Here is a 57,671-nt window from a genome sequence, read left to right as displayed (position 1 = left end):
CCACCAGGCCTGCACGTCAGGATCGAGCGGATCAGCGGTTTTGAGTCCGCCAATTTCGATTGGGGCGCTGAAGCGAGCGGTTAGGTACACCCGAATGCCATAGGGGCGAAAAACCTGGGCCAGTGCCGCTACTTTTTGCAGAAATTCTGGCAATAGCACCCGAGCGTCGGCATTGACGTTGGTTAGCACGGTGCCATTGATGCCCAGCGAGGCGTTGGCCCGGGCATAGTCCCGATAGCGGGGGTCAGCGTAATCCGGCAGTTTAAACCAGTCCCAGAGTGAGAAGCCAGCGTATCCACGCTCGACCGTTCGATCCAGGTTGTCCCAGTGATTCAGCACGCGCAGGCGAAGCCGAGGTGCTTCCTGCACTTCCAGGGCCTCAATGGGTCGATGCGTTTGCAGCAGGCGCAATAGGTGAAACGTACCGTAAAGCACGCCAATATCCGTCTGAGCTGCAATCACGGTAGCTGGACGGCCTTCGAGCTTGAGGGTTCGAATCAGAAAGCCTTCGGGGCCTAAGGAAGTAAGCTCACGTTCCAGTCCTAGTGCTGCAATGGTTGGGCAAGAGGCAGGCGTTCCCACAAGGAGCAGGCCTGTAAGGTCGGTGCGCGTTGTCCATGTCACCGCTTCGCCGAGAAGGCCTTCCAGGCCGCGCTTGAGCTCGTCCCGTACGATCTCTAGCGTTGGGGAAGTGGCCTCTAGATGTACCGCGCGAAGCTGGTTGCGGTAGGCCTGGCGCAACGGTTCGTCGGCAATGCGCACGTAGCGCAGCCAAAGTTCGTAGCCGTCTTCTGCCTGCGTCGGTTTTCCTGTGCCTAGCAAGCAAAGCGCCAACAACAGCAACGACCGATATCGCATTTTAGCAAGCCGTAGAAGGTTAGATCTTGCCTATGCCGCTTCTAAGAACAAGGAACGGAGTGCCGCAGGGTTTAGGTGCGCGGCACTCCGCCCCTTGCCGTCCAGCGGGGTTAATTTTAGTGATAGCCGGTATTTTGTGGGAAGCCTGTCAGGTCCACAAATTCCTGTGGAATAGGCATGTTCACGTGGTAATCCTGGATGTTGGGTGCAGCCTGCGGGTTATAGAGGCGCACGTGCTGCACCAGACGCCCCATGCGCTTTAGCGTAAACCAGCGGTCACCCTCGAAGGCCAGCTCACGGGCATGCTCTTCCAGCAGAAGGTCTTCATTGAGCTGGGTGAGGTCTGCTACGCCTGCACGCTGGCGTAAGGCATTAATATACTGTAGCGCCTTGGTTTGATTGCCCTGGCGCATGAAAGCTTCGGCCGCGATCAAGTAGGTTTCTGCTAGCCGATAGCGGATAATGCCCTTCCAGGAATCAGCTGCGTTGATGTTTCGCGTAGAGCCATACTCCCAATACTTCTTGCAGGCAGGGTGCAGCCAAAGCAGCGAGTCAATGGGAGGGTTAAAGTCTTTTGCCCGTACCGTATCGCCCACCTGTCGGCCTGGGGGTAGTCCTTCTTCGGGTGCATCATAGACCCAGTGCGTCTTGTACCAGGCTTTGAGCCGTTTGTCATTCTTGTCAAAAAGGCTAAGCAGGTAGGCGCTAGGATACATGCGGGCCCAGGGCCGTCCGCCTTGTTCAAACGAGCGCCGCACGCCTTGGATGCGGTCGTATAGCGGGGTAAACATTGGGGCTAGGAAATGCCCACCGCCCGTGCGGGGGTCGAATTTAATGGTCCAGATGGCTTCGGCGTTGTCTTCATTGCCATCGGCAAAGATGGCGGCTGGATCACTTAAGAGGCGGTAAGGCCCTTGTTGAATGAGTGTTTCGGCAAGCTGTCCGGCCTGCTGCCAGTTTTGCAGTACCAGGTACACCTTAGCCAGCAAGTGCATGGCTGCCCCCTTGGTAATCCGCCCCGGCTGATTATAAGTCCAATCCAGGTTATTGATTGCAAACTGCAAGTCCTCGACAATCACGTGATAGATTTCCTCAGCTGGTGCAGGTTGTTCTTTTTCCCGGATGGTTTCCGAGGGCTCTGTCACCAAGGGGATATTGCCGTAGCGTTGGTGGAGGTAAAACAAGATATAGGCTCGGAAGAAGCGTGCTTCGGCCAGGACGCGGTTGCGACGCGCTTCGTTGCCTTTGAAGTCTACTTTGGGGGCGTTGGCAATGATGGCATTGGCGCGGTAGAGCGCCTGAAACGACTGGTTCCAGTACTCTCGGGAGGCTGGGTGCTGCGGGTTCAGGTCGCTGTTGTAGAGCGCTGTACCCAGATCTTCGTGCAGTGGGCCTACACGCACCTCGTCGGTTCCAGAGATAAACCAGTAGCTATAGCGTGGGCTCTGGTAGAGCAAGCGAGGGAAAGCATAGAGCGCTACAATAGCGCCTTCCAGTCCTTCTGGAGAGCTCAGTACGGCGTTGGTACTGATGAACGTTTTAGGCTCCTCCTCAAGGAAACTTTCGCCGCAGCCGCTGAGGCTGCCCATAAGTAGCAGCCCGCTTAGGAGCCACGCCGTGGTTCGGGTTAAACGCTTCATGGCAAATTCGGCAAGATGGTGAGTGCTCGTAGGGTCAGAACGACATCGAAAGTCCCAGGGTCAGGGTCCGTGCCACCGGATAGCCTTCGACATCCCCTTGCTCGGGGTTGTAAGAGTCGAAGTTGGTCCAGTAGTACAGGTTATTGCCGGCCGCATATAGGCGCAGGCGCTCTACGCCCAGTCGGGTTGCAAAACGCTGCGGCAGCGTATAGCCCAGCGTGATGTTCCGGAGCTGGACGTAGGAGGCATCCCAAACGGCCCGTGCTGAGAGGTAACGGGGCATTTCCCGCTGGCGGTGTGGCCGAGGAAAGTCGGCGTCTGGATCTTCGGGGGTCCAGTAGTCGACTTTTAGGCCATTGCTACGCCCTTGGAGAAAGATGACCACAATGTTGGGGTCGTAGGCCCGCGGGTAGATGTAGGGGTTATAGCGGGTCACGCCCTGGACAGCCGTAAAGAAGACGCTGAAATCGAAGTTTTTGAATGTAAGCGTCGTGCCCAAACCGCCGTACCAGTCGGGTTCTGCGCTACCGACGATGGTTCGATCGAGGTCGTTAATCACGCCATCCCCATTGAGGTCTTTGACGCGAATGTCGCCAGGTTGAGCGTCACGCTGGGCGCTAGCGGCAATTTCTTGCTGGCAGGCGGCAGGGTCGTAGCTACGGCCTGAGCAGAAAATGCCATCGAAGACCCAGTCGTAAATCACGCCGATCGGATGGCCGATAAACCAGCGGTTAGCGATGTCGTCGACGGGTCGACCTTCGGCATCGGTCTGGCCAGTAAGCCGCACAATTTTTGAGCGACTCAACGACCAGTTGAGGTTAATCTCCCAGCTGAGGTCCCTTCGATTGATGAGATAGGTATTCAGGTTGAGGTCGATCCCCCAGTTTTCGGTTTTGCCTACGTTGTCTAGAATGCTTGTAAAGCCATTGGTTACCGGAATTTGTCGCTGTAGGAGCAGATCCGAAGTCCAGGAGCGATACACGTCGATGGTCGACATTAAGCGACCACGGAAGAGCGATACATCCAGCCCTATGTTGGCCTGCGTGGTTTTCTCCCACTTGAGGTTGGGGTTAGGCAAGGAAGCAGGGGCATAGCCTTTGACGATGGTACTCCCAAAGGGATAAGACCACAGGCCTGTTTGTCCTAGCGACTGGTAGATCGGGATTTCTTGGTTACCGGTTTGTCCCCAGCTTAAGCGCAGCTTCAGGTTGTCGATTTGTTGCACCGAAGCCAAGAATGGCTCTTGATTAAGCTGCCAAGCAAAAGCTATGGCTGGGAAAAAGCCATACTTATTGCCCTTACCGAATTTTGAGGAGCCGTCGATGCGACCCGTTAGCGTGAGTAAGTACTTATCAGCCAGGCTATAGCGAATGCGTGCCATGTAGGACTCAAGGCTCCAGGCCGTATAGTTCCGTGCAGGTGCCCGCACATCGGCGCCACTGCTGATGGCGTTGTAGTCAAGCAAGTCGGTAGGCAGATCGCGCGTTTCGGCACGCAGGTTTTCATCCTGTACGCGCTGCACGCTGTAGAGGAGCGTGCCGTGCAGGTTGTGCAGGGTACCTATCCGGCGCTCATAGGTGAGGATATTTTCTACCGTGTAGCTTTGGCTCTGCCCATACTCTAATACCGCCCGTTGCTGACCACCGCCGGAGTATTGCCGCGTGCGATACTGGCCATTTTCTCGCGAGCTGTAGTCTAAGCCCGCGTTGAGCTGATAATTAAGCCCTTCGTAGAGGTTCAGCTGGGCTACGATATTGCCTAGCAGGCGGGTACTCCAGCGATCATCTTTGGACTCTTGCAGCTGGAAGAGCGGATTCCATGCGGTGGGGTCGTTGGTCACATAGGGCCGCAAGTTACCCTGCTCGTCGTAAACTTTAGAAAGCGGCGAAAGCGTATAGGCCGTCCACAGTGGACCGTAGCGCTCACTGCCGGCTAGGTCTTCCTTCGTGCGCGCTACCAAAACATTGGTGCTGAACCGAAGCCAGCGCAGCGGCTGGTAATCGGTGTTGAGCCGGAGCGACCCGCGCTCAAAGAACGTCCGCTTCAGAATACCCGTTTCGCGCAGGTAGCCCCCACTGGCATAAATTTGGAAGTTTTCTGAACCGCCCGCATAGCTTAGGTTGTGGCTGTGTCGCAAGCCGGTACGGAAGACCAAGTCCTGCCAGTCCACAAACTGGCCACTTTGGGCTACTTCAAGCTCCACGGGATCCAGGATCGCTGCATCGTCCGTGGGCTGTCCTGCAGCACGGTTAGCCTCACGGCGCAGGGCGATAAATTCTTCGCCGCTAAACACCTGAAGTGGACGGGCCACTTCAGAAAAGCCAACGCTACCTTCATAGCTAAAACGCCCCCGGCCTTCTCGGCCACGCCGCGTCGTAACGAGTACAACCCCGTTAGAGCCACGAGCCCCGTAGATTGCAGCTGCCGAAGCATCTTTAAGGACCTCAATCGAGACGATATCGTTTAGGTTGAGCTCAGAGAGGTTGACGCCTTCAACCGGAACGCCATCGATGACAAATAGCGGCTGGTTGCTGGCTGTCAGCGAGCGCACGCCGCGCACTTGCACTTCCAAGCCGCTACCGCCTGGACGTCCATCGGAGGTAATCACGCGCACGCCTGGAGCCCGCGTCTGCAGTGCTTCGACGACGTTTGTTATGGGCAGCTCCTGCAGCCGCTCGACATTTACCGAAGCCACAGCACCTGTAATATCCCGACGACGTTGGGTGCCGTAGCCAACCACCACGATCTCCTCCAGGCCTACAATTTCTTGTTCTAGGGCCAGGTTTACCACCGTCACCTCACCCGCACGCACAACGACGCTATCCACCGTGGCCGTACGGTAGCCCACAAACGAAGCCTGCAGCGTGTAAATACCAGGGGGAATGTTGCCAATGCGGTAATTACCGTCAATGTCGGTGCTGCTTCCTAGCGTTGTGCCCACCAAAAAGACGTTAACCCCCGGCAATCCTTCGCCTGTTTGGGCATCGACAACCCGGCCGGCAATGCTCCCTTCTTGGGCAACCGCCATGGGCGCCTCAGCTTCTGGCATTAGGGTGCCTGCTCGCGTCACCAACAAGTAGCCGCTCCGGGAAATCATGAGGCGCAAGTTGGTGCCTGCTGTAACAGCATACAAGGCATCGAGCACCGTTCCTTGCTTTTGGTGCAGCGAAACTGGCTCGGCTAACGCCTCACTCCATTCATAGGAAAGACGCAAGTTGGCCTGCCGTGCAATAATCTGCAGGGCTTTTTCTCGGGGTACTTGATGCAGCGTTAGCTCAAGCGGCTGGCTTAGCCGTGCAGCGCTTTCCAGATAGGCATCGCCCAGCCAGGCAATAGATGCCTCTGTTTTGGCAGCCTGGGTTGTCGCTGGCTGTTGGGCCCATGCTAGAGGCCCTAAAAAGAGCACTCCCACACTGACGGTCCACAGCCATCGCCTCCAAAGGCGCTTCTGATTCCGGTGTTGACGCGTTGTCATAGCGACTATCCTTATTCGGTTTAGTTAACGTTCAAGTCAATAAGACCAAAACGGGATTTTCAGGAATCAGGAGTCGGGCGCCAAACAATCCGGCGCGGGTTGCGCGCATCACGTACAGTTTCCAGCTTCATGGTGGCTGCAATGATTTGCAGTACCTGGTAAGCTGGAGCTTCTTCGAACGTGGCAGTCAACTGCCGATCTCCCAACGAAGGCTCTGCCAGCTCAATTTCCAAGTCGTAGAAGCGCTTTAGGACTTGCACCACTTCGCGCAAGGGGGTTCGTGCAAAAACCAGCCGACCTTCTGTCCATCCCACGTAGGCTTCTAGGTTTGCAGGTCGCTCTACCTGAAGCTGTCCTTGCCCGACGACACGCGCCAGCTGGCCCGCCTCGAGTAAAACAGACAACATGCCTGGGGCCGTATCTGGCCGCACCTGTACTTTACCCTGGCGCACCGCTACGTAGACCTGACTTTCATCGGCATAGGCCCGCACGCCAAAGGCTGTTCCTAGCACGTGCACAGCTAGCCGCGACGTGTGCACCACAAACGGATGCGCCGAGTCGGAAGCCACTTCAAAGAATGCCTCTCCTACGAGGGCCACGTCGCGTGCCTTTTGACCGTAGGCAGCTGCAACTTCTAAGCGAGACTCAGGAGCAAGCAAAATGCGCGTGCCGTCCACCAGCTGAATTGTTGCCCGCTGACCCCGCTGTGTTGTAAACACCCGCGCTGTCTCGACTTCCGCTTTACCTGTATCCTTGGATGGCCAGAGTTCGGCATAAAGCAGCGCAAGCCCTAAAGCCACTGCTAGTACTGCAAGCACCCGCACACTCCATGGCTGGCGCCGGCGTATCGGCTGTGGCGCTCGGTCGTGCGCTGCGGTAAGCTGCACTTTGACGCGTTGCCAAGCCGCTTCAACCGACACCGGCCTGTGCGCCTGCCCCATGAGTATCCATGTTTCCTTCAGCTCTTCCAGCAGCTGGCGATGTGCAGGGTCTGCATTAGCCCAAGCCTCGACGGCCGCTCGCTCCACTTCTGAGCAATTGCCCGACACGTATCTGGCCAAGAGCTCCCAATCGATTGCTTCGTGCATGAAACCGTTTTCTGCGCAGGCTAAACCCTCTAGGGTCTCTCATCCAGAAGATCCGCAAACCCTTACCCTACCCTGACAGACGGGCGGTCCCAACTCAAAATGAGACGTTCAGCAGCGTTTTTAGGCGTTCACGCAGCTGGCGCAACGCCCGCCCCATCTGCGTTTCGACGGTTTTAATCGAGATGCCTAAAGCTTGGGCAATTTCTGCATATGAAAGGCCGTGATCCCGGGAGAGGGAAAAGATCAGCCGCCGCTGCTGGGGCAGCTCGCTTACCAGGCGCTCGATTAGCCCAGCCAGTTCATTTCCAAGCAGTTGGAGATCTGGATCCAATGACTCGGCAGTCAGTGTCTCGGCTGCTTCTAGGGACGCAGCCATCGGGCGACGTTGGCAGTACTTGACTGCTTCATTACGCACTGCGCCGTACAGGTAGGCAGCTACCGAGGCTTGTGGTACCCACAGGGTACGTCGTTGCCAAAGATTGACAAACACCTTCTGGACGATTTCCTCTGCTTCTGGGAACGCTCCCACAATACGTGCGGCAAAATGCACTAGTGGCGCATAATACAGCCGAAATAGCTGCTCAAAAGCAACGGCGTCGCCTTGGCGAACGCGCGCAGCCAGCTGCTGCTGTTCGAAGGCAGAGAGCCTAGGGGTCATGGTGTTTAAGGCAGTTCGCGGCGGCGCAACGGTTCTTGAGGCAGGGCCATTTGGCGCAGCACCGTCTCGCGTCGGGCCTGGCCTGTTGCTATCGATGGAATCCAAGGCCCCGGCATTTTTAAAGCTTGCATCATTTGGACAAACAGGGTGGTATCCACCTCCAGCTGGGCCTTTGGATAGAGCGAAGCCAAGAGCTGCATTTCGGGCAGCAGGCGGGAAAGTTGGGCCCGCAGCGTATCGGCTACTTCTTCCAGTTCCGTATAGACCAACTTGCGATCGTGCACGTAGAGCACATAGCAGGAATCTATTTGCACGCACAACACCATGGGTTGGTGCAGCAAAGCCTTACGGACGTAAGCCGAGAGCACGTCACGCCCCAGCGGTCCTTGATGGGCAAGGTAAGTAGCATCGGCAGGCGGATGAATCCGACCCGCTGCAATGTCGTCGCGAAGCTGGCGAGCGCGGGCAGCGGATCCGGCATAGATCGTCCAGTAGGTAGCTTCTGCGGTCTTGAGTCGCCGATACCCTAAGTGTTCAAAAGCCTCATGCAGCTGCGCTTCGGTAGGTTCAGTGCGCTCATATGCTTCCAAATGCCGGCGCATTAGATCTCCAAGGTAGGCATTGGCCATAAAGCGCACCGTTTCGAGCACGCGAGGGTCTTGGTCCAGCCCTTCAGCAAAACCCAGCTCAGCCAGCACTTCGTTACGTAGCGCACGACCTACGGAAGCCATGGTCCGGTAGCGCACTTCCCGATAAGGCAACACCGGCAACCAGCGATAGTAGTCGCCGGCAGTAAACGTGCGCGGTACTCCGTTAAGCGTATAGGTCAGCAAAACCGTTTCGGGGGTAAGCTGCTCCTCTACAGCGGAAACCTCTTCGGGAGCTAGGGTCACCTCAGGGGGCGGCATGACCGATGGCTTGAGCGCTTGCTGAACGGCATCCACCAGCAGACGCGCGGCCTTTTCATTGACCTGCACCTGGAGACTTTCCATGAGTTGCCGTATAAAACGATCGGCACCCAAGCGCAGCTGCCGCAAACGCAGGTGTTTTTCAAGTCCACGGCGGCGATACTGAAATTCCGATTCGGTGAGTATCGGGTTAAACAGCCGCTCTTCCACACGTAGAATATGCCACCCGTAGGCTGAGCGTACCGGTGGGGAAAATTGTCCCACCTGCAGTGTTTCGGCTGTTTCGGCTACGGCGTCATCCAGATCGCGATAGCGCACGTATCCTAGGAATCCAGCTAAAGAGTCAAACGCCTCCGTGTGAAAGATTTCATTTGCCAACTGCACAAAGTCTTCTCCGCGCTGCAGGCGTTCGTAAGCTTCTTGAGCCTGTTGGGGATTGCGGAAAAACAGGTGCCGCAGCGCTACGGTTTCTTTGCTGCGGCGATAAGCCTCGCGCAGTTCAATTTCAGTTGGTGCAGGCAGCGAATCGGAAAAATGCTTTTCTACGTAGCGTGCCCCGACAGCCAACCGGATTTGCCGGTCTACAAAGGCTTGAAACTCAGGACGCGCCTCAAAGGCGCGGCGCCGCGCCTCGTCGGCCAGCAGGTACGTATCGAGTATCCAGTCTAAGTGTCGCCAGCGATTGGCCGGCGTATCGTTTCTGCCAGAGCGAATGAGGTATTCGACATAGGATTTGTTAAAACGCCCAACGGTTAGCTCGTGGCCGTTGACACGCGCCAGCACAAGTGTATCGGCCGGCGGCTCAACCGGCTGTGCCGGCAAAGGTGCCGCTATCCCCATCCACCCTAGCGCAATCCCGACCACCAGCTGCCTTACCCGTGGCATACGCTTATTGGATCTTGACCATTCTACCCGTGTGCAACAGATCACCTGCTTGGAGTCGGTACAGATAAAGTCCTGCAGGCCAGTGGGAAGCCTCGACCCATTCAGTATGCCAACCAGCTACGCGATGCTTTTGCACGGCGTAGACCTGTCGGCCCAGCACATCATACACTGCCAGTTCAACATCGGCCGGCCGCCCTAACCAGTAGCGCAGCGCCGTTCCTTCGACAAAGGGGTCTGGTCCAAACCCTTGCACGCGCAACACGTCTTCTGTAGGCTTTTCACCCACCTTAACACTACTGACCACCACCTCTAGCGTGGTTGTATCCTGCGGGCTTTCGAGGCGCAGGGACTTGGTCACTGAAACCTCCCCCACCTGCACTTCCACAACGTAATCCCCTAAAAATCCGCGTACAGACCAGCTACCATCTGGACCGGTTACCCCCGTAGTATCGGTCCACCAGCGCCGAAAGACCAGATCAAGGAACACCTGTCCCGAAGGCTTGAGACTCCAGTCGGCCCGAAACAGCGGCGCATTGTCACGCCAGTGTGCTCCGCTCCAGAAACCCCACATGACGAAGCTCTCCACAGCGGGATGACTAAAGACCATGGTCAAAAAGTCCCGCATAAAGTTGGCTTCGACTTCTTCCGAAACGCCGGTAACGTCGTATTCTGTGATGGCCAAAGGCAATCCAAAAACTGCCATTTCGTCTAGGGCTGCCTTGACCTCACTCATGCTTGGCAGTGGTGCCGAAATATGCCCCTGAATGCCGATCCCTTCGATAGGCGCTCCTTTTGAGATTAGGCGTGCAATGATCCACTTGTAATAGTTGCGCGTAGGCTGCTCGTTGGCGTAGTTGTTGATAATGTTGTACTCGTTGATGTATAGACGGGCGGTCGAGTCTGCTGCCTTGGCCCACCTAAAGACATCCACATAGAAGTCTTCCCCACGCTCATATGAGCCCCAACCGTTAAACACATCGCGCAATGCGGTCAGGTGGGCTGGTTCGTTAAGAACATCCCAGTCCCGCAGTTTGCCCCGAATGTCCCGATGCCCAGCCAACGCCGCAATGTGATTGCGAACGCGATCGTAGATGTACTGTGGATTGTTGCGGTTTTGCTCAATATCACTGGGCATCCATTGCCAGTCAGGCCATAGCAGGTTGTGTCCTCGAATGCTGTAGCCTTTTGCGCGCAGCCAGTTGATGACGTCGATCTTTCGACGATTCGAAATAGGCCATTCCGACTCCCACGCAGGCCACTTCAATTCATTCTCTGGCGTAGCCATGTTGAATGTGCGGCCGTCGCCCGTCAGGTCTTCTAGCTTGGCCCGATAGGTGGGGTTGTATCCCGACCCCACGACCAGGCCAAAGCTGACAGCCGTACCAAATCCAAAAGCGTGACGCGTCATGCGAACGTGCACTTGGGCATTCGGTACGGGCCGTCCTTCAGGATCCCTCACCTGAACCCGCAGTGGCCCCTTACGGTACTGTTCAATACGCTGCTCTGCGGCCGCACGCCAAGCCTGCGCCTGCACTGGCAATGCACAAAACCAAAGGACAAGTAGGATGGCCCCTAATTGCTTAAATCTATGCATCGCCATTTTCGTCTTAGGGTCTAATGGTATAGCTTGTGTATTCAAATCTTCCATGTCCTTGTATAATTTCATTTCCACATTCAATGCCTACAATGTATAGGCTTGAACTAAACCAACCTCGATTTCTAGCATCATTAATAAAATCTCTCAAATTACCACCAATACTTAGCGTCCCAGATCTCCTAATATATGTGACCACCTGCCAACTATATCCTCCAGCGCTCATGGTACCTCTATATACATCCCATGTGGCACCCCATATGGTCACGGTTGTCTGCCAAGAGCCAATGGGCTGCTGATTTTGTCTCCAGGGCCACACCATAATTTCACCATTAGGACCACTGGGATTTGGGGAATTTGCTAACCATATATCCCACGAAAGATTCATAATTTCTGTATAAGTCCCATTATTATAATGGGTACCACTTATCGAAGAGTAAAACGCTTTGTTATCTGAGATCCTGGCAGGTAGCCCAAAAGCTCCCTGTGAGGTCATCCATCCTCCTGGATTTCCAAAATGCCAACCCACAATAAACGTAGGATATCCTTTTACGTAACTAGTATTTCCTGCCCATTTGTAATCAAATTGAATCTTATTATCGTCAGTTAATCTAATCACCTGATACTTATCAGAATTTGTTGCATAATCTCTACCCCATTGGTTATTTAAAACTACTATTCCATTCCAGGTAAAATATTGACCATGGGAGTAGTATTCTATCTTTGAAGCAGTTATTTCTTCTTGTTGAACTTCGACTAAAGCCTCAGGCGAAGTGGAGCAGCCTATTAAAAGGGCGCTTGCGCTTAGAGCATGCCAGAGAAGTTTTTTGCTTTTCATAGTCTGCTCTAGGGTTTGGGGAACGTTAGAACTCTGGGGTGGGAAAGACCACGCTTTCCCACCCCAGAGATTCGCGATTTATCGGATAACCACCATTGAGCGGGTTTCGACGTGGCGACCGGCCTGCACCTGGTAGAAGTACACGCCTGCGGGCAGATTTAGGGCATCGAAGCGCACTTCGTAGGTGCCTGCTGCCTGCACGGCGTCGACCAGCTTTTGCACTTCTTGACCCAGGGCGTTAAAGACGCGCACCACGACACGCTCGGTGCGAGGCAGGTCATACCGGATGCGTGTCGTGCGGGCAAATGGATTCGGGTAGTTGGTATAGACCCGAAATGCCTCTGGCGTGGCTCCTGCCACGGGGCGTACCACGTTGACGGCAAAGCGGTCGCCAATCCAGGTATAGAACCAGTACAGTGGCGACTGCCACGAATTGTCGTCATTGTCTGGTGAATAGGTCAAGATGCCCTCACGGGCTTGACCGCCGACGTCGTTGTCCATAATCACAAGGTCCAGCGGCACGCGCATGCCGTTTCTAGGCACAAAGATGCCTGCGGTCTCAAAGGCGTGGGCATCGAACCGAATCCGAGCCTCAAACGCATAGCCTTTATCCGTAGGCACCCAGGCGTAGTCCTCGGTACCTGCTTGAATTTGCGGACCACCATCCCGGAAGAATACCTGCTTATAGAAGTAGAACTTGTAGTCTGGCTCAGCACCGCTTTGGAAACGGTCGTGCTTTGGCCCGCGCCAGTCGTAGAGCCCGATGTAGAGCTCGGCACCGTCGTAGAGCCATCGGCTTGAGGTCACACCATCCGGCACGGGGAAGTATGCGTCGTCGGTCACATCAAAGGCCACATAGAGCGCTTCGTTATCTACGGCCAAATAGACATCGGCCGAGAGATCCCCTGGGCCGTTGATTTCAAATCCACGGGCTACGTGACCGTAGAAGGCACCGTCGGGCTCGAGATGAATCGGCGTGATGCCTGCCCATTCACTCAAGTCACCGTCGGCCACAAAGTTGGCCGGTGGGCTCATCGAAATGGTTGGCAGGCCTTTGGCGGTGTTGGTCACCGGGCTTGTGAGCACCGTGGGCTCCGACGTATTGCCTGCCTCGTCGGTAGCTGTGATGGCATAGTAATAGGTTACTTCTTGGTCGTTAATGGGATAGAAGAGCTTGTGCGTGTAAATCTGGGTATTTTCTGGAATATTGTGCGCTACGACCATGACGCCCGGCTGATTGACCGAGTCGATGGGGGCTTCGCTAAAGTAAATGGTGTAGGTCTCTCGGCTTTCTCCTGGCACGTCTTGCCAGCTAATCAGGTTTTCATAAGGTGCCAAAGCCAGCACTTCGAAGCCCGTCACTGCAGCCGGGGGTTCAAAGTCAGTTTGCCGCTCGCCATAGCTAGAAAGGCGATCAAAGAGGATCCGTCCACTTGAAGTGGCCCCCTGGGCAATCTGAATCTGCACCTGCCAGCCGCCAATCTTGTCCAAATTGAGTGTTTCGTCGCCTTTATAGCTTATCCAGCTTGGAATGGCAAACCCGCTCAACGGAACCAGTAGCCGACGCCACACGCCTGTTGTGTCGCCCAGTACGGTGGCAATCCCGCTATAGTGCCACTCTTCTTTTTGGCCTGTGCTGTAGTCGAAAAGCTTAATGTTCAATCGAACGGCCGATGGATCGCTGGCGGGCTCAAGCACTTTATAGAACAAGCTCAGGTGCGTGCGTGCTGTCATGTCGGGGAAAAACTGCCCTGCCGGCAACTCATACTGCACATCGACACTGTCACCCCAGCTCAGGTCTCCTACCAAATTATAAGCCAACTCAATAGCACCTGTGCCTTGGATGGTATCGGTGCTCGCTGTCAGGGTGTAGCTCCCTGCATTGCTGTTTTTCCAGTGACTTAGTGCACTGGTGTTGTCGAAGTCGCCTAAGAGCTCATAGCGCACGCCGGAGACCCAAAGTTCATCAAACGCAATGGTGCCAAAAATGGTACTGTCTCGCTGAGCACCAGCTTGCGGACCAGTAAATTCAATCGTAAGCGCTGCAATTTTATCGAGATCCAGTTTGCCATTCCCTAGCAATCCACTCCAGCAGCCTGATTGCTGCAGCGGATTGCCTCCAGCCTGGCATCCTGGCCGCGAAAATCCACCCGCGGGAACAGTAGATCCCGGAAGACCCAGATCGGTTAGCGGTACCGTCCATACTTTCCACTGACCGGAGGCATCGTCGTAGACATCCCGGGACTCGGTATACCAGTCTTCTGTTTCTGAGCTGGGCGAGGTACCTACGCCAAGGCTGGCGTCGTGCAGCTTAATGCGGATGGTGGCATCCGGATGATTGGCAGGCACGAGCGTCTTATAGCGCAGGTGAATATGGGTGAAATCTGAAATGTCCCAAAGGGAAGCTGCTGCAAAAAACGAGTCGGGCTGTGGAGCACTGGGGCTACTTACCTCAGGGTCTGGACGGATATAAAGTAGTCCGTTGGAGCCGCCCCAGGACTGGTCGGTGAAGAGGGACCAGTCAACCCAAAGCGCTTTCCCTAAAGCGCCATCTTCATACTCTGAAAACACAAAATATTCTCGGCCTTCCGGATAGGTGATCGTATCCGGGGATCCATACCGTACGGGAGCTCCATAAGAGCTCCACAGGTTGAGGAAATCATCCAGTGAGTTAAACGTAAAAATGTGCGGTACCGGGGGAATAGGCTGTGCGGGAGCGCGAACGGCCCAGCTTAGGGCCAGCATGACTCCCAGCCATGTACCGGTGGTAGCGAGGCGCTTCATAGGACCTCCTCTGGTTTTAGGTTTTAGGGTTGTTGGTTTTTTCTTGGCTCAGAAATACAGGCGAAGGTCCAGCATAGTCACATTGCCAAGCAGCGCAAAAGGGATATAGCCGATGTCGGCTCCAAAGCGCACAGCACCTAAGCGCATATCCAAACCGCCGCCCAGCGTCCAATGCGCATAAGCATTTTTGAGGGGTAAGTCTTTATAGCCTGCGCGCAGGTCGAGATTCACATTGCCCAGCAAAAAGCGCAGTTCAGCACCAAAGTCGGCGTTTAGGTTATTGTCGGTGGGTTGGTGAGCGTCGGCGTAGAGCGACATGTGCACCTGGTCGGCGCGGAACATGGGCCAGGCTACGCCAAACTTGAACGACAGGGGCAAGTCCCAGCTTGACGTCTCCAGTTGCGCAGGAAGCGCGTTATTGCTGCCGCTATGGGTGGGGTCGATGTCGACAAACACGCGGGTGTTTACGCCGCGCATTTGCATCTCACTCCCAAAGTTCATGATCGAGGCGGCCAGGCGCAGCCCGTTCAGGTATTGGGTTTCTAGAATGAATCCAATATCGAGGGCAATAGCATGCGCACTCATATCGTAGATTTGTTGCCGAACGTATTTAACCGTGCCCCCGATGTAGAATGTATTGGTCAGCGGCTGGGCATAGCTCAACCCTACGACCAGGTCTGTGGCCCCGAACGTTTCGCCTGTGCCTTGGGGAAGGTCGACCGTGCGCACTTCCATGCGGCCGTAGTCAACCTGTCCCAGGGACAATCCCACAGCTCCGGCAGCAAAAGCCGGCACCACAACGCCCACGGCATTGTAGTTGATGTCCGCTAGCCAACGGGTGTGGGTAAAAAAAACGCTTCCGCGGTTTTCATCGTCGAGGCGCGCTGCCCCCGCGGGATTCCAGAAGAGCGCGTCCCCACCTGTAGCTACTGCTGTATAGGCATGGCCTAAAGCGCTCCCTCTGGCACCAGTACCTAACACCAGAAACGGCGCAGCGGTTGTCCCTACCCGGCTCTGCGCCTTTGCCTGAAAGTGCTGCCCCACCCCGCTTATCAGCAGGCTTAGCAGCAGGCACATCCTAAGATGTTGTAGCCTACGCATGCGTCTTTTCACTTAACAATCGCAAACTTGCCGACTTTTTCGCCAATCCCTGGGGCCTCAACGTGATAGATGTAGACACCGTAAGCGACTTCCTGCCCATCTTCAGTAAGGAGGTCCCACCAGGCTGCCCCATCTCCATTTACCCCTTGATGTTCTAGCTTACGCACCAGCTCACCCCGCATATTGAAGATGCGGATGGTGCAGCGCTCGGGAAGGTGGATAAACTGGATGCGACGCGGCCCTCGGCCTTGAACCTGCGTGCGCGGTTCCCACTCGGCTGCTGCAATGTACGGGTTGGGCACAACGGCAATTTTTTCCAGCTCCTTACGGGCCAGGTCGGTATCCACATATCCCGGCCGCATGGTGAACTGGAAGTAGTCGTTTCGGGAAAAAGGCCGGAAGGTCGAGATGCGGATCCGGTTACCTGGGGATGGCGCAATGCTTTCGCCAGCTACCGAGAACGTGAGCACATAACGGAAACGATGCACGCCGGCACGCAAGTCGGCTACGACTAGGGCATCTCCTGGGAGATCGACCTGGCCATTGCTGTTTAAGTCACGTACCAGGAGGTCGCAGCTCTGGCCTGTAGACAGATTACGGCACCAGAAGGGGATATAAGCGCCGCGTAGATGTCCTGGATAAGGCCGGGTAGGCGTGCGATAAAGCGAATCGGCATACCAGATTTCGTACTCGTAGTAGGCAGGGGCCGAAAAGTTGCTTCCCTGATCCTCTTCGATCGAGACCACCCAGTTGGTCTGGTAGCCGGCAAGCTGGCGCGGATTCCGCCGAAAGACGGTTTGTCCTGTTTCGGGATCTTGCCCGACCCACCCCGTCTGGTTCCAGTTGACGGCCCGGGCATCGTTGTAAATGGTAATCACAAAACCATCCGCTGCTACCGTGGTTTGGGGCGATTCGATCAGGGGCGTGCGTGGGATCAGCACCTCGTTGGTAGTGGCATTGTACAGTGCAAAGTGGGTTGTGCGGTAAACGTCGCCGAAACCTTCGGTCGTATCGGCGAACGTTAGCCGGTAAACCACATCGGGACGAATCGCCTCGCTGTTGACCACGGTGACCTCAATCCGACCTGTGCCTATGCCTTCGGTAGGCCGGCTGAGGTCTTCGTTTGTAGCGGCAGGCACGTAGCCAGCCGCGCGGGCACGTGGGGTTACAATGGCGACATTAGGCGAATGCCCGCGAATATTACCTGCCTGGTCTACATTGACACTAAAAACGTTCTCCTGGGGATCGATGGGTTCTGGGTTAGGATTCAGCTCATCGGGTTCAGGACGAAAGCCGTGATCATAAGCCACCAGGGCATAGTAATAGGTTTTGCCGTTAACCACATCCCGATCGATATAGCTAAACTGGAGTCCTGTATTGCTCCCTAGATCGTAAAACGCTGTGTTTTCCAACACAGGGACGGTGCCCGAATACTCGTTGATGAGATCCCACTGGGCAATGGGCTTATAGAAGGTGGGGACCCCATAGACATTGGTAATGACGCGGGCGTCCGAAAAGAGGGGGTCAGTGGCCTTGTAGAGTTTGAAACCCTCGAAATCGAATTGCTGTGTAAACCGGTCAAAGCTGCGCAATGCCAAGGTATCCCATGAGAGCACTACGTAGCCGTCGCCCGCTTCAGCCTTGAGCGTAGGCATCATCGGCGGCTGGGCAAACCGGTAATCGGCATCGTAGATCCGCTGGACGGTCTGGCGGTTTTTGAAGAAGTCCTGCTCGTCGACGCCAAAGATCCAGCCCAGGGAGAAAAAGTCGGTTTCATTGGAGCCCAGTTCGACGGGACCAGAGCTAAAGTTGAGGAAAGGCTCTACGTTGGCCACAAACTGGCGTGGCTCTTGCCCTAGTCGAAACTGGCTCTGGCGAATACGCGCCCACATCCACGAGTCATCCCGCAGGTTATCGCCTGCTTCGTAGAAAGGACGGGTACCCAAGTGGAAGCCGGTTAGCCCAATTTGGTCACTTTCGTCAACGTCCAGCTCGTCAAAGTTAGGCTCACCGATGGAGGGCTGGCCGTCACATTCGCCTTCGTCGGGTCCTGGATAGCCGATATCATAGGGACCCAGTCCATCGCGGCCCACGTCGTCGTTCAGCAGCTCCCCTTCGTCACACACGCCGTTTCTGTTGGCATCGTCAAAGCCTACCCAGTCTAGGTCCTCATCACCGGTCCACCAACGACCGGCTAAGTAGGCGCGACGGTTTTCGAGCGGTCCGTAGTGCCGTTCAAACAGGGTTATGTTGTAGTTTGCCTGGACGTAGGCCCGGATGTTGTCGCGTCCTTCAATCAGAAAGCCTGGTCCCCCAAAACGCTGCTCGTCGACAATTCCATCTTCGTCGTTATCCAGACCATCATGATCGTTCGCTGGGCTTTCGAGGAAGGCAAAACCGGTATAGCCTAGTTTGTAGGTACCACCGGTCATGTGCTGGCCAATGCCGTCGTGATCCCAACCGTAGGCTACGTCGAGCTGTGGGTTAAAGGCAGCGCTTTCGTCGGTTTCCTCGTTGCCCATGCCATAGTCGACAAACTGGGCAAAGTAAAGCCCTGTCTGGGGCTGACCTGGCACATCGGCGAGCACCTCACCGAAGTTGGTCTTTCCGAGATTGGTGATGCGGTAAATCATGAACATGACGTCCTCGGCGAGGATGTTGGCCCACTGTAACAGCCGCACGTTGACCTGCAGTCCGAGGCCGCCTTTGGTGGAGTCGTTCGGGTCTGGGTAATAGATACCGTATTGGCTATTGGGGCGACGCGTGCGTGGATCGATGAGGTACTCAGCATCCGACAGGTCATCCATCACATAGAAGCTCTCTTGGTCGGCATTGAAAACGCCTTTGCCAAACATGCCATTCCAGCGTCCTGGCCATCCCGGGTCATCTGCGATATGGAGTTTGTCGGGCCAAAAGGGTGGCCAAGAGCTGGGGTCGTCGCTGATCGCTGGCACGGGTTGGCGTTGGTTCGTGACGGGATCTCGCCGGAAGGGATTGTGGAAGCCCGGTAGCGGCAGCCAGCCCCAGACACGGCCATCGGCCGGGTTGACCTTGGTTCCGGCCTCGCGATAGCGAATGCTGACCGGGTTAAGCAGCGTGTCACGCGTGCCCGGTGGCCAGAAGTTGTACGGGGGTTGACTCCACTTAGCCCGCTCGCCACGTACTAAGCCCACAACCACAACAGCAATCCCGTCGATATGACGCCCACCAATCGTTTTAGGCCAAATGCCCCAAGGCATATCGTTCCAGCGGGCCATTTCGCCATGGTTGCGGTAGTTCGTCTCGATCAGGTTGCCATTCATAATCCCCCGAGCTACCGCATCTTCTCGGCCCCGGTACTCCGGCGGGATCGTACTCCCTTCCTGGGCTTGGACCCGAACCACCAAAAGCAATCCGGCCAGCATCCAGCTGGCAGTCTGCCCCAATCTTCTAAGGAAAAACTTCAGTTGCATACGACTGCAAAACGTGCCTTGCGCTGTCAGAAATCGTAACGAAGACCGAAGTAGACCCGTCGCGGCGCCGAAAACCAGCTCTGGCGGAAGAAATACTCATCGAGGCTATTTACTCCCCCAGGCCGCGTGCCCGTACGCTCGTACTGTGCTTTGGTCACGGACTCGTCGCCGCGCCCGGTATCCTCATAGACGCCATAGTGGATCATAGCGTCAAAGAGGTTATCCACCTGTAGAACCAGACTCAGCCGGTTCTCAAAAACCGGCGGTCGCAGGTACATGCGCAGATCGGTTGTAAAGCCGCTGGGCCGATCGGCGTTGTTTTTGATATAAGAGCGAATAAAGCGGCGGACGGTGGTGTAGGGCGTTCCCGTTTGGTAGCGACTAAAGACCGTTAGCGATAAGGCCGGGCTTGGACTTAGCGTGATGCTGGCATTGAGCACGTGCCGCCGATCCCAATCCAGTCGCACCAGCGACAAAATGGGTTCCTCACCACTCTGGAAGCGTTGGAAAGCTTCGTCGGGGTTGGACGAAGTCCCTTTGGCAAACTGAAGCGTATAGTCAATGTCCCACGTAACCGGTCCACCAGGACGCTGGTACAGGGAAAACGTAAAGCCGCGCGACACGCCCACATCCCGGTTGATGTAGCGCACAAAGTTGGCTGTAGTGCGCAAATCGCGCTGGATCTCGACCCCTGTTAGGTTACGGATGTCTTTGGAAAAGAGCGTCAGCTCCACGCCCAAATCCTCAGTCAGCCCTTGCTGCAACCCCACCTCAAAATGGAGTGTGCGCTCAGGATTCAGCGCTGGATTACCAAAATAGGTGCTGTTATCCTGTGGGTTGACCTCGTACTCAGGATTGGTGTAGAGAATGCTTAGCTGGGGAATCTGGAAAAACAATCCAGCCGAAAAACGGATCACCCCGGTTGCCGAAATGGGAAAGGCAATGCCCAGACGCGGGCTAATCTGATAGCGCACTGGCGCCTTTTTGCGGTTGTAGAGCGAATCCCCTGTAGACTGACCATTTTCGTCGATGACCGGGATATAGCGCTGGTTCGCCTGCGTCCAGTCCAGGGGAATCTCATAGTCGGGGTCGAAATAGTCGAAACGAATACCTGCATTGACGATCAGGTTCTTAAACTCCATCTTATCCTGGACGTAAGCTGCCAGCTCTAAGGGCCGCGTTTTAAGTGTATCCCGGCCATACGGGTCTGGTGAAGGCATCGGCAGCCAACCCGTACGCGAGCTTACTTCAATCCCGTAACTCCCGTTATGAATGATGTGCTGACGTACCGATATGCCCATTTTGACCTGATGTACACGGTTAAGCTGATTGGTGTAATCAGCCAGAAACGTGTGCGTCACCGTCAGGTCACTGGCATTAAACAGGTCGTTGCCTCCTACATCAAAGGCATTGCCCCCTTCGAGTGAGCTCAGGCGCGAAGACACGTAGCGCCGATCCAGAATACCTGTTTCTTTAAAGTCTTTGGGAATGTCGTAGAGGCGAGAGCCCCCAGCGTCACGCAAGTAGCTGTAGTTCAGATTGGCAAACGAGCGCGCATTAGGCGTCAGGCGCAGGCTAAAAAGATGAAGTTGACTGGTATTAAACCAGCGGTTGACGCCATCAGGCACGTATTTTTGCTGATGGGGAATGTTGCGCCCTGTGGCATCCTGCCATAACAGGTTGTATTCAAAACGCACACCTGGCCGGATCTCATAGGTCAAGGCCCCATTGACCGAATAGCGTTGCATGTACGAGGGCACAAAGCGCTGGTCTCCGCTCGAGACGATGATCCACGTTTCCGGATTGCCCGAACTCAGGTTTTGCGAAGAGTCTGAAGGCATAAACAGCCGCCGACCGATCACATGGCTCTCGCTGTAAAGATAGCGGCCCGTTACACGCACGCCCAGTTTATCCCGGAAAAGCGGTCCCCCTAAGGAAAGCTGCAGATCTTCCTGACCTGGAAAGCCTGCAGCTTTCGAGTACGGTACCATCTCCGACGTAAAGTCGTCGTAACGCAACCGATCGCCTGGAGGTGCTAAACGCTTGACATATTCTAGCTTGCGATTGCTGGCAATCCCCCCTATCTCCGCCGAAAACGAACCTGTCCAGCGCCTCGGAACCCCTTTCGTTACAATATTCACCACGCCCGACATGGCCTGACCATACTCCGCATTAAAGACCCCACTAATGACCTCCAGCGCTGAGACCATGTTTTTCTCCACCTCTAAGGCAGCACTGTTTGTATATGGGTTGTTGATCGGCACACCGTTAATCAAATAAGCCACCTCACCAAGACGGCCGCCGCGAAAGTGTCCGTCAACCACACCAGCCTGCTGGTTGATCACCTGACCAATATTGGTGACCGGTAGCGCCTGCAGCTCCTCTTCCCCCACAAACGCTGTGGTTGTCGTCCGGTCCATTTGCACAATAGGCCGTTCGGCTACCACCACCACTTCTTGGCCCTGAATGACTGTTTCTTGCATCCGCACATCGATTGTGGTGGTTTTGTCTACCTCCACCCGGACGTTTTGGACACGCACGTCGGCATAGCCCACAAACTTGAAAACCAGCGTATAGCTGCCAGGCTTAACGTTAATAATGACGTAGTAACCATCGGCTCCCGTTGTGGTCCCCTGCATCGTCTCCTCGATGTAGACCTGCACCCCTGGCAGCGGCTCGCCAGTAGCCGCATCGGTCACATAGCCTGCAATCTTACCCGTTGTGCCTGCTGTTGCCGCCAGGCACACCCAGCACCCCCATAACACAAACCCCACCATCTGCATAAAACCCTTCATGACCAAACTTTCCGGTTGGATTATCGCCGAAATCGCTTTCGAAAACCCCAATTTCACCCCCCAAAACCAATCGCCTACTTAACTAATGAATCGATTCAAAATTCATTTGGTACTCTAAGATAAAACAGTCCCCAGGATGTGTCAATCCCTTGAATTGTCTCTACTTTCACTTTCATCTTACCCCTATAGCAGGGCTTTTATGGAACCGCTTCCTAATTAAAAACTTACGAAGGAGATTTACCGCTTCATTTTTTATATAAAAGGCCACTATGCCTCGGTGCTATCGGCTTTAGGCCGTTTAGATCGTGTGGGCATGCAGCCTAGCGAAGCGGCCGGGTCGAGGCGCGCTCGATAAGCTTAGCTTCAAGCACGATATGCCGCGGCGAACGCGTCTCGTTTTTTTCTTTGGCTTCGATCAGCTCCAAAAGCAACTCAGCAGCCTTTGCGCCCATTTCCCGCTTGGGGACATGCACGCTGGTGAGCGGAATGGTGAGATAGGCCGCCATCGGGATGTCGTCAAAGCCAATGACCGATACCTCGTCGGGCACCCGAATCCCCAGTTCAGCTAGTGCCCGCAAGACACCCATGGCCACGAGATCGTTAAAACAGGTTACCCCTGTGGGCATATTGTTGCGGTGCGTGCGAAAGTACTCTAAGGCCGCTTCATAACCATCCCGAAGATGGGCACCGGCCGGAATAATTACCTCATCGGTAAAACGTAGATGGGACTGGCTAAAGGCCTTCTCTACGCCCAAAATGCGGTCTCGTGTATGCTGCGTATAGGGCGGACCAGCAAAGTGTACAATGCGCTCATGCCCACGCTCAATGAGGTAATAAACTGCCATCTGCGCTGCCTTAACGTTATCGACACTTACCACGTTAACCGGCAGCCCTTGCACGGCTTCTAAAAGCACAAACGGATACTCAGCCCGCCGCAACATGAACAAATGGGACAGATCCGCCCGCGCATCCAGCACAGGAGCGATCACCGCACCCTGCACATAGCGATTCTGAAACGCCTTGAGCAGCTCCCCTTCTTTTTCGTAACTCCCTTCTGAAGTGCACACCAAAGAGAGGTATCCCCGTGTAGCCAAATACTCCTGCGCCCCAATGACCACTTCCGAATAAAACGGATTGTCCATTTCTTTCACAACCAGCCCAATCGCAGGTTCAAACACCTTCCCATTGCCTTGCATTGCCCCCAGCGCCCGCGCCGAGGGCGAAGGCTGATAGCCCAGTTCTTCAATGGCGGCCAATACCCGCCGACGCGTATGCTCCCGCACCGAAGGGCGGTTGTTCAACACTGCGGAAACCGTGCCTACAGAAACGCCCGCTTTGCGGGCAACATCAGCAATCGTGACGCGCTTTTTCATGAAAGCAAACGACCCTAGTCTCAGCAAACCAAACAGGCTTGAATTTATGAAATGCAATGAAGCCTTTCAATTGCCATTTTTGACTTTTGCAGGACGCAGTCCCTACCCTTATTGAAACCTCGGCCTGGGAAACTGCACCAGGCTTTCATGCCCTGCATGGTCAACCGACTGAATGCCAAAAAAGTAATCATCTTTGGATAGTCCTTTGAAGGTATAACTGGTTTCGGTTGCAGGCACAAACCATTTATGTTGCCACTGAGGAGCGGTGGTCTCGCGCACCAGCACGTAGTAGCCGGCCAGCCGCTCGCGTCCGGCTTTGGGGGGTTCCCACAGCAGCTGGGTGTCTACCGAAAGCTCACGGGCATCGATATAGGCGGCCGTAGGTGGAGGTGGTGCCAGGGCCAAGTTGGCCAACGCAGCCGTCATCAGCCGCGTCACGCGGGCTACATAATCAAAGTCTACGCGGTCGGGCACGTCGCCATACGCAATGCCATTTTCGACACGTACATCTTGATGCTGGCGCGTGTAAGCTTCGTGGGGTTCGGTTAGACGTACAGCAGCAAAGCCACGTTCATTAAACGGAATATGATCCCCGCCGCGTAAAAAGCGGTCACGCCGGAAAATCATTTTGACCTGCAGCTCGGGTACATAACACATCCCTATTTCCTGCAAATAACGGGCAAGCTGCCGCGAAGGGCTATCGTTTTCGCCCCCGATGGCCTGTCGAAGCCGGGCGGCTTCGGGCGTTTCGGCAGAAGGTACGCCTTCAGAGAAAACGCGTACTGTGCGGTTGTCACGCACGCCATTGTCGCCTTCGGTATTGCCCACAATGTCGAGCGTAAACATCCCTGCTACGTTCCATCCCAACGAGTCGGCCTGGGCGGCCAAGTGGCGCGCTCCGATCAGCCCTTGCTCTTCAGCCGCCATGGCGACAAACAGAAGGGTGGCTGGGAAACGCTCGCTGGCCAGTACGCGGGCCATTTCCATTACGGCTGCCGTCCCACTGGCATCGTCAGAAGCTCCAGGGGCATACGACAGCGAATCCATCACATGGCTGCTCCGGCTGTCGTAATGCCCGCTGACGATAAAGATTCGGTCGTCTTGCGGATCGGTGCCTGGCAGCCGCGCGATGACGTTCGCGATCTCAACCCGGCGGTCAACGCGCCGACCGTCGGGGCCATACCAAAAGCTGTCCAAAAACACTTCCATGCGTCCACCACCGGCAGCTGCGTAGCGCTCGAGCGTACGCTTGATCCAGCGTCGCGCAGCACCAATGCCAAACGTATCGTTATCTGCTGGAGAAAGCGTGTGCCGCGTGCCAAAAGCAACCAGCTGGCGAATGTTGGCTTCAATCGTGTCTACCGAAACGCGCTTCAGCAGCTGCTGAATGCGGGGGTCAGGATGCAGGGCAACCGGCTGCGCTAGCCCCTGCAGGCTGAGCATGCTTAACCCGAAAAGCGCTCCAAGCAAAGACCGCATGGCTTTTTAGCAGGTTGGCTATTGTGCACTCTGGGGGAAGTTAGGTGCCTGCCTATAGAAATGCCAGGTCCCAGCTCAAAAGTGCACTTCTTCTACGCGGACTTTGCGCAACCCTAGCTCGGCTAGCGAGCGGCCATCTCGAAACGGAATCCAAAACAGCCCAGAAAGGTCGCCGGTGCGCATTGCTCCTGGGGCCAAGGTATCGCTTACGGCCTCAACGTGCTCGCTGCCGTCTGCTGCGCGAAAAACCACCTCAAAACGATAGGCGATCGGCTTTTGGCGTTGATTATGCACCCGAAGAACCACACCGTTGTGCACGCCATCGGCTTCGGGATAGAAAATATACGTGACCTCCAAGCCCTGATGGTGCAGCAAAGGTTGCCAGACCGCCGTCCACCAAGGGGCTTGCTGCGCCCAGGCTGGGCTAAGTTCCAGGAAAAGTCCCCATAGCCCAACGGCCCACCAAGCGCGTATCGTCACCCCTCCATAACGCGTACACGTTTTAGGAGCCCTTAGCCTGCTGTAAGATCAACTGTCCCAAACACTCAACCGTTCGTGACGCTCCGGCCACAAAACGACCATTGATGAGCACGGTCGGCACGCCACGCACGCCAATCATGCCGGCCTGCTGTCGCTGTTGCAAAGCGTAGTCGCTGAGCGCTTTATCCTGAAGCTGACGGGTCAGTTGCTCTGGATTCATGCCAATCTCGCGGGCAATCGCTTGCAGCTCTTCAAGCGTGAGCCCTCCCTGGCGCTGGCGGGCAAACTGAGCCTCCAGCATGGCTTCGTATTTCCCTTCACGGGCAGCTGCATAGAGCGCTACCACCTGTGGGATGGAAAAATCCCAAAGCGGAATCGGCTTAAACACAAAGTAGGCCTGCAGCCCGTAACGTGCCACCAGCTCGCTCATGACGGGATGCAATTGCTTGCAGTGCGGGCAGTTGGGGTCTAGGTATTCAATAACCACAACCGGTGCTTCGGGATTGCCTACGGTAGGATCGTTTTTTGAAATCAGATCACGGTAGAAGCGGACCGGTGGCCGTTCGGTATCGAACGCGCAGGTTTGTGCTGTTTCCTGTGCTTCGGCCACGGTTGCCGTAGCCGTTTCGGAGCGCCCCCAATAGACGTCAGCGCCCATGAAAAGCAGCACAATGCCCGCCAACACCCCTAGCGCCCAGCGTTCGGTGCGCAGCGTTCCGGTACGTTCCATAAGCTTTAGCCTCTGGCTAAACAGTTCATAAGCTTGCAGGCCAGCCATTGCAAGCACAAGTGCGGCCGAAACCAAACACAACGCGCAAAACGTGGCCAGCACAAAGGTTTGGTAATAGAGTAGGTACAAGGTATAAAGCAATCCCCAAAGCAGCAACCCACTGCGCAGCAATTTGGGCACCAGGCGCCGGTGTGCAGGAAGCCCTAAGGCCAGTGCGCTTAGCAGGGCAATGGCGGCATAGAAAAGTCCCCCCCAAATCGTGTTCGAAACGCCCAGGAACGTGCCTGCCGCGCTTTGCACAACGGCAGCGCAGTCAAATGCTTTCTCTAACGGCGCTAGCGAAGCCACACCAAAGCACCCTTCGGCAAACTGGCGCTGCTGCTGCACCCATAGGTGCGTTACGTCAAGCAGTCCCAAAAGCGCCAAGACGAACATCAAGCGATTTATCCAAGGCCGCCGTGCTTGCAGGCGGCTGCGCCAATCTAAAGGGGTAAGACGGGCCATGCTATATGCCGATTAAAAAGCTGGTACGTAGGTAGTGAATGCAGAAAAATACACTGGAGTTTCGCTACTTCGCTTCGACTTTTGCCCAAAGGTGGATGTATTTTTAAAATAGCCCTGCGCAAAACTTCTAAGGTTATGGCGCGTCGCAACGAGGTAGATGCCACACAACTCTTTCGGCTACGCTATCCTCGTTCACTTTGGGCTTGGACGCAGGAGCTCGACTGGCGCATTACCGGACGTTGGATGTTCTATGCGGTGCTCATTGGCGTGCTGGTAGCTTTTTGGGCTCTGCTATTCAGTCATCTGGTATCTCTACTCACCAAGCAGATCCTGGTCGATGGGGCAGGCTACGCGCTTCCACTCCCTAGGGGCGAAGGGGGAAGCGAGCTTTTTGACTTAAAGCGCGCGATGCACCCAACGCGACGTTGGCTCCTTTTACTGGCACCAACGCTCGGCGGGTTACTGGTGGGATGGATCATCCACATGTTTGCCTCTGAAGCAGAGACGCGCGGCACCGACAGCGTGATCCGGGCTTTTCATCACGAGCACGGGGTAGTACGCCCGCGGCTGGCGCTTGTGCAGACGATTGGCTCTGCTTTAACGATCGGCACGGGGGGCAGCAGCGGTCGTGAAGGACCAATTACGCAGATTGGCGCAGCACTTAGCACCTGGCTAGCGCAGCGATTCCAAGCTGTGATGGGCTCAAGCTACGGCTGGCTGCAGCAGGCTATCTTGGGCAACCTGCCGCTTTCCCTTATGGCGCTGCTGGCCCTGCTGAAAATGCTAGCCACCGCATTCACCGTTGGCTCTGGTCAGCTGGGAGGAACTTTTGCACCTTCGCTGGTGATAGGGGGTATGCTAGCTTTTAAAACCCGCTATCCCGCCTTGCCCGCCCTAGATGCCCAGGGCGCCATTGTCGGATTTCTACGGCCACACCAGCTGATCAGCGAGTATCACCGGGCGCTTTTGCGCTCCTCTACTGCTTCCAGCAGCCATGACGTCTCATGAACTAGCACGGTACATCGATCACACGGCACTAAAGCCGGAAACCACGGAGGACCAAATTCGCGGCTTGTGCGCCGAGGCCCAGCGCTACGGGTTTGCGGCTGTTTGCATCAACCCCTGCTACGTACCGCTAGCTGCCTCGCTGCTCGAGGGCTCTGGCGTAGCCGTATGTACCGTTATCGGCTTCCCCTTGGGAGCCAACCAAACGATCACCAAAGTAGCCGAAGCCGTGCAGGCTCTCCGGGACGGCGCCCGGGAACTCGATATGGTGCTAAACATCGGCTGGCTTAAAAGCGGCCAGCTCGAAGCCGTGCGCGACGACATCCGCGCGGTAGTTGACGTAGCGCACAGCGCCCAACCTCGGGCACGGGTTAAGGTCATCTTGGAGACGGCTTTGCTGACCGAAGCCGAGAAGATCACTGCCTGCCAGCTGGCCCTTGAAGCAGGCGCCGACTTTGTCAAAACATCCACGGGCTTTCTCGGCGGGGGTGCTACGGTCGAAGACGTAGCGCTTTTGCGCCGCGTGGTTGGAGACCGCATGGGCGTTAAGGCTTCAGGGGGCATTCGCACGCGTGCCCAGGCCGAAGCGTTGCTTGCTGCTGGGGCTACCCGTCTGGGGACAAGCAGTGGTGTGGCCCTGCTCTCCGATGCTGCCGCAGAGGCTGCCTATTAGACAGATCGCATGCCTAAGCTCACAGCAGCAGACTACGAAGCCGCGCGCGCATTGCTTCGGCGCTACTGGCGGCATGCGGACTTTCGCCCGGGCCAATGGGAAGCCATTCGCGCTGTGCTGACAGGCCAAGACGTGCTGGCCATTTTTCCAACCGGCGGTGGCAAGTCGGTTTGCTACCAGCTTCCAGCGTTGCTCTTAGAGGGGCTGACTTTGGTGGTTTCGCCCCTGATTGCACTTATGGAAGATCAAGTAGCCCGCTTGCGCGCCCGGGGTATCCCGGCAGCGTTTGTGCACAGTGCCCTTGCACCTTCTGCCACCGAGCAGCACTGGATCAATGCAGCGCATGGGGCCTACCGGCTGCTTTACCTTACGCCCGAGCAGCTCACCACACATCGCTTTGCCGCCTTGAGCCCGCGCCTTCGCATCAGCCTGCTTGCGGTCGACGAGGCGCACTGCGTGAGCGACTGGGGACCCGCCTTTCGTCCAGCTTACCTGGAGCTGTCCCAAGTGCGGGCGCAGCTAGGTCATCCGCCCATGCTGGCCTTAACGGCGACCGCCACCCCCTCGGTGCGGGTCGACATCGTGCAAAAGCTCGGTCTACGCACGCCTTGTGTAATCGCAGTGGGGTTTGACCGTCCTAATCTCGTCTGGTCTGTTTTTGAAACATCTCACAAAGCCGAACGCGTCGAGGCCGTAGTGCGCACCATTGCCGGAGCAGGCATCCTCTATTGCGCTACGCGTCGCAGTGCCGAGCGCTGGGCGCAGCAACTTGCACGCTGGCGCATCCCGGCAGTCTGCTACCACAGCGGCTTGACGATGGCCGAGCGCCGCACAGCTCACCAAGCTTGGCTTGAAGACCGCGCACGCGTGATGGTTGCTACCCGTGCTTTTGGCCTAGGTGTCGACCGCGCCGACGCGCGCTTTGTCGTGCACACCGCACTGCCCCCTTCCCTGGAAGTCTACTACCAAGAAGCCGGACGTGCTGGGCGTGATGGCCACAAGGCCCATGCGGTTTTGCTCTTCGAGGCAGCCGACATTGCGCTTGCACAAGCGCTGCTTCAGCAAACCTACCCTTCTACTGAAACCGTCAGCCGCATCTACGAAGTGGCCTGCAGCCTGGCTCAAGTGGCTATCGGCAGTCGACCCCAGCATCCCATTGCCCTCGACATCGCTCGTATCGCCCAGCTGGTCGGTACTTCACCCTCTGCAGTGCGCCGTGCGCTAGAGCTCCTGATGCGCCAAGGCCTATGGGAACCGGTAGCGTTGCGCGCGCAAGACGTGCTCCTGCGTTTCTGCGCCCCAGCCGCTACGCTACGCCGCTTTGCCCACCAGAACCCCAACGCACGCCTGGGCCATTTTGTCGAAACGCTCCTTCGAAGCATTCCGGCCGAGGCGTTTCACACCTGGTGGCCTGTGAGCTTACGTTACCTAGAACGCCAAACCGGCCTACCCCGCGAACGGCTGTTGCGTGGACTGGACTTTTTGCGCGAGCGTGCTTTGCTTGGCTGGCTTTCTGCTGCCCAAGGCCAACTTGTCCGCTTCAAAGAAGCACGCGCGGCACGCCTCACCTTCGACGACCGCCTGCTGCGGCAAGCCCAGCAGCAAGCCGAAACCCAACTCGAGGATATGATCCGCTATGCACGCACGCCTGGATGCCGACGCCACTTTCTACGCACTTACTTCGGCGAAGCGGCACCCGCCCACTGCCACAGCTGCGATCACTGCCTAGGAGGCCAACCCTTCTAGATCGCACCTGCAGGGGATGTTTTACTCTGAGGATGGCGTCGATGTACTCGGCCTCTCTTCGGGTAGTGCCCGCAGTTGCTGCTCTAGGCGCTGCAGGAGCGGTGCCTGCGCTTCTTCTACAGCCTGCCGCACCAATTGCTGCAGCTCACGAGCACTCAGCGAAGGGCCTTGCCGTGCTTCTAGCTTCGCGCGGCGATAGTCCAAAACCAACTTAATGATCCCTAAAGGCAGCGCAAAGGCTACCAAAGCTACCGTGAGAAATTCCCAAAAGTTCATTGCCTTTTAGCATTTGACCTTACCCTCACGCTCTACGCGGCAGCTCAGGTTAAGTTACAAACGAAAAACGCTGCCTTGCGCGTTGGTGCATTTCAAGAAGACCTTACGTTTTTCACTGCAGAAAACCGTAAATTGGGGCAACCGGCTAACCAGGCGAATCATGAAGCATTTTTTCTGCTTTGCATTCTTTTTGGGAATTGGCCTAATCCCTACGGTGGGGCATGCGCAGACGCGCGTAGGACTAGGGCTAAACGCCCTGCTCACTGCCGACGAAGGCCTGGGGCTGGGCTTTCGCGGCCGGGCTTCAGCGCCTGTAACTGCCGATCTCTCGCTGGCGATCGACATGGGCTTTACGGGATTTATCTTTAAGGGGCGGGACGAGGCCACCTACGTCTTTGATCCGCAGCTTTCGGCCATTGTTACGTTCCCGCCGCAAGGCCGGCAGGCGTTCTATATGCTCGCTGGCGTAGGCGCCTATGCGCCTGTTTCCCAATCCTATCGCGGCGAGACTGGTCCGACGGTACACTTTGGTTTAGGCCGCGTGCAGCTTCTGCAGGAAACGCAGCTCTTTTATGAACTGAACCCGACGCTCATTGTGGGGGAGCGCAATGTCGATGTGGTGTTGCCTTTTCGCATTGGCGTCATTTTCTAATCCAGCCGTCGCAAGATGGCCTCAAGCCGCTCGTGGTCGTCGCGCAGCAGCCGACTGAGCATACGCCCTGCTTCGACGAGCGCCTGGGTCCCTTCAGGGCCGTGATACCCTTTTTGGATTTGTCGCAGCACGGCGACAAGCAAGTCGTCGATTGGTACTGCCGGATCTGGGCTTTGCACCAGCATCCGCAGAAAGTCGTAGGGCCGGCTTAGGCGTTGCACGATCGTAGGCGGACAGGCTTCGACAAAGGCGTGGATACTGGCGGGATACGGGGGAAGCGTCTGGTGCATGCGGCCCTGCGGATCCTCATAAGCGAGCACCTGTGCCCGAAACGTTGTGCGAATCAGCTCGAGCACATGAGGCATCTCCCGGCGCAGTTCCTCTGGCGTTCGCCCCAGCGCCATGGGCCGTCGCCCTGGTTCGGTGCTGCCTAGCTCAACGTGGCTGACCAGTCCATAGAGCCTCCACCCCTCAGGCAACGCGACGCAAACCCAACTGCCAAAAGCTGGGGGAGCTTGATCGCGATACACTTCGGCTACGAATTGGCGGGTACTTGACTCGATGACTTCGCCTATGGGCATGGGGCTTTTTTGCGTTTGGTAACGTTACAGCACAGGCCGCCGCTTGCTCATCTGTTTACGGGAGCTTTCCAAGGTCATGCCGTTTTGCAAAAGCTGGCGGCCAATCAAGTCATAAAAAGCTTCGCGATCGACGCCGCGAATGATTGCCCGCTCGTGCGCTTCCGCTAGCACCATCGGGTAGCCCTGGCCTTTTTCGCATTCTTTGAGCAAGACGGCATGCAGCAGATCCAACCAGTCCGTGTGCTCTGCAACCCACTGAGGAAACTCGATGCGGGCAATCTCAACGGTGCCATAGCGCGCAGGCACAGCCAGGTAGACATAAGCAATCTGATGCTCCCGTGCATACGCCCACTGAATATGTGAGCCTGAAAGGAAGACAGCTGAACGCTCTCCAGGCTTAAGTAACTGTGCAAACAGCAGCCGGTCTGGCAGTCCTTCTAGGGACAGGGCCGGGGGTTGCGGTGTGCATTCTCCCCGCACAACCCGCAACAGGTTGACCACTTCGGCCCCACCCGGTCGGCTGATATAGGAAGCTAGCGGAATTTGCTCCTTCTGGAAGCCTTCTAAAAGCTCCGCGTAGCGCTGAATAAGCCGCTCTTCCAGCTCCCGCTGATGCAAGCGGCGAATCATCCACCGAATCAGCGTGCCGTCGAGCAAGGCTACCAGCGGACGTCCTGCCCGACGCGCCTCCGTCGCTAGCTCCAGCAGGGCCTCCAGTTCATACTCGTCGCGCAGCGCTGAAACGACTTCGACCGTAATGGCCTCAAACCGATCATCGAGAAAATCGCGCAAGTCTTCTTGGCGATAGTAAAAGCGCGGCACCGATTCCATCCGTGGGGGCTCGAGCGTACCTAGTTGAAAAGCTACCCGTCCTACGTTGAGCAAAAAGCACGGGGGCTCTACATGCCGATCAGGGAAAATCTGCGAGCCATCGGCAGCCACCACGGTCACGGTAGCAGGACGCTCCGGAGCGTCCCTGCATTCCTGCAGCCGCGTACCGAGCAGCTGTGCTACTAGCCAGCTAGGCCGCACGTCCTTCACTTGCTCGTCGAGCGCCTCAGCTTCGGGGGCTGCTGCCCAGGCCTCCAAAGCTGCGCGCAGCTTCTCCTGCAGTACATTCCGCTGCCGCCATTGGTAGGCGGCGAAATCCTGCAGCTGCTGCTGCAATTGAGCAAAGTCGAGCACGGCGCTTTGGGGTTTGAAGCCCACGCTACCACAAGTTCTCACGCAAAGCTGCGCGTAGGCAAGCGATACTTTACCGCTCGAGGAAATTTACGCCAAACAGATCCCTAAAACGAATGCTATGGCATTAATCGCTAAAAAAAGCCCCCTCTTGCCTCAAAGGATCACGCACCGAAGCGATCCTTTAGGGGTAGACGCATTATGTAAAAACCATGTATGGTTAAATCCACGGCAAGCGCATGTTATTTTATTGCCAACGACCTGCTGTTTATCCATGGCCAGCCTTTACGTACACGTCCCGTTTTGCCGGCAGCGCTGCAGCTACTGCGACTTTTACTTTGTCACTGGGCAGCGGCTCTACGGCAGCTTTGTGCAGTCGCTCTGCATCGAAATTGAATACTACGGTCAGCTTTACGGCAAGATCGAACCGGTCACTACGCTTTACTTTGGTGGGGGTACGCCTTCGCGCCTAGCGCTAGAAGAGGTGGCCCGCATTTTGGAGGCGCTCTACCGGCATTTTGATCTGTCCGAGGTAACCGAAGTGACCTTCGAGGTCAACCCCGAAGATGCCACGCTTGACTATCTGCGGGGGCTACGCCATTTAGGCATTAACCGGCTGTCGATTGGGGTGCAGTCGTTCTACGAAGCCGATTTACGCTTTATGCACCGGGCGCACACGGCCGATCAGGCCGAAGCAGCTATCACCAATGCGCTTCGGGCGGGATTCGAGAACCTCAACGTTGATTTGATCTTTGGCTTGCCCGATCAACCCATTGAGTACTGGATGGCCAACCTACAAAAGGTGGCTGACCGTGGCATACCGCACCTTTCCACGTATAGCTTAACCATTGAGCCTGGAACCATCTTAGCCAAACAGGTGGCACGCGGCCTCACGCGACCTGCCGACGAGGCCACCTACACCGCCTGCTACGACTTTGCCATGGACTATCTGACAGACCGAGGCTACGAGCACTACGAAATCTCTAACTTTGCACGCCCGGGCTATCGCTCCCAGCACAATCAGGCCTATTGGCAGCATGCCAACTACATCGGTTTTGGCCCTTCAGCGCATTCTTTCTGGTGGGGTGCCCTCCCTGAGCCGGGGGCTTACCGCTGGGCTAACGTGCGCAACTTGCGTCGCTACGAAGCTTTGCTGGCGCAGCACCATTTACCCTTGGAATTCCGAGAAGGTCTTTCCTACGATCAACTGGCTGAAGAATACCTCTTGTTGCGGCTGCGCACAGCAGAAGGGCTGAACTTAGACGACTACGCCGAGCGCTACGGCGTCGACCTGCTCAGCGAAAAGCTCGATGACTTGGCGGCTTTGGAGGCCGAAGGGCTGATCGAACCTATCCGAAATGGCACCCTACGCCTAAGCCGTAAAGGCAAGCACGTCTGCGATGCAATTACCGCACGCCTGCTGCCCAGTTAATTGGCACTGAAGGAATTATCCAACTGCACCGAGAGCTTCCCTCGTCAAAGTTCAGCATATCCAAAAACAGAAGTCTCGCTGAAACGCTAGGGGATCGTCACCGCGTCTTCGCGCTTGATCGTCTAGGCCACAATCAATGCAGCTGTCGACGCAGGGCCAATTGCGCGCCTGTACTTCTTGGATAGACCTGGCCTTGGTCGTGTGCTACGGCTAGCTGCAGGGTTAGCTGGGGCCTTAGGGTCCACCATAGCGCAGCATACCAGCTCCACTGCCGAGGCCCTTTCTCGTAGAAGTAGGTCTGACCTGCTGCTCGCGCCGCATCCCGATCCCGATAGGTACCGTAGTTGCGCGAGTAGGTTACCTTGCAAACATACCCTACAACCTTCGCAAACTGCCCTTCCAGAGCTACGTGATGAGCCACAATTCGGTTGTTTGCAATGCGATTCATGTTGAGGATTTGCCCGTTGGGGTGAGGGAAAAAGAGCGGATTACTAAGGGTACGACCGTAATAGGTCCATCCCGACCGGTATAGCCAATGATTATAATAATTGTCTTGCCCTCCTGGACCTCCACGCCCTGGACCTGGGGGTATCGGACCGCTTTGGCGCTTAGTATAGAGATACTCGTATACCAGCTGATGGAGGGGCAGCCAAGGCATGGTCAGCACTACCCCCAATAGCCCATCGCCTGGATTTTTGAGCTTCAGCCCATCTTTGTCCTCAAAGATAAAGTGCCGGTAGACGTGTAGTGCAAAGGCGCCGAGGCGTCCTTTTGCTCCTACATCCCAAATGCCCAGGTGATTACCCTGGTAGTAAATCTGGTCGGCGGGCGGGGCATCGGGTGCCCCACTCATACCCCAGAAGATGCGCCACCAGTCGTCGATTCCTTGGGGTTGGCGTCCGTAAATTGGTGAAATACCGCCCCACTGGGCACTGTGCACAAGACCTCCGTAAAGCTGCCAAATGCCTGCGTCTAGTCGCCCATAAAGAAACTTCTCATGTAGGTAAGGTCGACGGGTATGGCGGGGGTCGTCGAACCAGCCATGCGCTAGATAGGCGCGGATCTGCAACAGGCCGCGTGTCCCGGGGACGGCAAGAAAACCTGGTGTCTCTACGGCCACTTTAGGCATTGGGGTAGCATTGCTTCCGGTGCCGAGCGAACCCATTGACAAGCTTCCAGCCGTTTCCCCAATCTCGTAGGCATAACGCCCTACCTGAAGGCGCACGAAAGGTCCGGTAAATCTGGCATACAACACGGGAAAAAAGAGCGTCCGATGTGGTGAAATCCGCCCCACAAGTTGAGCACCGACTTCCCAGGACCAGCTGCTGCGCAGGCTATCCTGAAAGCTGCTCTCGAGTTGGAGATAGCCGTTGGTGCCTGCGGGGTCTACGCTACCCCATGAGTTGGCATGCAACCAAAGCGGCAGTGCACCCCCGCCAGACGTAATCAGCCCTGTCGCTGCTGCCATCTCCCAAGAAATCGCTTGTCCTTTTGCCGGCAGGCAGCCAACACCGATCAGCAGGATTCCTATGCCTAGCCGATTAATAAGCCCCATGTCCTCTTAAAACTGCGGGGATAGTTCGCATTAAGATAACCAGATCCAGCCAGATCGACCAGTTACGTACGTAGAAGCTATCCCAGCGTGCCATGCCTTCGTTTCCGGTATCGCTACGACCACTAACCTGCCAGAGCCCTGTTACACCGGGGCGCACGCGCAGGCGCAAGCGCTGCACCTGGGGCGGGAGTTCGTGGTGGTGATAAGCCGGAAGCGGCCGCGGCCCTACCAGTGACATGTCTCCCTTAAGCACATTAAAGAGTTGTGGCAGCTCGTCAAGCGATAGCCTGCGGAGCCAGCGTCCGATACGGGTAATGCGGGGATCATTTTTGAGCTTAAAAGTTGCCATCCATTCCGCCCGAGCTTGGGGATTGTTGTTTAAATAGTGTTGGAGCACGGCTTCGGCATTGGGCACCATGGTGCGAAACTTGATCACGCGAAACTTCCGCCCTTCTAACCCAATGCGTTCTTGCGTAAAGAATGGCGCCTTACGGTCTTCTAGCCACACCAGCAGGGCAATGATCCCTATAAGGGGAAGCCAGATCGGTAGCGTAGATAGGAGCAGCACCACGTCCATCAGGCGTTTAAGTCCTTGAGCTAAGGGATCCAGCAGGTTCGAGGTAAGCTCCAGCGCCAGCGTTCCCCCAATGTTCGATGCGCGCACCCAGAGCGAAGGGACCCCTACCAGCTCAGGGATGAGCACCACTTGCTTATAGATAGCTAGCGGACCGTCTAGCAGCATGCTCAGGCGGCTAACCGGTAGTCCCGGTAAGGCCACAACAGCTATAGGGGCCTCAGCGGTATTGGCATCCACGCCACCCAATACAGGGATGTTTTTGATTTTGCTCCCCCATAGCCCTTGGTCAAGGTGAAAAATACCTACCGGGACATAGCCTAGCTGGGGCTCCTTCTGCAAGGCATAAATTACCCGCTCAACCATTCCGTTGCCCCCATAGATCACAGTAGCTACTCCCCACCTTTTAAAGCGGATCAGCACGCTTCGAGCAAGGTAGCGGGCCATAGGTACCAGCACGATAGCTAACACCCCACCTACGCTGAGCAAAAAGCGGGCACTGCTCGTCGACCTTCGCGCCAAAAACAGAAAAACCATGATGCTCATAAACAGCATAGCCAAACTCATCACCAGGCGCCGCAGCTCTTCGGCTGCCCCTAATCCCCATCCAGGCAACAAGCGTAGCGCCAAGGCCACAAACCACCAAAGCACGGGCATCCCCCAAGCCCATCGCGGAAAGAGCGCACTTTTGTTGAGCCAGAGCTCAAGCGCATGGGCCAGCAACAGGGCCGCAGATAGGACCAACCCTTCCGCTAAAGCAATAACGGCTGCATTTTCTAAACGACGACGGTGATAATCCCAAGCGCGCTTACGTCCTACATGGAGGAAAAGCCTTCCGCTTTTTTGCTGTTCACGCGCATCCCAGACGATCCCTGCTTGCAGCAACGATTCGTTTTCTCCCAAACTGCGATCCTCTTCTCTGACGGCTTCTAACCAGAAAGGCATCGGCGTAGTCTCTTTGGTGTTAATGCTCACAGTACCCTGAAGCCCCCCTTTTTCCCCTAGGGCACAACCTGCACAACCCATCGGAAAAGAAAGACCGACGCACAGGCGCTGGCCCTGAGAACAAAAAAAAGGCCAAACTTTGACCTGTTTGCGCTTTGGACAACATCAATGCCAGTTCACAAAATCTTCTTTAATAAGCTGGCATCAAGTTTAGTTTAATAATTTAAAACTACGTTTTTAATGGCTTTTTTTTTCTAGAATTCTCCTGGAATAGGCGCTTTTCGAGGGGTTGTATAGCTATAATTCGTGTACTAAACCGTTTACTATTTTTCTGTGTTTTCTTTAAAGCCATCAGACTTTGCACACGGTTGTGCAAAACGTGCCTACGTAGCTATCCTGGGCAATCAAGTCTGTTAAAGAGCTCTCTGGAGGCCTATCTTTCTGCAACGCCTCCAGAGGGGTATAGCTGTTAAGTGCCTTTTTATCCCGGATTGCTTTCCTACAGGTGAAGGCTGCTGCATTGCACGCAGCGCCAAACCATGAGCGTCTTTGATCGCTTTTTAGACGTGCATTGCCTTTTCGGCGTAATGCGTCACATACCAGTGGTAAGTTTCTTCGATGCCTTCGCGCAGGCCGATTTTTGGTCGCCAGCCCATGGCCCAAAGGCGCGATACGTCCAGCAATTTACGTGGGGTTCCATCCGGCTTTGAGGTGTCAAAGACGATTTCCCCCGAGAACCCGGTGATTTCTGCAATAAGCTCGGCCAGTTCTCGGATGCTGATATCCTTGCCCGTGCCCACGTTGATGATGTCTTCGTCGTTGTAATGCTGCATCAGAAAGAGGCAGGCGTCGGCCAGGTCGTCTACATGCAGGAATTCTCGGCGGGGCGTACCGGTACCCCAGACCACGACCTGTTTTGCTCCTTGCGTTTTAGCTTCATGAAACTTGCGAATAAGGGCAGGCAGCACATGTGAGGTTTCCAGGTCGAAGTTATCTCCTGGTCCGTACAGGTTAGTAGGCATAAGGCAAATGGCATTAAAGCCATACTGGCGTCGGTAGGCCTGGCAGAGCTTCAAGCCCGCGATTTTGGCTACTGCGTACCATTCGTTGGTAGGTTCGAGGGCTCCTGTGAGGAGATATTCTTCTTTCATCGGTTGTGGAGCATGTTTGGGATAGATGCAAGAGGAGCCCAGAAAAAGCAGCTTCTTTACGCCGAAGCGATAGGCGGCATCGATCACGTTGGTTTGGATTTGCAGATTATCGCGAATGAAGTCGGCTGGATAGGTACTGTTGGCCAAGATGCCGCCGACCCGGGCTGCGGCCAAAAAGACGTACGTTGGCTGCGTTTCGGCAAAGAAGCGCTCTACGGCTGCTTGGTTGCGCAAGTCCAGTTCATTGCGCGTGCGCGTAATGAGATGCGTGTAGCCTGCTGCCTGGAGCTTGCGCACAATAGCCGATCCCACCAGCCCCCGATGGCCAGCGATGAAGATTTTGCTGTCCTTAGTCATTGAGCATACCTCGCAAAGCAATTACATGGCCAGCATCTTTTAAAGTGCGTTCTTGGCGCGCCAATTCCAAGTCATGCTCAACCATCATCCGCACCAGTTCCCTAAAGCCAACCTTTGGACGCCAGCCTAATTTTTCTCGGGCTTTTGTGGCATCTCCTAGCAAATAGTCCACCTCAGTTGGGCGAAAGTAACGAGGGTCAATCGTCACGTGTTTTTTCCAGTCCAGATCAAGCATATCGAATGCTAATTCCAGAAACTCTCGTACCGAATGCGACTCACCTGTGGCAACGACATAGTCATCGGGCTCATCCTGCTGGAGCATCAACCACATAGCTTCCACATAGTCACCGGCAAAGCCCCAATCGCGTCGCGCCTCTAGATTACCTAAAAAGAGCCGATCTTGTAGACCTACTTTGATACGCCCAGCTGCTCGCGTGATTTTACGCGTGACGAACGTCTCACCTCGCCGTGGCGACTCGTGGTTAAACAGGATACCGTTGCAGATAAACAAACCATAGGCTTCTCGATAGTTTACCGCGTACCAGTAAGCTGCCACCTTAGCTGCAGCATAAGGACTGCGAGGATAAAAAGGCGTTTTTTCATTTTGTGGAGGAGGAGCAGCCCCAAACATTTCTGATGAGCCAGCTTGATAAAAACGCACCGCTTTTCCGCTGCTGCGCACAAAGTCTCTGACGGCTTCTAGGAGGCGTAAAGTTCCTGTCGCTACAATATCAGCCGTATACTCAGGTTGTTCAAAAGAAACTTTCACGTGGGATTGGGCTCCTAGGTTATAAATCTCATCCGGTTGAACGCGTTCTAGAATATGACGCAGCCCAGTACCATCTGCAAGGTCGCCGTAATGAAGGAAAAGTCGCGCCTCTGGATCATGAGGATCGCGATAGAGGTGGTCGATGCGATCGGTATTAAAGGTTGAAGTGCGGCGGATAATACCATGTACTTCATAGCCTTGCTCCAGCAGAAACTCTGTGAGATAAGATCCATCTTGGCCGGTAATTCCCGTAATTAGTGCCTTTTTCATAGAGCGTGCCCTTTTTGCTTTAATAATTGTCGTCCGACGAGTACTACGAAGCGAGGATTATGCCGAACATATCGCCGCCAGAGCCGGCGCGGCTCCATTAGCAGGCGGAAGAACCATTCTAGACCCATCTGTTGCAGCCAAAAAGGCGCTTGGCGTATCCTCCCCGCATGAAAATCAAAAGCAGCACCAACCCCCACCATAACAGCCTGAATCTGTCCTTTATGCGCTGCCATCCAATATTCCTGTTTTGGGCATCCCAAGCCGACGAATAGAATCCGTGTACCCGAAGCATTAATAGCCTCAACCACCTTCTTATCTTCTTCGGGAGTGAGTGGTCGAAAGGGTGGACTGTAGCAATAAGATACCTGCAAGCCAGAAAATCGACGGGAAAGATTTTCCGAAATCCCCTGTGTCGCCTCTGGATGCCCGCCATAGAACCCTACGGGAATACCACAACGCGCAGCTTCTTGCGCTACCCAGAGCGTTAGTGTGGGACCATAGACACGCTCCTGCTTAGGGATCCCCATGCGGCGAAGCGTCCAGACCAGTGGCATGCCGTCGGGTGTTACCAAATCCGCGGCATTCACAATAGCCCGAAAGTCGGGACTGTCGTACGCTTCCATTACCATATGCACATTCGCCGCGCATACATACCGACTTTCCCTTGCCTCTGCCCAGTCTATAATTTGCTTTGTAGCCCACGCATAGCTAGTGGCATCCACACGCATGCCTAAGATGTAGCGGTGCTGGACCTGTGGCATCCCTATCTGCCCTTGCGATGGTTATCAATCGCCTGCTGGTAGATCTCCATGAGCATCTGATAGTTCCGCTCCGCCGTATACTTGGCCTCGTACTCCGCCCGGGCCTCCTGCCGCATGCGGGCAAGGTCCCTAGGATGGGCCAGAAGCCATTCCACCTTGGCGGCCAGGTCCTCGGGATCGCCAGGGCAGAAGAGGAGGCCGGTACGGCCATCGTCAATGATGCTACCCTGGGAGCCAACGGCTGTCACCAAGATCGGCAACCCTTTCGCGAAGGCCTCGGCTATCACCCTAGGGAACCCCTCGTACCACTCCGAGGGGAAAACCAAAAAGGCCGCATCCCCCATCAGGGCGTAGACTTCCTCCAGGTCTTTGCGCCCCAGCCATTCCACCCCCTGTATCCTTTGGGTTGTCAGGCTCACCTCCTGGGCTAAGGGGCCATCGCCCACGATTTTAAGGGGCACCCTTCCTCCCAAGCTTTCCCAGGCCTTTAGGAGGGTTCCCACCCCCTTCTCCGGCGAAAGCCGCCCCACGAAGAGGGCATACCCGCCCTTCCCGGCACCTACTCCAGGGTCTGGGTGAACAAAGTTAGGCTTCACTACCAGCTTCTCCGGTGGGAATCCAGCCCGAATGAACTTCTGTCGCGAGAACTCTGTAAGGACGATGTAGCGATCCACCATGTCCCAGGTGCCCAGCAATCGGTGGAAAGTCAACATGCCCGCCACCACCGCACTGGCTGCGCGGCTATCCCGATAGCACCCGTGCACCACCCCCCGCCAGGGTAGGTGCCCAAGGCAGTCCTCACACACCCGCCCCTGGCGAAAGAAGAGAGCGTTTACACAGAGAAGGCGGTAGTTGTGAAGGGTCATGACTACGGGGAGCTTTTCGGCTTTGGCAGCATGAATGACCGCAGGGGAAGCCAAGGGGAAAGTATTATGGATATGTACTACTTGGGGACGCTTTTCTCGGATGAGCGCCCGGAAGTTTTGGTAGGCCTCTCCATTCCAAACCGTCACCGCTGCCTGACGCCTACGGGGCATGCTTTCTAAGGCTCGGTTATGGAGTGCGCAGGGAATGACTTCGTGTCCTTTACTTTCCAGCAGAGCTTTCTCGGCCTCAAAGACCGCGTCCTCACCGCCAGGCTGCTGGTAGCGGTTGTGGAGGACGAGTATTCGCCTTATGCCGCAGACCTCCTGGACTCCCACCCTTAAGCCTCTTTTTCGGACCCGTAGCACGCTCTGAGAAACTCCAAGAAATTGCTTGCCTGTTGTTCTCCCTTAAACCAACGGAAGCTTCGACCACGAAAGTTCAGCGCGCGGAACTCACTCAGATAGCATCCATCCTTCAACTTCAAGATGCGGTGCCAAAGCCGCCCATACTCAAAGTGCAACCGACTTGGCCTCGCTCTGTAACGCTCTGTCAAAAGGCGGTAAGAACGAGCAAAACGCCTCCAGTCTTGAGCAGTAATCTGCGCAGCGTGTACCCTGAAAACGCCTATTGGACATGGTGTCCACACAAACTTGGCTTTTTTCAGGGCAAGGTCCAAGTAAAGCTGCCAATCCATGACGCGGTCAACATCAACGTGCCATGGATCTATCCCAAGCAACTCTCTCCTTATTAAAACAGCGCAGGAGGGAATAAACGGCCCGTAATGCCACAGCACGAATTGACTAAAGGTATGTGCAGTACGCAACCTCAAGAACTGTCCCTTTTCATCGACAAAGAGGCAATCTCCGTAAACCACGTCTGCGCCTGAAGCTATAGCTTGGCTCAGTAAATGAGAAAGCGCGCCAGGGAGAAAAAACTCGTCCGCATTTAACCACGCGATCCAATCGCCCCGCGCACGTCGCAAGGCTTTGTTGAGCGCGTCTGACTGTCCTTTATCAGGACTGCTATCCCACTGCACCCATGAATACCTCTTCAGCAATTCTTGGGTGCCATCCGTCGAGCCCCCGTCCTGAACAACATGCTCGACGTCCACTCCCTCCTGGAACCGGACACTCAAAATAGCATCTTCCAGGAATCGACCATAGTTCAGGCTCGGTGTGAGCACACTAATTAACGCCATGACGTCTCCTTAGCAATAATCTTACCATAAAGCTCGGCAGTGCGTCGCGCCACCGTATCCTGGTGCCAACTCATCGCTCGTTCCCTGGTAGCTCTAGCGAAACGCAGGCGCAGCCTCTCATCCCCGATCAGTTCTTCTACAGCACTGCTCAAGGACTGAATATCGCCTGGAGGCACCAGAAGACCAGTTTCACCGTGTTCCACTACGGTAGGCAAACCGCCCACGCGATAAGCAACCACTGGCACCCCCGCCGCACTCGCCTCGGCAGCCACCATGCTAAAGTTTTCTCCTTGACTTGGAAGAACCAGCAGTTTTGATACAGAAAGTATCTCGGGTAATTTATCATTAGGTACGGCTCCTAAAAAAAACACCTTTGAGCGCTCCAGTGCCTCTGCCTGCTGGCGACACCGCTTCAGGTAATCTTCGCCTCCCATATCACTCGCTCTTCCCACCACAGCCATCTTCAATCCCCTTCCCCCTTTCTTTTCCAACCTGGCTACTACCTTAATTGCCTCCAGAAGTCCCTTAGACTCCGTGATACGCCCCACGTAAAGTAGGTCAAACTCAGCCTTTCCGGTAGACTTTACCTGATAAAAACGATTGTTAACCGCATTCGGAATAAAGTAGACACTTGCCCGCGTGCTTTGACGAAACCAGTCCTCCAAGTAATGAGAAATCGCAACTATGTGCCGTGCCCTTCGCAGCGTCACGCGCTGGAGTACGTGCCCAAGATGCTGCCATATGCCTCGAGGTTTCAGATATGCTGTTACACCGTAGACGCCATGGAAAGTCAGAAGGTGCGGACATGGTTGAAGCGTAGCTAACCAAGCATATCCAGCTTCGATCCCCTGGCCATGCACGATATCCGGGCGAAGGCGTTCCACCGCCCTTAGAACTGACGGCCTACGAAGAAGGTAAAGCGTACTGAGCCCACTTCCCCTTGGAACCTGAAGCATCTCCACATGGATACGTCCCCACAGCGTCCCAGCTGCAGTTCCACTACGGCTGAAGGATAGCACTGAAACCTCCAACTCAGAAATGCGAGAAAGGCTTTCTAGCAGGTTCAACACAGGGGTAGGTAAGAAGTGCTTCCTCCATAATTCCTCGCCCTCGGCACTCCGCAACAGTGTGGAGGGAAAGTCAGTTAGCATAAGGACTCTCATTATTGAGCTCCCTTCTTGATTTTAAGAAGTAACCTGGAGCCAAGACCTAAACCAACATAAACCAAAGCAGCCAGCGTGCCCTGCAAAAGGCCCGCGTTCCCTTGAAATCGATACCATAGGAGGAACGCACCAAGACTGGTTCCTAAAATAACCCAAACCTCCCACACACGTGCGTAATATCCATAATGCTTTGTAACAAATGTACATACTAACAAATAAGCTGAATACGAGACTAAAGTTGCTATTGCAGCTCCAATCACCCCCAATGAAGGTATTAGAATCCAGTTCAAAGCCAAGTTCAAAATGGCAGTAAAAAGGGTCATTGCTGTCACCCAAAGAGTGCGTTTATCCCACTCAAGGGGCTGATGTTGGAGAATACCCGTGAACCAAATCCAACTTCCCAGGGCCACGAGGACCGGCACCAATGAAGGCGGGCGAAACGCTTCGCCAGCCAACAGCCTAATGAAAGAAACACCTGACGCCGCCTGAAACCAGGCAAAAGCTCCTGCGACTATCGTCATGAATCTGAAAAGGTTTACGAGTAAGCTTTCAGCATCTGCTCGATTCCCCCGCGCCCATGCATGTGATGCAACAGGATACATACTTGAGAACAGTACAGAAAAGCAGAGTCCCAAGAACTTATCGGAAAGATTGTAGGTAGCGTTGTAAATTCCCACATCTGCATGGGTCTTAAAAAGCGCGAGCATGTAACGGTCTGCGACTTGGAGAATCTGACCTCCAATGGAAGTGATCGCAATAGGTAGTCCAAAACGCAAAACACTCTGCACAAGGTCTAGTCTGGGCTGCGTTAGAAACCACCTGAATTTAAAGCTGTAAATGAGGAATAAGGACCATGGAGCGATGCTTAAGCCAACAATCAGCCAGGTCAAATGCCTACCGACTAAGAAAAGAGAAAGACTTAAAAGGAGCGAACCCAAGCTACTAACGAAGGTGTATCCCGCGATGAGCCGTCGGTCAAGAGTCGTGCGAATGTATGCCATGCTCGCTTTGGATAAGATCATAGCCACTGCAAACAAGGAGGCCCAGAGACCCACGTGCGGGGACAGCTGCTGGCCGCTGAGCAAGGCACCCACCGCTACGCCCCCAAGGATACTTGAGAAAACGGCCATCCAACCCAGGGTATTCCAAATGAACCCGTGTGGGACTTCGGAAGATAGGCGAATGCCAGAAGGAACCAGCCACTCCCCAAACAGGGAAGCTGCCATATTAGCCGTGGCCATAATCAGGGCGTAGGCTCCGTATTGCTCAGGCCCTAGAATGCGAGGCAAAATAGCTATACTCACCAACCCCGTAAGAAAGGCGACACCATGGGATAGGATGTATGCAGGAATTTGACCAAGCCAACGGGCTCGTACAGAGGATTCTTCTGCACCCATAGGTCCTTCAGTCGCCCACAACTGCCTGATAGAGGGCCACATAATCCTTTACCATCCTTTGGGCGCTATAGTATTCCCGTGCCCGCCTGATCTTCTCTTCCATCTCTGTAGACCAGTCCGTCAGTGCCTGGCAGAGTATCTGGGCCAAATCTCTAGAGTCCCCACCCGGCGACCAAAGGAAACCAGCACCCCACTCCCGCACCATCGCCCCCGCACCACCTACATCCGCGACTACTACTGCGCGCCCGGCACCCCACGCTTCTAGTATCGAAACAGGCTGCGCCTCGTATCTTGAGGGTATCGCTACGACATCTGAGGCTGCATAAAGGTCGGCTAGAAGCGTGGACCTATGCGGCACAGCTCCCACAAAGATCACATGATCTGCCACTCCCAAGCGCAATGAAGTCTCTTGAAGGGCATCTTTATAACCAACTTCGGCTTCAGGTCCTACCAGCACGAGACGACACATCCCCTCCATGGATTTTATTAGAATAGCGAATGCTTTCAGTAGAGCTTCAAGGTTCTTTACGCGCGCTAGGCGCCCAACAAAAAGGAGGATCTTTGCCTCCATATTTTGATGTACCCGGAGAAATTCACGGCCTCTCTTCCGATCGCCTTGTCTGAGCCAGTCCAAGTCGATCCCATTCGGTATTACCTCTATGTCTTGCCGACCTGTTACTTCTCTTGCTTCCCTCGCTACCACTTCACTCACGGCTACAACTCGAGTCGCGCCCTTTATTGGGAATATGTTTGACAGAAAGTACCGCCAGGTTGGTTTAAGATGAGTTACTCGGCTGTGTAAAGTCAGTACAGTCTTTATTCCCTTCAATCTTGCACTGATAAGACTTAAGCCAGACAAGATGTTATGCACGTGAAGGTGCAAGAGGACCGGTTCTCGCCTTTGGCTCAGACGTAGTAGGTCCATTAGGAGCTCTGGCGGTATCCCCGACTTGCCCAGACCGATCATATGCTTTCCAAATAGGTACAGCGCAGGATAACGCTTCACCCGTATACCGTCAACCACTTCGCTTCCTGCATCGTGCGGCGTTCTACACGTCCATACCTCACCTTTGACCTCCGAGGGATAATTCCTGACGAGATCTACGATAATACTCTCTGCTCCTCCCCAAATGGATTTCGTGAACTTAGGAATTATGTGGATTACATTCATATTATTCGTCTCCAATACGTCACTTCTACATCCACTAACGCAAAAAGCACACCTAGTAACAGAGTATTCTGGAGAGCACCATAGGGCCACGGGCTAAAAAATAGCGTCGGAATAAAAATACCAAGCCAGTATGCTAGTAACCCTCGCGTCAAGACCAATTGCCTGTGAGACCACAGGAAACTGATTACCCTCCAATGGAACCACAAGTAGGCTAATAGCCCCAATAGACCGAACCGCAGCCACACGTGAAGCGGACCGTTATGAACACCCCATGATTCCGTTTTCCATCGGGTATAGATAGTTTCATAAGTGGTACCAAGTCCTATACCGAGGATAGGTGATCGCTGAATCTGAAGCATGGCGTCCAACACATCCTCCACGTGTCCAATGTTTGTGCTTGAGTAAGGATTTGTTTCGTCGAATAGGTTAACCGCACTCATTACACGGGCCCAGATCGCCTCCTTAGGAAAGGTGAGTAGTATGACCACTACACTTATTGTTGCAAACCCAATAATCCGAAGTCTATTACGATTATATAAAATAGTTAATACTCCGATGGTTATCAATAGCTCCATCCAATAGGTACGACGCCACGCAAGCAATACAAGAGCTGCATTACTTGCAATAAGAAACGGAATTGTGAGTCTCCACAATCGCTTTTGGTTGCGCTTGCCTAAGAATATAGCCACTCCCAGACTGACTCCTGCAACAGCGTTGCTCAGGGTTGGACCATCGAACGTTGGCCCATTAAAAGGAGGAACCCCTCCAAACCACGCCCACCTACCAAGGAGTAAAAGAGAGTGAAGTGAAATCAATATAAAAATGCTATAAGCTACTCTATAAAAGTGTCCTGAGCTTAAGAAGATTCGAAAGACACTTCCCATAAGCAATCCTAAAGCGATCGCCCTCCACTCATAGAACATATTTTCACCACCGAGAGTGAAACCGTAGAGCATGGCAATAGAGACAGATACCCAGAACCAAAATATAGGCGCAAGTATCCACTTACGAATAGCCCCCCAAACTCTTAGCCTTCCCCTGGACATGTGAATTAGCAAAGCAAAGCTGGACGAAATAAGCAAAACAACATCAATCCACCGAAAGCCAAATGCCAAATGCGAGTAAATAAGAGAAGCGGTACCGTCCGGGCCTGGGAATTCTCTCGAATACACGACAGAACCTAATAACACTAAGGAGAAGACCAACGCTAAGGATTTCAGTGTGATTCCCGAGATAGAAAAGATACCTAGCCTTCTCGAAAGGCTCTGAGCACCCAACCCTTCCCTGTGAGTATAGTGCAGATGTGTTCCCATTGATTTACTTTCCTTAATCACTTTCCCCAAAATGAGATAGGTACAATTTAGCGATTTGAGAGGCTCGCTGCCTCCATTTGAAAACCTCCTGCACTCTCCGGCGGGCTGCTTCGCCCTTTGCGCGGTGCAGGTCAGAATCTTTTGCTAGTCTCCACATCGTCTCCGCCATCTCTTCAACCGCCTGCTCCGACCTGCGGGCCGGAATCTTAAAACCCGTTTCTTCCGCCACCTGCACTGCGGGCCCGCCCAAGTCCAGGCAAATCACCGGTCTACCCGCCGCCATGGCCTCTAGGCACACCCAACCACCAGAGTCATGCAGGCTGGGATGGACAAGGACGTGCACCTGGGAAAGGAGTTCCAGCACCTGCGGCCGGGGAAGCCGTCCGAAGAAGCGCACCCGGTCCGCCACACCCAGCTTTCGGGCAAGAGCTTCGAGGCGCCTTCGCTCAGGGCCGTCCCCTACGATCCAATACTCTGCCTCCTTGAGCTCACTTCGGGCAAAGGCTTCCAGGCCCAGGTAAACCCCCTTCCAGTGCAACAGACGCCCAATGCTGAGAAAGCGCACAGGCCCTGGTGGCGGGGGTGGAATGCGCCCAAGCACCTCCATCTCTTCCTCCGGTAAGGCTGCCTCGCTCAGGACCTCCACATGCTTCACTCCCAGGCGCTTGAGCCGAGCCCTGGTCTCTGGCGTGGTGGCCAGGGCTCGGCTCGCCCGGCGGGCGGTGAAGCGAACCAGGGGGTCCCATTCGGCTAGGAAACGGGCCGCTGTGCGAGCAACCTCGTAAGCAATACCCCTCAACCCAAAAGTACGCCAGAAAGCCAGAGGCGCGGACTCCCCCCCACCCACCGGGCCCCATACGAAAGGCACCCCGTCCAGGAAGGCCAAGGCACTCGGTGCCCAGTACTTCACAAAGGTAACATGGTGGGCTACGTCAAAGCCCACCTCTCGGTGCAACCGCCGTACCACGGAGATGGCTGTGAGTTGCCACAGGTAATAGTACAGCTGCACACCCCGCTGCCCACGTTTCCAGAACCGGGCCCATGGAGGCAGATCGTGGTAGACGAAGTGGAGGTTCGGAACAGGTCTTTGCGCCAATTCCGCCTCAATGGCTGGGCGATTGTTGGCCCGGGTGAGAACCCAGACCTCGTGGTGCTCGGCCAGGTGGCGGGCCAAGTTCCAGCCCACTCCGGGCTCGGAACCCCTGCCAGGCTCGCAGGCGTAGGCACTCACAAGAATCTTTAAACGGCGCGCCACCGACTTTCCCATACGTATTTCCTCCATCGCTGAAGCGGAGTCTCTGGAGAATGCCCATCCTCAAGCGCTTTCGTGTAGGCATCATAGGCCACTAAGCGGACCAGTGCCCCCGCTTCTAAAGGACTCAAACCCGGCCACGTTCCATCTGATAGAACCCGTATGGCATGCTGCACAGCCCGCTCTGGACTCCATCGCTTCAGAAGCACCCCTGTTTGCAAAACATAGTAGACCAGATCCGCTGCAGGAAAACCCTGCAGTTCGCCATATTCCCAGTCACAGGCCATCACCTTGCCTTTGCTTTGCACCAGGTTCCATGGCGCAAAATCTCCGTGGTAGGGAACAACCTTCCAGGATCTCTTAGCAAGATTCGCAACTGCGATCTCCAATGCAGGATTGGCCTTGACCAAAGCTTGCACCCATGGGTGTTCGTCCACCTCCACCTGCAAACCCGGCATGTCCTGGATAGCGTGGAGGTAAGCCCTCACCATCGCTGGGGGAACTGGATTAGCGACCAACGGAATGCCCGGCAAGGCCGAGACCAGTATCCCTACTCCCGGTCCGATAGGCCCAAAGGCTATCGGCCTCGGAGAAAAGCCCGGCGGCAGGCCTTGCAGTACCTTCCACTCATTTGCTAAGCGCTTTTTAGCAAATTCTGTTTCGCCATATTTCAGATAGGCTACTACTTCACCCTCCCTCCCACGGAGCTGCACCGTGAGTTTTTGCGTAGGACCCGGCGTACCCACGAGGACCGCCCACGGCACCAGGTCAGGATGGCTAGCCATTTGCAAAAATTTCTCCAAAATCCATCCGGCACGGGCCCTCCGCACCGAAGGAACGAACGTACCCTGGAGGCGCAAAAGCATTCTCCGGAACCGAGCCACCCTGCGAAAGGCAGGAAACAAAGCGCTGGCAGACCAACGTTGAACCAGATTCCAAGCAGCCACGTACAAGCGCGGTGCATTCCAATTGGGCAGAGCGACAACAGGCGTATCTTCCGGAAAGAACGCAAGCCCGTCCATCATCGGATACCTTTAAGCCTTTTTGCCGTGCGGGCAGCCAAGTATTCCAGAATAAGCCGCTGTGCCTCCGCCACCACCTCCGCAGGAGAATGGCTTGCGTCCAGGACATATGCATTGGGCTGCGATCGCGCAAACTCCAGGTACCTCTGCCTGAGGCGCTGGGCTTCCTCAATGGATACCTCCGGCTTACGGGCGTGCGCTACTTCAGCGGGGAGGTCCAGGACGATGAAGAGGTCCGGTCTCGGAATGAAGTGCCCCAAAAGCCGAGCAAGCCATACCGGACCGCCGTAGCGGTAACGCCTGGGATCGATGAGCAGGTCATCGTAGTAGCGGTCAAAAAGTACCAAGGTAGAGCGAACCAATAAGGGCCGAATCTTAAGCCAGTAGCCCAAGGTGTAGTCCAGCCAGTAATAGGCCAGCTTGAGCAGTGAGCCAAACCAGGAGCGTGGCGGTTTGCCATGTGGATCGGTGACAGGACCGCCGTCACCTTGTTTCCGCAGCAACGCAGGCATCAGATGAAACCGCGCTGTCCGACGGAACGCTCCCGCCACTTCCTTGAGGAGACCCTCGATGAGCGTACTCTTCCCTGCCCCGTCAGGCCCCAGCACGGCTACAAAGAGCCCGGTAGGTTGTCGCCACCGCCGCCAAACGCGGGCGAGTTCGGGGAGCCAGTAACGGAACGCATTGAGGGGTTCCCGCCTCAACTTTTCCCACTTAAGAACCTGCTTCAGCTTTGGCAGATGAGCCTCTATCTCCGACCACTTTCCATCCCGAATCCAGCCGATGACTTTACTCCCCCATTGACGACCCAAAAGACGCTGCGCCTCCTGATCCGCCAGCGAGCCTAAGAGACCAGCGAGTTCTTGAAGACGTGCCTGGGCATGTTCGGGCACTCCCTGCTTCAGAATCTTCTTCACCAGCAGATACTTGAACTCCACCTCCAGTGCTGCCACCCAGAAGCCATTCCATGCCCGCCTACCTTCAAGGAGTTCCTCCGCAGTAAACCAAATCCTCCCATCCCTTCGGTAATCCGTCGCCGCATCCACCGGTATAAAGCGCATCCCTTCACTCGTCTCCGACGCGACAATGAAGTAGTAACAAGTGCTCTCGTGTTGCAGCAGATTCACCAACTTAGCTCCTGGAGTATAAAGCAGGTTCTCTTCGAGCCCCGGCAGGTACTCCGGAGCCACAACGATGTCCAAGTCCGAGGGAAGATACTCGGGCAGCCCATGCCAGCCGTGGAGAACGCAGTACTGCAGATTATTCAGAAAATCCATACCGCTATCACCCCACTTAATCTTCTGTAATCACCGCGCACCCCAAGAAAATCCGGTTCTCCCCTTGCCTTGAATAGAGACTTCACCACCGCGTTCTCCTGCGGCCTCTCAGGCTGGCTGCTTCCCGTAGGGAACATGTTCCGGAAACCCGTTATCCATCTACAAGGAGCAACCACGCTACCCACTCGCGGCTCGGGGTCAGCCATCAGGTTGCGTTCCCTTGCTCGCCCTTGGTCGTGGTGGGTCAGAGCTTTGGGGGACCGGCCTGTCTGTGCTTGAATGTAGGCCTTGATCTCATCCCACACCTCCAAGAGCGCCTGGTGGCGGGCCAATGGGTAGACGGTCTTGTCCACCCCGTTAGCGCTATCGGGGTTGCAGCGGCCGAGCAGCACGTGCGCGATGCGCATACTCACAATTCCTTCCTTTGGCTAACCAGAAGGCGAATGCACTAAAAACGTTCACCAGTAAAAGAGCCTCAACAGCCCCCCTGAGGCCGTGGATCCACACAAGGGCTATCCCCACTGTGGCCGAAAAGCCTGCCAGCATCGCATAAACCGTGGCCACCGCTTGTGGCCGCTCCAATGCTCGGGGCACGGAACCCGCCATCGAGGTGACAGCAGTAAGCATCGGCAGGAAACTAAGCCAGGGAAGCCAAACCGAGGCTTGAAGGTACCTCTCCCCATAAAGCCAGCGCATTAAATCCCCGCCTAATCCCAATAGGAGTACAAAGTACACCAAGGTAAAGCCCAGGGAAGCTACCAGGCTGGTTTTGATAAAGTGCCCAAGACCACCCATTGCCCGAGCCCGCACCATCCCAGGTACTAGGGCGCTGGGCCAACGCTCCGTTAAAGTGCAGAATGGGCATAAGAAGGTTCATCAAGGCTTTTAGCTGCGCAGCTGCCTCCAGACCGTGGAAAGCAGGCAGGGCCAGGTAGTAAATGTTTCCTGGCACCCAGGAAAGACCTCCAGCCAAGAGAGCCCAGCGGCTGTAGTTCCAGTGGAGAGACCGAACCTGGCCTGGCTCTACCGGATGGGTAGAGCCAACCCTTGGTCTGAAACGCACCACCTCCGCCGCCAAAAAAGCTGCCGCCGCCATGCTCAATAACGCAGTAGCTTCATTCAATAAGCCCACCTTTAGAAGAACCCACGCAGCCCCCAGGTACAACGCTAAATAAAAAGCACCACCGTAAACTGCCACCCTGGGCTCCAGAAGGGCATAGGCTCCTCGCCGAACAAGCCACAGGTAAAGGACCATGGGCGCAGCAAACGCCAAGCCCAGGAGGCTCAGGGCCATCTCGCGTTGCCCCCCAGCCCAAGAACCCGCCGAAGCAAGGGCAAAAGCTACTCCTGCGAAAACCCCGAAGCGCCAATGGTAGCCGATAAGTACCCGTTGATACCCCAAAAAGGCTTCCCGAAACTTGCCTGAGCCATACACCAGCATGGGCTCGGTCCACAGGGCGGTGTGCAGGGTGCCGAGCAGGAGAAAAATGGAGAACGCCACAGAAAAAGCGCCGTAGCTAGCAGGCTCCAGCCACCGCGCCAGAAGCACGCTAGCCAGGAAGTTGCTACCGGCAAAAAGACCCTGATCCAGCACCGCCCAAAATCCCTTGCGGGCCCAACCGAAAACAGAAACAAGACGTGAAGGCGCTGCCTTGCCATTCTGATCAGGAGGCGAGGTGATTTCAGAAAATATCTCTGGAGAACCTGAACCCATTTTATTGGCCTCTGTCCGCTACCGCGCTTTCAGCGCTGCGATTTGCACAAATTCAGCTCCAAAATTATATCCCCTAGCCCTAGATTCTTTTGAAGGTTTGATGTAACCCGGCTGGCAACTACGACCGCTGCCATAGGGCCTTAAACTCTCCCCACCAGGTTGAGGGCTTAAACAGCGCCTGCACTTCCTCAACCTTCTGCTGCGCCTCGCGGTCTGCAGGCGCACGCGACAGCCAGTGCCGCACTAGGGCTAAGCCCAAGCCCAAAAATACTCCCAAGAACAAAAACAAAAATACAATTACTTTACGACTCATCCCCGAAGGCTCATTGGGAGGCACGGGCGGCTGCACAATACTCAACACCGGAGCTTCTTTTTGCACTTGAATCTCGGCTTGCGTCTTCTGAATCTGCAGCTCTCGGTAAAGCTGCTCCTTAAAGCTCAACTGCCGTTGCAACCGCTCCATCTCGGCCCGCAGCTGGGCTGTTTGCGGATTGCGGTTGGCATCCAAAAAGCGCGCGAGCTCGTTTTCAGCCTGCCGCAGCTCAGCTTCTACTTGGGCAAACTTCTGCTCCAAAAAACGCAAATCCTGCCGCGCCTTCTCCGTCTTAATCCGGTTGACCGCAGCCTGCAAATGCCAAATAGCCCGCTCCACCAATGCAGCCGAAAGGTAAGGGTCCTTGCTTTCAGCACGCAACACAATCACTCCCGGCATATCCCGCAGCAACCCCCCTCCTGTTTTCTGGGAAGCGCTAAGAACGCTACGAAGCTCCCGAATCGCCGCATATTCCTCCTCGGTGGGCAGAACAATCACACCCGAGTACAGGTCTTGCACAGGTGCTCTAGCGCTACCCCGCAACCAGCGTAGCGGATTAAGGTAAGCCAACCAGGATTCCTTCCCGTAGTATTCCACTAGCGTCATGCGCCGGCCTTCTTCGGCAATGTAGAACGTGTCGCGCGCCAACGCCAGCAAAAAATCCGGACTCTGAACAATGTCGGGATAGACGCTAGGACTAACAACCTCCTCACCTCCTATCGACAATCCAAACGAGCGCAATGCCGAAAGGGCACCGCTACTACTTGGCGACGTGCTAGGAGCTAGCTTGGCCTCGGCCACGTAGGACCTTGGCATAAGCAGGGCCACTACTACACCCAGCACCAGCGCAGCCAGCACGCTGACTACGATCACGCGCCGTTGACGGGCAATGGCCACACCCAAATCCAAAAGGGAAATTTCATCCGCTTCTGCAGAAGCATAGTACGGTACCCAACCCGGCGGTGGGGAAGCAGACGAACCGGCTGCAGCGCGCTCTGAAGTGTCGGTAGGATTCATCTCTGACCAGTGCACCAAGATTGCTTAATAGCAGCACCAACAAAAACCAGGCCCAGATACTTTTAAAGTAGGACTTTCGGTTCCATAAAAAAAAGCCCCCTCTGGGGGCTTTTTACAGAGCAGCGCTAGCGCTGCTGGCGTTGACATCACTCACCGGGCATACCGGGCAGCAATTGCTTCTAACCTTGCCTGGAGTTGATCTGCTGGAAACCAGCGACCGCGCAGCATCACCCCCAGCCGGCGCCGCAGATGGCCTAAATCCTCCAGCGGATTCCCCTCCAGCAAGATCAAATCGGCCCGGTGCCCGATAGCCACAGCCCCAAAGCTGTCCTGCCGCTGGAAGTAACGTCCAACGTTATACGTAGCCGAGCGCAAAATCTCGTAAGGCCTCAGGCCAGCAGCTTGCATGCGCTCTATTTCTCGATATGTTGAAAAACCTGGCACGCTGAACTGTTGCGGCGAATCTGTGCCAAACAAAATCCCAACCCCACCGTCGGCCAATGCCTTGAGCAGCCGCATACGGTTAGCAATATGCTGCCGCGCTGCTTCGCGGTTAAGCTGCGGATTGGTCAAGCGGCGCTGGTGAGCCTCTACCCACTGGTCGACAATCTCCGCCGGCATATAGCGTAGTTCTTCATACCCCTGAACCGTCTCCAGATCCAGAACGCCCATAAGCACTTCCCACAGCGCCATCGTGGGCACCACCCAAGCCTGCGCTTCACGGGTGAGCCGGACAACTTCGGCCAGGCGGGCTTCGTCGATAGGCTTGTCGAAGGCATCCAGGTAGGCTATAAAGCCATCCAAGTGATCGAACGTCTCTTGCCCCATCTCCAAGGCATGCCGAAGCCCGACGCTTTCGGGCACGTGACCGGCAAAGCGGATCCCTACTTCATGGGCCGTGCGTGCCATGGCATCGTAGACTTCCCGGCTCAGCCCAGGCAATACTTTCAGCAAATCCCACCCTTCTGCTTTTTGCTGGCGTACCCTTTCGACGGCCTGCTCAGGCGAGGTGACCGAGCCGCCGCTAAAAGGAGGACCCGCCAGGTAAAGCGTAGGTCCCACAAGCTCACCACGATGAATCCGCTCCCGAAGCACTAGTTGCGCAGGATCCCCCAGCATACCCCGCACTGTGGTAATGCCATTGGCCACGTAGAGCCACAGCACATCCTCGATGTACTGCGGCGAAGCGTTACCCCCAGGCACATGTCCATGCATCTCAGCCATGCCTGGCATCAGGTAGCGACCCGCAGCCTCAATGCGCTGCGCCCCGTCGGGAATCGTTATAGCCTCGGCAGGACCCACCGCAACGATTCGCGTACCACGAACGAGTACCGTCTGGTTAACCAGCACCGTATCCCGATCCATCGGCAGCACGTTCACACCGACAAATGCCACTGCCGACTCCGGCGCTGGCTGCGCTTGACAAGCCAGCACAGCCAGCATCGAGACACCTATCAGCCTAAGCGCTTGCATGACCAGCCTCCCGATTGGTTGAGCGCACCTTTTAAGAATACGATACCCAAAGCTTTGGGGAAAGGCATTTGAGGCGCTAAAGACGCAAAAAAGTACCTTTAAAATAGGCCTTGTATCGGGCTTGAACCCTTCGTGCAGGCCTGCGTTGGAATAGCTTTAAAAAAGCCTTGCCTTGTCGTGCACGCACCTGCTCTCATCAATCTGCGTACGCTAAGCCGAGCGGAGCTAGAAGCGCTAGCGGAGCGGTTAGGCGAGCCGCGCTACCGGGGGCGCCAGCTTTTTAAATGGCTCTACGGCAAGGGGGCTACGTCGTTTGCGCAGATGACCGATCTCCCCAAGACCTTTCGGGAAGCGCTCGAGCGCCAGGCGTGCATTCGCACGCTCGAACCCGTTCGACAGCTTATCGCCCGTGATCAGACGGTTAAGGTGCTGTTTCGCCTACCCTCGGGACGGCATGTAGAAGCAGTGCTCATTCCAGACGTTGAGGCCTCTGGGCAGGTGCGTCGGCTGACGGTATGCGTCTCGAGCCAGGTGGGCTGCGCCATGGGCTGTGCTTTTTGTGCAACCGGTCTGATGGGTTTTCAGCAGAACCTGACGGCCGGAGAGATTTACGACCAAGTCTGGCAGCTCAATCGCCTAGCCGAAGCGCGCTTTGGCCGCCGCATTACCAACGTGGTCTACATGGGCATGGGCGAGCCGCTTTTAAACTATGCTGCGGTGCTAGAAAGCATTGCGTTCTTGACCGATCCCGACGGGCTAGGTCTTTCACCCCGCCGAATCACGGTGTCGACCGTGGGCCTGGCACGCCGCATTCGGCAGCTGGCCGACGAGGGCGTGCGCTTCCGACTGGCTGTCTCGCTCCATGCCCCAACCAACGCCCAACGCTCAGCCATTATGCCAGTCAACCGCAACGAGCAGACCGACCTTGACGACCTCATCGAAGCAATTCGCTACTTTGAGCAAAAAACCGCCCAAAAGGTCACCTACGAGTATTGCTTGTTTGAAGGCTTTAACGACCGTCCCGAAGACGCGCAGCGCCTGGCCGATATTGTTGCCCAAGCCCCTGGCAAAGTCAACCTCATGCTTTACAATCCTGTCGAAGGGGCACCTTTTCGGCGTCCTTCGGAGGAACGCTTAGAAGCATTCCTCCGGGTTCTGGTAGCCCGCGGTGTTACGGTCACCGTGCGACGTAGCCGTGGCGAAGAGATCCAGGCCGCCTGCGGCCAACTGGCTGTGCGTGAACAAAGCATCGCCGAGGCCGTGTCATAACGTTGACAGACCTTGTCGGTAAGCTGCTCACCAACGTCGCAACCGGCCATGAAAAAGCAACAACTGTCGACGGATCCTGTTGCTGAGCTGCAGTGGAGCTTAGGGCGCTGGATGTTAGGGGTGATGGGGGGAGCGCTAGCTGTGGTGATGCTCCCGCGGCTTTTGCGTCTGCTGTTTCGGCGCGTTTTACCGCATCTCTTGCTTGAAGTGCTGCTGGCCGTGACGGTCGGGTTGCTTACGGAAAAGGTGGCTTTGTGGCTACAACGCAAACCAAAAGCCCTAAAAGCGCATGGAACCCCTGCGTCGACCACCTGAACGTCCAGATCGGCTGGGCGTTATCACCCACGGCTCGCTCAGCCAAGGCGTCGAGATGAAGCTCGAAGCCAGCGAGTCGATCGAAGAGGTGGTTGCCGGCACGTTTGTGGTCATTCAAGGCGAAAAGTATGACTTTTTTTCGATGATCACCGACGTGCGCATCGATGCAGCCAACGAAAACATCCTTCTACATCCGCCATCGGCAGAGAACAATCTGCTGCGCCAGATCTTGCGCGGTTCAGGGACCTATGCCACGGTCACGCTCAAGCCCATGCTGATGATGCGCAACGATGGGCTGCAAGAGCTCGCCGAGGTGCAACCCGTCAAAACGGTACCCAG

At 55.5% G+C, this 57,671-nt stretch carries 45 protein-coding genes (2 of these 45 only partly in view); 8 read left to right on the top strand and 37 right to left on the bottom strand.

Going from position 1 to position 57,671, the window contains the following annotated elements; all coding sequences use genetic code 11:
- The 16 genes from J8E65_RS12110 to J8E65_RS12035 all read right to left on the bottom strand — a co-directional run.
- A protein-coding gene (locus tag J8E65_RS12110; protein WP_210376417.1) for an alpha-glucuronidase family glycosyl hydrolase crosses the window boundary here: on the bottom strand, nt 1-858 show its beginning. 1,311 nt of this gene lie to the left of the window's left edge; only the first 858 of its 2,169 coding nucleotides appear in the window; its start codon is at nt 856-858; its stop codon lies beyond the left edge, outside the window.
- Nucleotides 859-974: 116 nt separating this feature from the next.
- The gene (locus tag J8E65_RS12105; RefSeq protein WP_210376416.1) at nt 975-2,498 is read right to left on the bottom strand and encodes a RagB/SusD family nutrient uptake outer membrane protein; all 1,524 of its coding nucleotides are present in this window, start codon (nt 2,496-2,498) and stop codon (nt 975-977) included.
- Between the two features lie 34 nt (nt 2,499-2,532).
- Nucleotides 2,533-5,973 carry a SusC/RagA family TonB-linked outer membrane protein gene (locus J8E65_RS12100; RefSeq protein WP_210376415.1) on the bottom strand — a complete coding sequence of 1,147 codons (3,441 nt, stop codon included), beginning with the start codon at nt 5,971-5,973 and terminating at the stop codon, nt 2,533-2,535.
- 59 nt (nt 5,974-6,032) lie between these two features.
- Nucleotides 6,033-7,061 (bottom strand): FecR domain-containing protein, encoded by a 1,029-nt coding sequence (locus J8E65_RS12095; RefSeq protein ID WP_210376414.1) that lies wholly within the window; start codon nt 7,059-7,061, stop codon nt 6,033-6,035.
- Nucleotides 7,062-7,155: 94 nt separating this feature from the next.
- Nucleotides 7,156-7,719 carry an RNA polymerase sigma-70 factor gene (locus tag J8E65_RS12090; protein ID WP_210376413.1) on the bottom strand — a complete coding sequence of 188 codons (564 nt, stop codon included), beginning with the start codon at nt 7,717-7,719 and terminating at the stop codon, nt 7,156-7,158.
- A 5-nt stretch (nt 7,720-7,724) separates the two neighbouring features.
- On the bottom strand, nt 7,725-9,512 hold the full coding sequence (locus J8E65_RS12085; protein WP_210376412.1) for a peptidylprolyl isomerase: 1,788 nt from the start codon (nt 9,510-9,512) through the stop codon (nt 7,725-7,727).
- 4 nt (nt 9,513-9,516) lie between these two features.
- A complete protein-coding gene (locus tag J8E65_RS12080) occupies nt 9,517-11,112 on the bottom strand; it encodes an endo-1,4-beta-xylanase (protein WP_210376411.1) in 1,596 nt (531 codons plus the stop codon).
- A gap of 7 nt (nt 11,113-11,119) precedes the next feature.
- Nucleotides 11,120-11,944 (bottom strand): GH12 family glycosyl hydrolase domain-containing protein, encoded by an 825-nt coding sequence (locus J8E65_RS12075; RefSeq protein ID WP_210376410.1) that lies wholly within the window; start codon nt 11,942-11,944, stop codon nt 11,120-11,122.
- A 78-nt stretch (nt 11,945-12,022) separates the two neighbouring features.
- Nucleotides 12,023-14,728 (bottom strand): sugar-binding protein, encoded by a 2,706-nt coding sequence (locus J8E65_RS12070; RefSeq protein WP_210376409.1) that lies wholly within the window; start codon nt 14,726-14,728, stop codon nt 12,023-12,025.
- A 48-nt stretch (nt 14,729-14,776) separates the two neighbouring features.
- Complete coding sequence (locus J8E65_RS12065) at nt 14,777-15,805, bottom strand: PorV/PorQ family protein (RefSeq protein ID WP_210376408.1); 1,029 nt, start codon at nt 15,803-15,805, stop codon at nt 14,777-14,779.
- Between the two features lie 32 nt (nt 15,806-15,837).
- On the bottom strand, nt 15,838-19,281 hold the full coding sequence (locus J8E65_RS12060; RefSeq protein ID WP_210376407.1) for a fibronectin type III domain-containing protein: 3,444 nt from the start codon (nt 19,279-19,281) through the stop codon (nt 15,838-15,840).
- A 26-nt stretch (nt 19,282-19,307) separates the two neighbouring features.
- Nucleotides 19,308-22,076, bottom strand: a complete 2,769-nt coding sequence (locus J8E65_RS12055) for a TonB-dependent receptor (RefSeq protein WP_210376406.1) — start codon at nt 22,074-22,076, stop codon at nt 19,308-19,310.
- A 320-nt stretch (nt 22,077-22,396) separates the two neighbouring features.
- Nucleotides 22,397-23,449: a LacI family DNA-binding transcriptional regulator gene (locus J8E65_RS12050; protein ID WP_210376405.1), complete on the bottom strand. Its 1,053-nt coding sequence runs from the start codon at nt 23,447-23,449 to the stop codon at nt 22,397-22,399.
- A gap of 108 nt (nt 23,450-23,557) precedes the next feature.
- Nucleotides 23,558-24,928, bottom strand: coding sequence for a M28 family metallopeptidase (locus J8E65_RS12045; protein WP_210376404.1), 1,371 nt, complete (start codon nt 24,926-24,928; stop codon nt 23,558-23,560).
- Nucleotides 24,929-25,003: 75 nt separating this feature from the next.
- Nucleotides 25,004-25,408, bottom strand: coding sequence for a hypothetical protein (locus J8E65_RS12040; protein WP_279308417.1), 405 nt, complete (start codon nt 25,406-25,408; stop codon nt 25,004-25,006).
- Between the two features lie 22 nt (nt 25,409-25,430).
- A complete protein-coding gene (locus tag J8E65_RS12035; RefSeq protein WP_210376403.1) occupies nt 25,431-26,642 on the bottom strand; it encodes a thioredoxin domain-containing protein in 1,212 nt (403 codons plus the stop codon).
- A 135-nt stretch (nt 26,643-26,777) separates the two neighbouring features.
- On the opposite strand from J8E65_RS12035, the gene J8E65_RS12030 reads away from it, so the two are divergent.
- Genes J8E65_RS12030 through J8E65_RS12020 form a run of 3 tightly spaced genes read left to right on the top strand, consistent with a single transcriptional unit; the run spans nt 26,778 to nt 30,066 of the window.
- On the top strand, nt 26,778-27,650 hold the full coding sequence (locus J8E65_RS12030; RefSeq protein ID WP_237181991.1) for a chloride channel protein: 873 nt from the start codon (nt 26,778-26,780) through the stop codon (nt 27,648-27,650).
- Entirely contained in the window at nt 27,637-28,320 is a 684-nt protein-coding gene (gene deoC, locus J8E65_RS12025) for a deoxyribose-phosphate aldolase (RefSeq protein WP_210376448.1), read from the top strand. Before J8E65_RS12030 ends, deoC begins: the two co-directional genes overlap by 14 nt.
- 9 nt (nt 28,321-28,329) lie before the next feature.
- Nucleotides 28,330-30,066, top strand: coding sequence for a RecQ family ATP-dependent DNA helicase (locus J8E65_RS12020; RefSeq protein ID WP_210376402.1), 1,737 nt, complete (start codon nt 28,330-28,332; stop codon nt 30,064-30,066).
- Nucleotides 30,067-30,087: 21 nt separating this feature from the next.
- On the opposite strand, the gene J8E65_RS12015 is transcribed toward J8E65_RS12020, so the two are convergent.
- Nucleotides 30,088-30,342 (bottom strand): hypothetical protein, encoded by a 255-nt coding sequence (locus tag J8E65_RS12015; protein ID WP_210376401.1) that lies wholly within the window; start codon nt 30,340-30,342, stop codon nt 30,088-30,090.
- A 160-nt stretch (nt 30,343-30,502) separates the two neighbouring features.
- Here J8E65_RS12015 and J8E65_RS12010 point away from each other — a divergent pair, with 160 nt between their 5' ends.
- Entirely contained in the window at nt 30,503-30,994 is a 492-nt protein-coding gene (locus tag J8E65_RS12010; RefSeq protein WP_237181990.1) for a hypothetical protein, read from the top strand.
- Here J8E65_RS12010 and J8E65_RS12005 read toward each other — a convergent pair.
- Both J8E65_RS12005 and J8E65_RS12000 read right to left on the bottom strand, forming a co-directional pair.
- Nucleotides 30,991-31,575 (bottom strand): HAS-barrel domain-containing protein, encoded by a 585-nt coding sequence (locus J8E65_RS12005; RefSeq protein WP_210376400.1) that lies wholly within the window; start codon nt 31,573-31,575, stop codon nt 30,991-30,993. The genes J8E65_RS12010 and J8E65_RS12005 overlap by 4 nt on opposite strands.
- Nucleotides 31,576-31,599: 24 nt before the next feature.
- Nucleotides 31,600-32,760, bottom strand: coding sequence for a DNA double-strand break repair nuclease NurA (locus J8E65_RS12000; RefSeq protein WP_210376398.1), 1,161 nt, complete (start codon nt 32,758-32,760; stop codon nt 31,600-31,602).
- Between the two features lie 271 nt (nt 32,761-33,031).
- Between J8E65_RS12000 and hemW the strand changes: the two genes are divergently transcribed.
- The gene (gene hemW, locus J8E65_RS11995) at nt 33,032-34,189 is read left to right on the top strand and encodes a radical SAM family heme chaperone HemW (RefSeq protein ID WP_210376396.1); all 1,158 of its coding nucleotides are present in this window, start codon (nt 33,032-33,034) and stop codon (nt 34,187-34,189) included.
- Nucleotides 34,190-34,322: 133 nt separating this feature from the next.
- Here hemW and J8E65_RS11990 read toward each other — a convergent pair whose 3' ends face one another.
- From J8E65_RS11990 to J8E65_RS11910, 18 genes are all read right to left on the bottom strand, one after another.
- Nucleotides 34,323-35,744 carry a capsule assembly Wzi family protein gene (locus J8E65_RS11990; protein ID WP_210376394.1) on the bottom strand — a complete coding sequence of 474 codons (1,422 nt, stop codon included), beginning with the start codon at nt 35,742-35,744 and terminating at the stop codon, nt 34,323-34,325.
- A complete protein-coding gene (wbaP, locus tag J8E65_RS11985) occupies nt 35,731-37,263 on the bottom strand; it encodes an undecaprenyl-phosphate galactose phosphotransferase WbaP (protein ID WP_210376393.1) in 1,533 nt (510 codons plus the stop codon). The genes J8E65_RS11990 and wbaP overlap by 14 nt, the downstream gene beginning before the upstream one ends.
- Nucleotides 37,264-37,823: 560 nt before the next feature.
- Nucleotides 37,824-38,771, bottom strand: a complete 948-nt coding sequence (fcl, locus tag J8E65_RS11980; RefSeq protein WP_210376392.1) for a GDP-L-fucose synthase — start codon at nt 38,769-38,771, stop codon at nt 37,824-37,826.
- Entirely contained in the window at nt 38,764-39,810 is a 1,047-nt protein-coding gene (gmd, locus tag J8E65_RS11975; protein ID WP_210376391.1) for a GDP-mannose 4,6-dehydratase, read from the bottom strand. Before gmd ends, fcl begins: the two co-directional genes overlap by 8 nt.
- The gene (locus tag J8E65_RS11970; RefSeq protein WP_210376390.1) at nt 39,807-40,571 is read right to left on the bottom strand and encodes a WecB/TagA/CpsF family glycosyltransferase; all 765 of its coding nucleotides are present in this window, start codon (nt 40,569-40,571) and stop codon (nt 39,807-39,809) included. Before J8E65_RS11970 ends, gmd begins: the two co-directional genes overlap by 4 nt.
- Before the next feature lie 2 nt (nt 40,572-40,573).
- Nucleotides 40,574-41,773, bottom strand: a complete 1,200-nt coding sequence (locus J8E65_RS11965) for a glycosyltransferase family 4 protein (RefSeq protein WP_341481765.1) — start codon at nt 41,771-41,773, stop codon at nt 40,574-40,576.
- A gap of 2 nt (nt 41,774-41,775) precedes the next feature.
- Nucleotides 41,776-42,636, bottom strand: coding sequence for a glycosyltransferase family 2 protein (locus tag J8E65_RS11960; protein ID WP_210376389.1), 861 nt, complete (start codon nt 42,634-42,636; stop codon nt 41,776-41,778).
- Nucleotides 42,627-43,787, bottom strand: a complete 1,161-nt coding sequence (locus J8E65_RS11955) for a glycosyltransferase family 4 protein (protein WP_237182008.1) — start codon at nt 43,785-43,787, stop codon at nt 42,627-42,629. Before J8E65_RS11955 ends, J8E65_RS11960 begins: the two co-directional genes overlap by 10 nt.
- A gap of 11 nt (nt 43,788-43,798) precedes the next feature.
- Nucleotides 43,799-45,196, bottom strand: a complete 1,398-nt coding sequence (locus J8E65_RS11950; RefSeq protein ID WP_210376385.1) for an oligosaccharide flippase family protein — start codon at nt 45,194-45,196, stop codon at nt 43,799-43,801.
- A 7-nt stretch (nt 45,197-45,203) separates the two neighbouring features.
- Nucleotides 45,204-46,367 carry a glycosyltransferase family 4 protein gene (locus J8E65_RS12675; RefSeq protein ID WP_210376383.1) on the bottom strand — a complete coding sequence of 388 codons (1,164 nt, stop codon included), beginning with the start codon at nt 46,365-46,367 and terminating at the stop codon, nt 45,204-45,206.
- Nucleotides 46,364-47,251 carry an O-antigen ligase family protein gene (locus J8E65_RS12735; RefSeq protein ID WP_423815917.1) on the bottom strand — a complete coding sequence of 296 codons (888 nt, stop codon included), beginning with the start codon at nt 47,249-47,251 and terminating at the stop codon, nt 46,364-46,366. The genes J8E65_RS12675 and J8E65_RS12735 overlap by 4 nt, the downstream gene beginning before the upstream one ends.
- 442 nt (nt 47,252-47,693) lie before the next feature.
- A complete protein-coding gene (locus tag J8E65_RS11940) occupies nt 47,694-48,962 on the bottom strand; it encodes a glycosyltransferase family 4 protein (protein ID WP_210376381.1) in 1,269 nt (422 codons plus the stop codon).
- Nucleotides 48,920-49,957: a hypothetical protein gene (locus J8E65_RS11935; protein WP_210376379.1), complete on the bottom strand. Its 1,038-nt coding sequence runs from the start codon at nt 49,955-49,957 to the stop codon at nt 48,920-48,922. The genes J8E65_RS11940 and J8E65_RS11935 overlap by 43 nt, the downstream gene beginning before the upstream one ends.
- Nucleotides 49,954-51,231, bottom strand: coding sequence for a dTMP kinase (locus J8E65_RS11930; protein WP_210376377.1), 1,278 nt, complete (start codon nt 51,229-51,231; stop codon nt 49,954-49,956). The genes J8E65_RS11935 and J8E65_RS11930 overlap by 4 nt, the downstream gene beginning before the upstream one ends.
- The gene (locus tag J8E65_RS11925) at nt 51,219-51,638 is read right to left on the bottom strand and encodes a hypothetical protein (RefSeq protein WP_210376375.1); all 420 of its coding nucleotides are present in this window, start codon (nt 51,636-51,638) and stop codon (nt 51,219-51,221) included. The genes J8E65_RS11930 and J8E65_RS11925 overlap by 13 nt, the downstream gene beginning before the upstream one ends.
- A 230-nt stretch (nt 51,639-51,868) precedes the next feature.
- Complete coding sequence (locus J8E65_RS11920; protein ID WP_210376373.1) at nt 51,869-52,945, bottom strand: MATE family efflux transporter; 1,077 nt, start codon at nt 52,943-52,945, stop codon at nt 51,869-51,871.
- A 118-nt stretch (nt 52,946-53,063) separates the two neighbouring features.
- Entirely contained in the window at nt 53,064-54,290 is a 1,227-nt protein-coding gene (locus J8E65_RS11915; protein WP_341481767.1) for a GNVR domain-containing protein, read from the bottom strand.
- Nucleotides 54,291-54,425: 135 nt separating this feature from the next.
- On the bottom strand, nt 54,426-55,748 hold the full coding sequence (locus tag J8E65_RS11910; RefSeq protein ID WP_210376371.1) for an amidohydrolase family protein: 1,323 nt from the start codon (nt 55,746-55,748) through the stop codon (nt 54,426-54,428).
- A gap of 177 nt (nt 55,749-55,925) precedes the next feature.
- Here J8E65_RS11910 and rlmN point away from each other — a divergent pair, with 177 nt between their 5' ends.
- The 3 genes in view from rlmN to J8E65_RS11895 are tightly spaced (at most 48 nt apart) and all read left to right on the top strand, a layout consistent with a single transcriptional unit that may run on beyond the window.
- Complete coding sequence (gene rlmN / locus J8E65_RS11905) at nt 55,926-57,017, top strand: dual-specificity RNA methyltransferase RlmN (RefSeq protein WP_341481764.1); 1,092 nt, start codon at nt 55,926-55,928, stop codon at nt 57,015-57,017.
- A 48-nt stretch (nt 57,018-57,065) separates the two neighbouring features.
- Entirely contained in the window at nt 57,066-57,332 is a 267-nt protein-coding gene (locus J8E65_RS11900; protein ID WP_210376369.1) for a hypothetical protein, read from the top strand.
- Nucleotides 57,307-57,671: the 5' end (the start) of an ATP-binding protein gene (locus J8E65_RS11895; RefSeq protein ID WP_210376367.1), read on the top strand. Its footprint extends 1,303 nt past the window's final position; only the first 365 of its 1,668 coding nucleotides appear in the window; the start codon lies at nt 57,307-57,309; the stop codon falls past the right edge of the window. Before J8E65_RS11900 ends, J8E65_RS11895 begins: the two co-directional genes overlap by 26 nt.

It is taken from the genome of Rhodothermus bifroesti, assembly GCF_017908595.1.
Taxonomy (GTDB): domain Bacteria; phylum Bacteroidota; class Rhodothermia; order Rhodothermales; family Rhodothermaceae; genus Rhodothermus; species Rhodothermus bifroesti.
The sequence above is the reverse complement of the archived record's forward strand: the minus strand, read 5'-3'. Positions and strand labels throughout refer to the sequence as shown.

What these genes read in the sequence shown, in the direction of transcription:
- J8E65_RS12105 (WP_210376416.1), bottom strand. Translation starts at nt 2,498, where the DNA reads ATGAAGCGTTTAACCCGAACCACGGCGTGGCTCCTAAGCGGGCTGCTA.
- J8E65_RS12100 (WP_210376415.1), bottom strand. Translation starts at nt 5,973, where the DNA reads ATGACAACGCGTCAACACCGGAATCAGAAGCGCCTTTGGAGGCGATGG.
- J8E65_RS12095 (WP_210376414.1), bottom strand. Translation starts at nt 7,061, where the DNA reads ATGCACGAAGCAATCGATTGGGAGCTCTTGGCCAGATACGTGTCGGGC.
- J8E65_RS12090 (WP_210376413.1), bottom strand. Translation starts at nt 7,719, where the DNA reads ATGACCCCTAGGCTCTCTGCCTTCGAACAGCAGCAGCTGGCTGCGCGC.
- J8E65_RS12085 (WP_210376412.1), bottom strand. Translation starts at nt 9,512, where the DNA reads ATGCCACGGGTAAGGCAGCTGGTGGTCGGGATTGCGCTAGGGTGGATG.
- J8E65_RS12080 (WP_210376411.1), bottom strand. Translation starts at nt 11,112, where the DNA reads ATGGCGATGCATAGATTTAAGCAATTAGGGGCCATCCTACTTGTCCTT.
- J8E65_RS12075 (WP_210376410.1), bottom strand. Translation starts at nt 11,944, where the DNA reads ATGAAAAGCAAAAAACTTCTCTGGCATGCTCTAAGCGCAAGCGCCCTT.
- J8E65_RS12070 (WP_210376409.1), bottom strand. Translation starts at nt 14,728, where the DNA reads ATGAAGCGCCTCGCTACCACCGGTACATGGCTGGGAGTCATGCTGGCC.
- J8E65_RS12065 (WP_210376408.1), bottom strand. Translation starts at nt 15,805, where the DNA reads ATGTGCCTGCTGCTAAGCCTGCTGATAAGCGGGGTGGGGCAGCACTTT.
- J8E65_RS12060 (WP_210376407.1), bottom strand. Translation starts at nt 19,281, where the DNA reads ATGCAACTGAAGTTTTTCCTTAGAAGATTGGGGCAGACTGCCAGCTGG.
- J8E65_RS12055 (WP_210376406.1), bottom strand. Translation starts at nt 22,076, where the DNA reads ATGAAGGGTTTTATGCAGATGGTGGGGTTTGTGTTATGGGGGTGCTGG.
- J8E65_RS12050 (WP_210376405.1), bottom strand. Translation starts at nt 23,449, where the DNA reads ATGAAAAAGCGCGTCACGATTGCTGATGTTGCCCGCAAAGCGGGCGTT.
- J8E65_RS12045 (WP_210376404.1), bottom strand. Translation starts at nt 24,928, where the DNA reads ATGCGGTCTTTGCTTGGAGCGCTTTTCGGGTTAAGCATGCTCAGCCTG.
- J8E65_RS12035 (WP_210376403.1), bottom strand. Translation starts at nt 26,642, where the DNA reads ATGGCCCGTCTTACCCCTTTAGATTGGCGCAGCCGCCTGCAAGCACGG.
- J8E65_RS12030 (WP_237181991.1), top strand. Translation starts at nt 26,778, where the DNA reads ATGGCGCGTCGCAACGAGGTAGATGCCACACAACTCTTTCGGCTACGC.
- deoC (WP_210376448.1), top strand. Translation starts at nt 27,637, where the DNA reads ATGACGTCTCATGAACTAGCACGGTACATCGATCACACGGCACTAAAG.
- J8E65_RS12020 (WP_210376402.1), top strand. Translation starts at nt 28,330, where the DNA reads ATGCCTAAGCTCACAGCAGCAGACTACGAAGCCGCGCGCGCATTGCTT.
- J8E65_RS12015 (WP_210376401.1), bottom strand. Translation starts at nt 30,342, where the DNA reads ATGAACTTTTGGGAATTTCTCACGGTAGCTTTGGTAGCCTTTGCGCTG.
- J8E65_RS12010 (WP_237181990.1), top strand. Translation starts at nt 30,503, where the DNA reads ATGAAGCATTTTTTCTGCTTTGCATTCTTTTTGGGAATTGGCCTAATC.
- J8E65_RS12005 (WP_210376400.1), bottom strand. Translation starts at nt 31,575, where the DNA reads ATGCCCATAGGCGAAGTCATCGAGTCAAGTACCCGCCAATTCGTAGCC.
- hemW (WP_210376396.1), top strand. Translation starts at nt 33,032, where the DNA reads ATGGCCAGCCTTTACGTACACGTCCCGTTTTGCCGGCAGCGCTGCAGC.
- J8E65_RS11990 (WP_210376394.1), bottom strand. Translation starts at nt 35,744, where the DNA reads ATGGGGCTTATTAATCGGCTAGGCATAGGAATCCTGCTGATCGGTGTT.
- wbaP (WP_210376393.1), bottom strand. Translation starts at nt 37,263, where the DNA reads ATGCCTTTCTGGTTAGAAGCCGTCAGAGAAGAGGATCGCAGTTTGGGA.
- fcl (WP_210376392.1), bottom strand. Translation starts at nt 38,771, where the DNA reads ATGACTAAGGACAGCAAAATCTTCATCGCTGGCCATCGGGGGCTGGTG.
- gmd (WP_210376391.1), bottom strand. Translation starts at nt 39,810, where the DNA reads ATGAAAAAGGCACTAATTACGGGAATTACCGGCCAAGATGGATCTTAT.
- J8E65_RS11970 (WP_210376390.1), bottom strand. Translation starts at nt 40,571, where the DNA reads ATGCCACAGGTCCAGCACCGCTACATCTTAGGCATGCGTGTGGATGCC.
- J8E65_RS11960 (WP_210376389.1), bottom strand. Translation starts at nt 42,636, where the DNA reads ATGGCGTTAATTAGTGTGCTCACACCGAGCCTGAACTATGGTCGATTC.
- J8E65_RS11955 (WP_237182008.1), bottom strand. Translation starts at nt 43,787, where the DNA reads ATGCTAACTGACTTTCCCTCCACACTGTTGCGGAGTGCCGAGGGCGAG.
- J8E65_RS11950 (WP_210376385.1), bottom strand. Translation starts at nt 45,196, where the DNA reads ATGGGTGCAGAAGAATCCTCTGTACGAGCCCGTTGGCTTGGTCAAATT.
- J8E65_RS12675 (WP_210376383.1), bottom strand. Translation starts at nt 46,367, where the DNA reads ATGAATGTAATCCACATAATTCCTAAGTTCACGAAATCCATTTGGGGA.
- J8E65_RS12735 (WP_423815917.1), bottom strand. Translation starts at nt 47,251, where the DNA reads ATGGGAAGTGTCTTTCGAATCTTCTTAAGCTCAGGACACTTTTATAGA.
- J8E65_RS11940 (WP_210376381.1), bottom strand. Translation starts at nt 48,962, where the DNA reads ATGGAGGAAATACGTATGGGAAAGTCGGTGGCGCGCCGTTTAAAGATT.
- J8E65_RS11935 (WP_210376379.1), bottom strand. Translation starts at nt 49,957, where the DNA reads ATGATGGACGGGCTTGCGTTCTTTCCGGAAGATACGCCTGTTGTCGCT.
- J8E65_RS11930 (WP_210376377.1), bottom strand. Translation starts at nt 51,231, where the DNA reads ATGGATTTTCTGAATAATCTGCAGTACTGCGTTCTCCACGGCTGGCAT.
- J8E65_RS11925 (WP_210376375.1), bottom strand. Translation starts at nt 51,638, where the DNA reads ATGCGCATCGCGCACGTGCTGCTCGGCCGCTGCAACCCCGATAGCGCT.
- J8E65_RS11920 (WP_210376373.1), bottom strand. Translation starts at nt 52,945, where the DNA reads ATGGGTTCAGGTTCTCCAGAGATATTTTCTGAAATCACCTCGCCTCCT.
- J8E65_RS11910 (WP_210376371.1), bottom strand. Translation starts at nt 55,748, where the DNA reads ATGCAAGCGCTTAGGCTGATAGGTGTCTCGATGCTGGCTGTGCTGGCT.
- J8E65_RS11900 (WP_210376369.1), top strand. Translation starts at nt 57,066, where the DNA reads ATGAAAAAGCAACAACTGTCGACGGATCCTGTTGCTGAGCTGCAGTGG.